Annotated in this window: 49 protein-coding genes and 5 pseudogenes (1 of these 54 running past the window's edge); 33 read left to right on the top strand and 21 right to left on the bottom strand. The window is 38.3% G+C overall.

Going from position 1 to position 57,671, the window contains the following annotated elements; translation table 11 throughout:
• A pseudogene (locus tag NRL14_RS10605) lies at window positions 1-177 on the bottom strand (IS110 family transposase); the annotation flags it as partial.
• A 340-nt stretch (window positions 178-517) separates the two neighbouring features.
• Between NRL14_RS10605 and NRL14_RS10610 the strand changes: the two are divergent.
• The 5 genes and pseudogenes from NRL14_RS10610 (at window position 518) to NRL14_RS10630 (ending at window position 3,507) form a co-directional block, all read left to right on the top strand.
• Window positions 518-1,042, top strand: coding sequence for a hypothetical protein (locus NRL14_RS10610; RefSeq protein ID WP_149605048.1), 525 nt, complete (start codon window positions 518-520; stop codon window positions 1,040-1,042).
• Window positions 1,043-1,419: 377 nt separating this feature from the next.
• Window positions 1,420-1,862 (top strand): annotated as a pseudogene (locus tag NRL14_RS10615) (transposase); the annotation flags it as partial.
• Between the two features lie 76 nt (window positions 1,863-1,938).
• A pseudogene (locus NRL14_RS21075) lies at window positions 1,939-2,211 on the top strand (transposase); the annotation flags it as partial.
• A gap of 367 nt (window positions 2,212-2,578) precedes the next feature.
• A complete protein-coding gene (locus NRL14_RS10625) occupies window positions 2,579-2,950 on the top strand; it encodes a hypothetical protein (RefSeq protein ID WP_033029718.1) in 372 nt (123 codons plus the stop codon).
• A 362-nt stretch (window positions 2,951-3,312) separates the two neighbouring features.
• Complete coding sequence (locus tag NRL14_RS10630) at window positions 3,313-3,507, top strand: (2Fe-2S)-binding protein (protein ID WP_002960627.1); 195 nt, start codon at window positions 3,313-3,315, stop codon at window positions 3,505-3,507.
• Window positions 3,508-3,574: 67 nt separating this feature from the next.
• On the opposite strand, the gene bfr (NRL14_RS10635) is transcribed toward NRL14_RS10630, so the two are convergent.
• The 5 genes from bfr (NRL14_RS10635) to NRL14_RS10655 all read right to left on the bottom strand — a co-directional run bounded on the left by bfr (NRL14_RS10635) (window position 3,575) and on the right by NRL14_RS10655 (window position 9,058).
• Window positions 3,575-4,039: a bacterioferritin gene (gene bfr / locus NRL14_RS10635; RefSeq protein ID WP_002958984.1), complete on the bottom strand. Its 465-nt coding sequence runs from the start codon at window positions 4,037-4,039 to the stop codon at window positions 3,575-3,577.
• A gap of 12 nt (window positions 4,040-4,051) precedes the next feature.
• Window positions 4,052-4,522 (bottom strand): bacterioferritin, encoded by a 471-nt coding sequence (bfr, locus tag NRL14_RS10640; protein WP_306724628.1) that lies wholly within the window; start codon window positions 4,520-4,522, stop codon window positions 4,052-4,054.
• A 275-nt stretch (window positions 4,523-4,797) separates the two neighbouring features.
• Window positions 4,798-6,933 (bottom strand): TonB-dependent receptor, encoded by a 2,136-nt coding sequence (locus NRL14_RS10645; protein ID WP_306724629.1) that lies wholly within the window; start codon window positions 6,931-6,933, stop codon window positions 4,798-4,800.
• Between the two features lie 74 nt (window positions 6,934-7,007).
• Window positions 7,008-8,078 carry a PepSY domain-containing protein gene (locus NRL14_RS10650; RefSeq protein WP_306724630.1) on the bottom strand — a complete coding sequence of 357 codons (1,071 nt, stop codon included), beginning with the start codon at window positions 8,076-8,078 and terminating at the stop codon, window positions 7,008-7,010.
• A 101-nt stretch (window positions 8,079-8,179) separates the two neighbouring features.
• The gene (locus NRL14_RS10655; protein WP_306724631.1) at window positions 8,180-9,058 is read right to left on the bottom strand and encodes a cation diffusion facilitator family transporter; all 879 of its coding nucleotides are present in this window, start codon (window positions 9,056-9,058) and stop codon (window positions 8,180-8,182) included.
• A gap of 244 nt (window positions 9,059-9,302) precedes the next feature.
• Here NRL14_RS10655 and NRL14_RS10660 point away from each other — a divergent pair, with 244 nt between their 5' ends.
• From NRL14_RS10660 to NRL14_RS10690, 7 genes are all read left to right on the top strand, one after another.
• On the top strand, window positions 9,303-14,066 hold the full coding sequence (locus NRL14_RS10660; RefSeq protein ID WP_306724632.1) for a PAS domain-containing protein: 4,764 nt from the start codon (window positions 9,303-9,305) through the stop codon (window positions 14,064-14,066).
• 12 nt (window positions 14,067-14,078) lie between these two features.
• Window positions 14,079-14,561, top strand: a complete 483-nt coding sequence (locus NRL14_RS10665; protein WP_007375593.1) for a GNAT family N-acetyltransferase — start codon at window positions 14,079-14,081, stop codon at window positions 14,559-14,561.
• A 76-nt stretch (window positions 14,562-14,637) separates the two neighbouring features.
• Window positions 14,638-15,144, top strand: a complete 507-nt coding sequence (locus NRL14_RS10670) for a hypothetical protein (protein ID WP_149605043.1) — start codon at window positions 14,638-14,640, stop codon at window positions 15,142-15,144.
• Between the two features lie 22 nt (window positions 15,145-15,166).
• Window positions 15,167-15,778, top strand: coding sequence for a superoxide dismutase (locus NRL14_RS10675; protein WP_149605042.1), 612 nt, complete (start codon window positions 15,167-15,169; stop codon window positions 15,776-15,778).
• 74 nt (window positions 15,779-15,852) lie between these two features.
• Window positions 15,853-17,205: a DNA-3-methyladenine glycosylase 2 family protein gene (locus NRL14_RS10680; RefSeq protein WP_008133826.1), complete on the top strand. Its 1,353-nt coding sequence runs from the start codon at window positions 15,853-15,855 to the stop codon at window positions 17,203-17,205.
• Window positions 17,205-17,675: a methylated-DNA--[protein]-cysteine S-methyltransferase gene (locus NRL14_RS10685; RefSeq protein ID WP_306724633.1), complete on the top strand. Its 471-nt coding sequence runs from the start codon at window positions 17,205-17,207 to the stop codon at window positions 17,673-17,675. The genes NRL14_RS10680 and NRL14_RS10685 overlap by 1 nt, the downstream gene beginning before the upstream one ends.
• 59 nt (window positions 17,676-17,734) lie before the next feature.
• Window positions 17,735-18,328, top strand: a complete 594-nt coding sequence (locus NRL14_RS10690; protein WP_002958996.1) for a thymidine kinase — start codon at window positions 17,735-17,737, stop codon at window positions 18,326-18,328.
• Here NRL14_RS10690 and ltaE read toward each other — a convergent pair.
• Entirely contained in the window at window positions 18,302-19,306 is a 1,005-nt protein-coding gene (gene ltaE / locus NRL14_RS10695) for a low-specificity L-threonine aldolase (protein ID WP_149605040.1), read from the bottom strand. The genes NRL14_RS10690 and ltaE overlap by 27 nt on opposite strands.
• Before the next feature lie 22 nt (window positions 19,307-19,328).
• Window positions 19,329-20,261 (bottom strand): 23S rRNA (adenine(1618)-N(6))-methyltransferase RlmF, encoded by a 933-nt coding sequence (rlmF, locus tag NRL14_RS10700; RefSeq protein WP_306724634.1) that lies wholly within the window; start codon window positions 20,259-20,261, stop codon window positions 19,329-19,331.
• Window positions 20,262-20,389: 128 nt separating this feature from the next.
• On the opposite strand from rlmF, the gene NRL14_RS10705 reads away from it, so the two are divergent.
• On the top strand, window positions 20,390-21,298 hold the full coding sequence (locus tag NRL14_RS10705; protein WP_149605039.1) for an alpha/beta fold hydrolase: 909 nt from the start codon (window positions 20,390-20,392) through the stop codon (window positions 21,296-21,298).
• Here NRL14_RS10705 and NRL14_RS10710 read toward each other — a convergent pair.
• The 3 genes from NRL14_RS10710 to NRL14_RS10720 all read right to left on the bottom strand — a co-directional run bounded on the left by NRL14_RS10710 (window position 21,295) and on the right by NRL14_RS10720 (window position 26,131).
• Complete coding sequence (locus tag NRL14_RS10710) at window positions 21,295-22,728, bottom strand: tetratricopeptide repeat-containing sulfotransferase family protein (RefSeq protein WP_306724635.1); 1,434 nt, start codon at window positions 22,726-22,728, stop codon at window positions 21,295-21,297. The genes NRL14_RS10705 and NRL14_RS10710 overlap by 4 nt on opposite strands.
• A 250-nt stretch (window positions 22,729-22,978) precedes the next feature.
• Window positions 22,979-25,636: a TonB-dependent siderophore receptor gene (locus NRL14_RS10715; protein ID WP_149615153.1), complete on the bottom strand. Its 2,658-nt coding sequence runs from the start codon at window positions 25,634-25,636 to the stop codon at window positions 22,979-22,981.
• A 336-nt stretch (window positions 25,637-25,972) separates the two neighbouring features.
• A complete protein-coding gene (locus NRL14_RS10720; RefSeq protein WP_306724636.1) occupies window positions 25,973-26,131 on the bottom strand; it encodes an oxidoreductase-like domain-containing protein in 159 nt (52 codons plus the stop codon).
• Between the two features lie 105 nt (window positions 26,132-26,236).
• Between NRL14_RS10720 and NRL14_RS10725 the strand changes: the two genes are divergently transcribed.
• On the top strand, window positions 26,237-26,659 hold the full coding sequence (locus NRL14_RS10725; protein ID WP_033023082.1) for a hypothetical protein: 423 nt from the start codon (window positions 26,237-26,239) through the stop codon (window positions 26,657-26,659).
• 88 nt (window positions 26,660-26,747) lie between these two features.
• A complete protein-coding gene (locus NRL14_RS10730; protein WP_306724637.1) occupies window positions 26,748-28,112 on the top strand; it encodes a M17 family metallopeptidase in 1,365 nt (454 codons plus the stop codon).
• A gap of 39 nt (window positions 28,113-28,151) precedes the next feature.
• Here NRL14_RS10730 and NRL14_RS10735 read toward each other — a convergent pair whose 3' ends face one another.
• Both NRL14_RS10735 and NRL14_RS10740 read right to left on the bottom strand, forming a co-directional pair.
• On the bottom strand, window positions 28,152-28,565 hold the full coding sequence (locus NRL14_RS10735) for a VOC family protein (RefSeq protein ID WP_306724638.1): 414 nt from the start codon (window positions 28,563-28,565) through the stop codon (window positions 28,152-28,154).
• A gap of 70 nt (window positions 28,566-28,635) precedes the next feature.
• Window positions 28,636-29,715, bottom strand: a complete 1,080-nt coding sequence (locus tag NRL14_RS10740; RefSeq protein ID WP_306724639.1) for a ketoacyl-ACP synthase III — start codon at window positions 29,713-29,715, stop codon at window positions 28,636-28,638.
• Window positions 29,716-29,992: 277 nt separating this feature from the next.
• Between NRL14_RS10740 and NRL14_RS10745 the strand changes: the two genes are divergently transcribed.
• The 5 genes from NRL14_RS10745 (at window position 29,993) to NRL14_RS10765 (ending at window position 33,055) form a co-directional block, all read left to right on the top strand.
• On the top strand, window positions 29,993-30,397 hold the full coding sequence (locus tag NRL14_RS10745) for a DUF4440 domain-containing protein (RefSeq protein WP_306724640.1): 405 nt from the start codon (window positions 29,993-29,995) through the stop codon (window positions 30,395-30,397).
• Window positions 30,398-30,458: 61 nt separating this feature from the next.
• Entirely contained in the window at window positions 30,459-31,700 is a 1,242-nt protein-coding gene (locus NRL14_RS10750) for a HAMP domain-containing sensor histidine kinase (RefSeq protein WP_306724680.1), read from the top strand.
• Window positions 31,697-32,224, top strand: a complete 528-nt coding sequence (locus tag NRL14_RS10755; protein WP_306724641.1) for a response regulator transcription factor — start codon at window positions 31,697-31,699, stop codon at window positions 32,222-32,224. Before NRL14_RS10750 ends, NRL14_RS10755 begins: the two co-directional genes overlap by 4 nt.
• A 27-nt stretch (window positions 32,225-32,251) precedes the next feature.
• On the top strand, window positions 32,252-32,674 hold the full coding sequence (locus tag NRL14_RS10760) for a thiol-disulfide oxidoreductase DCC family protein (RefSeq protein ID WP_306724643.1): 423 nt from the start codon (window positions 32,252-32,254) through the stop codon (window positions 32,672-32,674).
• A 102-nt stretch (window positions 32,675-32,776) separates the two neighbouring features.
• Complete coding sequence (locus tag NRL14_RS10765; protein ID WP_008171402.1) at window positions 32,777-33,055, top strand: peptidylprolyl isomerase; 279 nt, start codon at window positions 32,777-32,779, stop codon at window positions 33,053-33,055.
• A gap of 184 nt (window positions 33,056-33,239) precedes the next feature.
• Here NRL14_RS10765 and cysB read toward each other — a convergent pair whose 3' ends face one another.
• Window positions 33,240-34,217: an HTH-type transcriptional regulator CysB gene (gene cysB / locus NRL14_RS10770; protein WP_007375573.1), complete on the bottom strand. Its 978-nt coding sequence runs from the start codon at window positions 34,215-34,217 to the stop codon at window positions 33,240-33,242.
• A gap of 300 nt (window positions 34,218-34,517) precedes the next feature.
• Between cysB and NRL14_RS10775 the strand changes: the two genes are divergently transcribed.
• From NRL14_RS10775 to NRL14_RS10795, 5 genes and pseudogenes are all read left to right on the top strand, one after another.
• Window positions 34,518-35,276: a hypothetical protein gene (locus NRL14_RS10775; protein WP_306724644.1), complete on the top strand. Its 759-nt coding sequence runs from the start codon at window positions 34,518-34,520 to the stop codon at window positions 35,274-35,276.
• A 1,165-nt stretch (window positions 35,277-36,441) separates the two neighbouring features.
• Window positions 36,442-36,789: a hypothetical protein gene (locus NRL14_RS10780; protein WP_306724645.1), complete on the top strand. Its 348-nt coding sequence runs from the start codon at window positions 36,442-36,444 to the stop codon at window positions 36,787-36,789.
• Window positions 36,790-37,247: 458 nt separating this feature from the next.
• The gene (locus tag NRL14_RS10785; protein WP_007375571.1) at window positions 37,248-38,018 is read left to right on the top strand and encodes a sel1 repeat family protein; all 771 of its coding nucleotides are present in this window, start codon (window positions 37,248-37,250) and stop codon (window positions 38,016-38,018) included.
• 327 nt (window positions 38,019-38,345) lie between these two features.
• A complete protein-coding gene (locus tag NRL14_RS10790; RefSeq protein ID WP_306724646.1) occupies window positions 38,346-38,738 on the top strand; it encodes an ankyrin repeat domain-containing protein in 393 nt (130 codons plus the stop codon).
• 91 nt (window positions 38,739-38,829) lie between these two features.
• Window positions 38,830-38,934: pseudogene (locus NRL14_RS10795) on the top strand (peptidylprolyl isomerase); the annotation flags it as partial.
• A gap of 79 nt (window positions 38,935-39,013) precedes the next feature.
• Here the strand turns inward: NRL14_RS10795 and NRL14_RS10800 are convergent.
• The 6 genes and pseudogenes from NRL14_RS10800 to NRL14_RS10825 form a co-directional block, all read right to left on the bottom strand.
• Window positions 39,014-39,268, bottom strand: a complete 255-nt coding sequence (locus NRL14_RS10800; RefSeq protein ID WP_306724647.1) for an energy transducer TonB — start codon at window positions 39,266-39,268, stop codon at window positions 39,014-39,016.
• A 229-nt stretch (window positions 39,269-39,497) separates the two neighbouring features.
• Complete coding sequence (locus NRL14_RS10805; protein WP_149605000.1) at window positions 39,498-40,157, bottom strand: DsbA family oxidoreductase; 660 nt, start codon at window positions 40,155-40,157, stop codon at window positions 39,498-39,500.
• A 114-nt stretch (window positions 40,158-40,271) separates the two neighbouring features.
• Window positions 40,272-41,491: pseudogene (locus tag NRL14_RS10810) on the bottom strand (M24 family metallopeptidase).
• Between the two features lie 101 nt (window positions 41,492-41,592).
• Window positions 41,593-42,201, bottom strand: a complete 609-nt coding sequence (locus NRL14_RS10815) for a flavin reductase family protein (protein ID WP_007375568.1) — start codon at window positions 42,199-42,201, stop codon at window positions 41,593-41,595.
• Window positions 42,202-42,210: 9 nt separating this feature from the next.
• The gene (locus NRL14_RS10820; RefSeq protein ID WP_188161089.1) at window positions 42,211-42,933 is read right to left on the bottom strand and encodes an SDR family NAD(P)-dependent oxidoreductase; all 723 of its coding nucleotides are present in this window, start codon (window positions 42,931-42,933) and stop codon (window positions 42,211-42,213) included.
• On the bottom strand, window positions 42,930-43,328 hold the full coding sequence (locus tag NRL14_RS10825) for a thiol-disulfide oxidoreductase DCC family protein (RefSeq protein WP_007375566.1): 399 nt from the start codon (window positions 43,326-43,328) through the stop codon (window positions 42,930-42,932). The genes NRL14_RS10820 and NRL14_RS10825 overlap by 4 nt, the downstream gene beginning before the upstream one ends.
• A 120-nt stretch (window positions 43,329-43,448) precedes the next feature.
• Here NRL14_RS10825 and ppc point away from each other — a divergent pair, with 120 nt between their 5' ends.
• Together ppc and cdd are read left to right on the top strand one after the other, a co-directional pair.
• Window positions 43,449-46,094 carry a phosphoenolpyruvate carboxylase gene (gene ppc, locus NRL14_RS10830; protein WP_306724648.1) on the top strand — a complete coding sequence of 882 codons (2,646 nt, stop codon included), beginning with the start codon at window positions 43,449-43,451 and terminating at the stop codon, window positions 46,092-46,094.
• A 159-nt stretch (window positions 46,095-46,253) separates the two neighbouring features.
• On the top strand, window positions 46,254-47,180 hold the full coding sequence (gene cdd, locus NRL14_RS10835) for a cytidine deaminase (protein ID WP_306724649.1): 927 nt from the start codon (window positions 46,254-46,256) through the stop codon (window positions 47,178-47,180).
• 98 nt (window positions 47,181-47,278) lie between these two features.
• Here the strand turns inward: cdd and udp are convergent, their stop codons facing one another.
• Window positions 47,279-48,034: a uridine phosphorylase gene (udp, locus tag NRL14_RS10840; RefSeq protein WP_007375563.1), complete on the bottom strand. Its 756-nt coding sequence runs from the start codon at window positions 48,032-48,034 to the stop codon at window positions 47,279-47,281.
• A 464-nt stretch (window positions 48,035-48,498) separates the two neighbouring features.
• Here udp and NRL14_RS10845 point away from each other — a divergent pair, with 464 nt between their 5' ends.
• From NRL14_RS10845 to NRL14_RS10870, 6 genes are all read left to right on the top strand, one after another.
• Window positions 48,499-49,608, top strand: coding sequence for an arginase family protein (locus NRL14_RS10845; protein ID WP_278382282.1), 1,110 nt, complete (start codon window positions 48,499-48,501; stop codon window positions 49,606-49,608).
• Between the two features lie 88 nt (window positions 49,609-49,696).
• Window positions 49,697-50,398: an amino acid ABC transporter substrate-binding protein gene (locus NRL14_RS10850; RefSeq protein ID WP_306724650.1), complete on the top strand. Its 702-nt coding sequence runs from the start codon at window positions 49,697-49,699 to the stop codon at window positions 50,396-50,398.
• 133 nt (window positions 50,399-50,531) lie between these two features.
• Window positions 50,532-51,812 (top strand): hemolysin family protein, encoded by a 1,281-nt coding sequence (locus NRL14_RS10855; RefSeq protein ID WP_306724651.1) that lies wholly within the window; start codon window positions 50,532-50,534, stop codon window positions 51,810-51,812.
• Between the two features lie 308 nt (window positions 51,813-52,120).
• On the top strand, window positions 52,121-53,290 hold the full coding sequence (locus NRL14_RS10860; RefSeq protein WP_306724652.1) for an efflux RND transporter periplasmic adaptor subunit: 1,170 nt from the start codon (window positions 52,121-52,123) through the stop codon (window positions 53,288-53,290).
• A 12-nt stretch (window positions 53,291-53,302) separates the two neighbouring features.
• A complete protein-coding gene (locus NRL14_RS10865; protein WP_306724653.1) occupies window positions 53,303-56,437 on the top strand; it encodes an efflux RND transporter permease subunit in 3,135 nt (1,044 codons plus the stop codon).
• Window positions 56,434-57,671, top strand: partial view of an efflux transporter outer membrane subunit gene (locus NRL14_RS10870; protein ID WP_306724654.1) — the 5' portion only. The gene runs 181 nt beyond the window's last position; 1,238 of the gene's 1,419 nt are visible here — the first part of the coding sequence; the start codon lies at window positions 56,434-56,436; its stop codon lies off the right edge, out of view. The genes NRL14_RS10865 and NRL14_RS10870 overlap by 4 nt, the downstream gene beginning before the upstream one ends.

Raw genomic sequence — 57,671 nt, forward strand, 5'->3', positions numbered from 1 at the left:
TTCAATAGTAACACGCGTTATTGGGTGCTTTTTTAGTGTTTTTATAGCGTGTTTAATGCCGCCGTCATTGTTTTCTAAGGTGAAATATATATCTAACGGTCGGATGTAAATATCGAGTTGAGTTTTACCTGTATCGACACCGACGTTAATTTCATTTTGATTATTTTTTGTATTCATAATAAGCTGACTCTGCCTTGCGATTCGGGCTCGAGGCCCCGTTGACTATCCGAGTTTAATGCTTGGAGTTTATACAGCGTTCTTTCTTGTTATCGGTCTCTCAATAGAGGAGCCTTCAATCAATCAATCGAACTACTGTATAAAAGGCTTTGGTTGCAGCCAAAGCTTGGGCCTCACATTACCCGAACTTGGTTAAAGTATTAATTAATTTATGGGTTTATTATCCATACAAGCCAATTAAGAAGGACACGTAACAGTCGGTTGTAAAGACAAACAACCACAGCGCTCCTTCACCATGCCTCTTATTGAGACGTTAGCTTTACAGGAGTTGTAATCAACAATGAAGTTCAATCAAAAAATATTATTATGCATTTCGTTTCTTTTCTTAACGGCGTGTGCGAGTACAACCAAAAATATTAAAGCGGATCAAGGTTTAGAATCCAATCAAGGAATAGTTGTAACAAAAATTCATTCAAATTGGGATGGTTACAACAACCCTCTGTTAGCAGATTTAGAGTTCATATTTACACAAACCGATGGGAAGAAAAAAGATTCTAAGTTTGTGCTCAGTAAAGCAGACGATTTAAAAGTTGTAGCATTGCCGGCCGGTGAATATAAGTGGTTTCGTATTCTTTTTGGTAATTACTATATGGACTTAAGTGGTGGGTTTACTATCAAGCCTAATGAAATTACTTATATTGGTGACATACATTCTCAATTAGATCTCGGTATGTTTAGTATGTCAGGAGAATCTAGGATCTCTAATGAATCAGAACAAATTAAAAACGATTTGGAGGTTCACTTTCCTAAACTCTTAGAAAAGCATAAATTTACTACTAAGCTTTCTACATTGCAGCAAAAGTAAAAAATAGGATGACACCCATCCTAATTATTACGAAAAAAGCCAACAAAAACAGTATGAAGAGTGCATTTTTATAAATAATGGATCACGCAAAAAGCTGAGCTATGTAGACAAAATGAAAGTAAAAATAGATAGCCCAATCGGACGACGACAGCTGTTTATTAAAGAATGACAAACGACTCGGCTGTACCGAACCGGCTTTCCTTTAAATAAAAAGCGGAACATTACAGTGAATAAATTGACCTTATGGAGCCAAGCGAAAGTGAACGCCCAATGGCAACTGTATTGCCTTGTTCATAATATTGTAGTGGTACAGTGATTTTGGCCACCCATTAAGAAAGAAATGTTATGCTAATAAGCATACAAATTTGGGTGAAAAAATGACGAAATTAAAACGCGCAACATATTCAGCGGCAATTAAATTAGAAACGGCTCAGCTTGTAGTAGACCAAGGTTATACGCAAGAAGACGCAGCAAAAGCGATGGGGGTGGGTAAATCAACCGTAAGTAAATGGGTTACTCAATTAAAGCTAGAACGCAATGGTCAGTCACCATCAGCTTCACCAATGACGCCCGAACAAATTGAAATCCGCGAACTTAAAAAGCAAATCCAACGCATTGAATTAGAAAAGGATATATTAAAAAAGGCTACCGCTCTCTTGATGTCCGACTCCCTGAACAATTCTCATTAATTGAGAAATTAAATCAACGAGAGCGTTATCCAATTAGCGTGCTATGTAGTGTATTCAATGTGCATCGTAGCAGCTATAAATACTGGGCCATACGGGATACAACGCCGACACCTGAGCAAGTAAGGTTAGAGGCTGCAAGAAGATTAGGTTGACACCCATCCTAATTATTACGAAAAAAGCCAACAAAAACAGTATGAAGAGTGCACTATTATAAATAATGAATCACGCAAAAAGCTGAACTATGTTAATAAGGTGAAAGTAAAAATAGAGAGCACAATCGGACGGCGACAGCTGTTTATTAAAGTATGGCAAACGATTCGGCTGTATTGAACCTGCTTTCCTTTAAATAAAAAGCGGAATATTACAGTGAATAAAGGTATGAATAAATTTACCTTACGGGGTCAAGCGAAAGTGAATGCGCAGTGGCAACTGTATTGCCTTGTTCATAATATAGAAAAGCTGCAAAACACGATGCATTAAGAAGGGTAAGTCCTTTTAACCTAAAATAAAGCCACTAAAGCCCCCGCAATCCCGTCCAAAACGCCAATTAAAACAATATCAAATACTTCTTTATATTCTGCGTAAAAATACAGTAATCAATTGAACCAAAATAGGAACTCAGCTATGGTTTGTTTATCAATAAAAACAAATTTAAAAACGAGTTAATCTACAGGCTCGTTGAGGCTGTAGAATTACTTATTTTTAAGAAAAACAGCCTGTTTTATGGGTTCCAAATGCATTACCTAATGCTTTAAAAACGCTTAGCGTTGATTTTAGGCGCTCGTTTTTAAATTAATTTGGTTGTTGGAGTTATTCTACAGTCTCGTTATGTTCGAAAAGGAATATTATGTTTAGAATTTTAAAGTTAGTAATTATAGTTTTTTATTTCGCTAGTTTTTACTCGTTCGCTGAAAATATTGACGACAAAGCGCAATTAGAAAAAATGGTAGTAAAATATGAGTCGGCGGTTGGGTTAAGCAAAGAATGCATATCTTCAAAAATGAAAAATATTTCGAGTTGCAAAGCGTTTCAAAAGATTTATCTCTTTGAGTTAAAGGACAGCTTCGCAGCGTTTACGACTAATTTAGGTTCGTACATAGAATTAGATGTAGACATCACCTTGCGTGGCGTGGCAGCTATAACCTCAGCAAGTGAAGCGGCGCTTGATATATACGCACATAACAAAAACATTAAGACGAACAATTCACAAGAGCAGTAAATCGCCGTTTATATGAGTGTTACCAATGTCTGCTCATGGTACAAACCGGAAATCACCTTCCCATAAATTCCGTACTAATACATTAAGGCTTCTGAAGCCTTAATGTCATTAATTTTCAACCATTCAAATATTTACCTAAACCTAACCTTACTTAAATTTCAGGTCGACTCTAATAAATCTCAATCTGTGCGCCAGACCTTGCTTAAAATTCAAACTATTCTCAAGCTGCCGTGAATTCTCAACTTAAGTGGCGCTGGCCATAAGCTGAAAAAAGATACATATTAGCCAATAAAATAATTGATAACTATTTTCGTTTAGATTAATATGCACATACTAAATGTAATTGAGAGTGGTTTGTATTCATGTATATTTGTCTATGTCACGGTGTGACAGATAAAAAAATTGAGCAAACAATTGACGATGGTGCAACGACCATGCGTGAATTAACTAAAGAGCTTAAAGTGGGCAGCCAATGCGGTAAGTGTTGTGGTTGTACTAAAAAGATCCTTAATCGCAGACTTATTCAGATTGCGGATGTAACGGATCAAGTTGCTTAATTACGTATAAAATTTAGATATAAAAAAAGCAGCTTTTTAGCTGCTTTTTTTATGGCTGAATTATTGTTTACAGTTGAGACTGTAAATAGTTTTTAATGCCCGTATTTTTAATAAGTAATTGTTGGGTTTCTAACCAATCAATTTGCTCTTCTTGTTCATTTAAAATGTGATCAAGGGCTTCACGGGTAATATAATCTTTTTTACTTTCAGCCAGTTTAACTGCGCTTCGTAATTCATCAATCGTATCGAGTTCAAAGCTCATGTTAGCAGCAATCATTTCTTCGCTGTTTTCACCAATACGTAATCGGCCTAAGTCTTGAAGGTTTGGTAAGCCTTCTAAAAACAAAATACGTTCAATTAATCGATCGGCGTTTTTCATTTTTTGGATAGATACTTTGTAATCTGCTTTGTCTAGTTGAGTGAAGCCAAAGTCTTTAAACATGCGTGCATGTAAAAAATATTGGTTAATACCAACAAGCTCATTAGCGAGTACTTTATTTAGCGCCGCAATAACGTCTTTATCGCCTTTCATAATATGCTCCTACTAAGCCATTTGTGCTTGATGATAATTTTCAGAACCAATTTTATCAATTAGACCAAGTTGTTGCTCTAACCAGTAAACATGATCTTCTTCGGTATCAAATAACAGCTTTTCTAAAATGCTACGTGATTGGTAATCTTTCTGTTCTTCACATATTGCGATTACGTCTTTAACACACGCTACTACTTCAAGCTCTAGTGTTAAATCGTTTTGCATCATACTTTTTACATCGCTACCGATAAGTAAGTCACGGCGCTTAGTCATATTTGGTACACCTTCTAAAAACAAGATGCGCTTAATAAGCCAATCTGCGTGATCTTTTTCTTCTTCCATTTCATGGTTAAGGCGTTCGTATAGCTTGTTTAAACCCCAGTCGTCATACATGCGCGAGTGTATAAAATACTGATCGATTGCTGCTAATTCGTTAGCTAACAATGTATTAAACGCATCGATTACTTTTTGATTACCTTTCATGATAAATCGCCTTAACTATTTCAATTGTAAGCAGTGTAGTATAAATTGAATGAATTGCAAGTTTTCTCTATAAAAATCATTGTGTTACTATTGGTTTTGATTCTTATTTAAGTTTGCGTTATTGCTTGGTTTATGGACAGTTTTTTATTTGTATTAGTATCTGAGAATGATTACTAGAGGTATTTATAGATAATAAGTTGATATACTGCTTTTTATGTTATTTTTTTAAATAAATAGGCATGCTGATGATGCCTATTTATTGAGTCTATTGCTAATTAAAACTGGTATTTAGCACCGAAGGTAGTCGTCGTGCCTAATCCTTTGATGTTATAGCCGCCGTAAGTATAAGATTGTGCGCGGGCAGGGTAGTAATCGCTATTGAACAGGTTTTCGATACCAAAATAGCCACTCCACCTGGCGTTAACGTTGTACTGGCCACTTAAGTTAAATGTGTTGTAGCTACTCACAGGGCCCTGATCGCCAGAGTATTGGCCTTGCGCATTTTTATCAAAGCGCTTTCTGTCACCTACATATAAAAAACTCATTGCAAGTGATAACTTTTCGTTAGTTTGCCATGTTAAATTAGCAGTGGCTTTAGGTGGGCTGATTTGTTTTGCCCCTAAATATTCATCCGCTTCAGTATTTTTTCCTTCTACGTAGCTGTATGTAGCACTTAATTTAAGATCTTGATTAATAGTATAATTAACTAAACCTTCGTAACCCCATATTTCTTGCGGTGCGCGTACGGGTTCGTAAACACCCGTTACTTCGTTAAATTCATTACTGGTGCCAAGCTCTGAAGTACTTCTGTACAGTGCAAATTCAAAACGAACGTTTTCAAACTGTGAAGTAAAACCAATTTCGTAGTTGTCAATTATAGATGCTTGTGTCTGAATAAGTGCAATATCGTCAACGGTTGCAGCGCGAAGTAAGCGCCCAATATCAGAAATATCAGATCCCTGTGAATAACTAAAAAATGGGCTGAATGCATTTGTTAAATTGTATTTTATGCCTGCATTATACGTTGTAGCGTCATAGTTTATGGTATCACCACGCACATTTAATGGGACTGAGCATTGCGAAGGGGTTCTACACAGTTTTAATGTTTGGTAATCACTTACGCTCAAATCAATACTTTCGTTTCTTACACCTGCTTTTACAATAATATCGTCGTTTATTACCCATTTTGTTTGTAAAAAACCAGCAACACTTTCCATATCCATTTCTGGCACCCACACACGGCCATCTACCAAAGGTTGTGATGTTTTATCGTTTAAGGCATCAATGCCGTAGATTAGGGTGGCTGCTACGTTCTCAAAATCAAACTGGCTATTAAATGTAGCCCTTGCACCTTGCTTTTCTGATTTAATAACGGACTGACCACCGGTATAGCCTTCATCGAGGTTAGCTAGGTTAGTGGAGAAAAAGAATACGTTTTCTATATCTTGTTTATAAAGATCGAGGGTCATTTGTGTGTTTTCAAACAACGCGTAGTCAACATATTTTAGAGTAATATTAACGTTGCCATCGGGTCCTTGCGGCTTACCTTGCTTTTGTAGTTCTATAGGTACGTGAATAGCGTATGTTTTTTCCCCTATATTGCCATCGCCAGTAATATCACCTAAGTCAGTTTTTTGCTGTGAGCTGTAAAAGTTATAGCTAAACTGTAATTGCTTTTCGTCGTCAAAATCGTAACTTAGTTTAGTAAAGTAATTTTGAGTTTCAGAGTCTGATAAACCGTATTGTAAGCCTAAAATATCGCCCTGTGCATCGCGTTGCACGCCGTTTTCTTCATAGCTTGCCGTTAACAGGTAGCTTAATTTATCGATCTTACCGTTTACTGCTGCCGATATTCTACCGCCGCCACTTTCTGCTAATTTAATAGCGCTAAAGCGGCTTGAAATACTTATTTCACCTTCAGGCTTACCATCACTGCGAGCCTGTTTTGTTATGTAGTTAATAATGCCACCTGAAGCACCATTACCATAAATAGAAGTCGCGCCTTTTATAACTTCAATGCGCGCTATGGCACTTGCATCAAGTGTTTTTATGCCTAAAGAGCCGTTACGAAGAGGGGTTGATTGCGGTACACCATCAATCATTATTAAAGGCGCACGGCCACGTAGCGTTTGTCCTGAATTACTTGAGCTGCCTGTATCTGGGGCAAGTCCTGGAACCATTTGCGCAAGTAAACTCCCCAGTTCTGAGCTTACTTTTAAATGCTGCTGTATTTGTTGTTGATTAATAACGGTAATAGAGGCAGGTACTTCGTCAATACTTTCTGAGATACGACTGCCAGATACAATGACATGTTCTAATTGTTCAGAAGCGTATTCATTTTTATTATTTTCATCTGCTAGCGTGTTAGTACTTACTGCAACAGCAATAAGGCAAAGCGAAGTTTTTAACATGGGAGAGCTCTTAGTTGATAATAATTTTCGCAATGGTAATTATTATCAACTAATCACGCAAGTGTTAATGAGATTTATTTTCGTTTGTGACGTTTTAACCAAAAATACACACCGCTTACAATAAAAAATGCGAGTGAAAGGGCAATCAATAACCATATAAATTGCACTATGGGGCCTGCAAAATCCCCAATGTGAAATTTATACTTAAAGTTCCATGCTTGCGTCGTAAAGTTGGCTTTACTTGCGTCAAATGAGTTTAATACTTTGCCTGTAAATGGATTTACCCATACCCAACTATAAGCATGGCTTTCACCAGGGTTTTGAATTCTGAGCGCAATGGCATCGTCTGCTTTTTTAGGTAAGTAAATTCTAAATAATCGACCATCAGGGAATACATCCCCAGCATTTTTAATTGCTTCGTTATAGTTTATATCAGCTTGAGAAGGCGCTATTATTTTTGGCGCTTTGGGCCTTTGTTCTACTTTATTAAACGTTACAAATTCTAATACTGATTGAGTTTGTGTTTTCCAATTAAATGCCATACCAGTAAAGGCAATAAGTACAAGCGGTATAAAAAAGTAAACACCAAGTACGGTATGTAATTGATACATTAGCACTCTAAATTTGGCTTTAGGCTTAATAGCTAAACGCTTAATTCTGTTTTTTGGTTTTATCCATAGGTATAAGCCGAGTAGTACATTGATTAAAAGTAATAATGCACACACTGACATCCAATTTTTAAATGGTTTTTTACCATCACTATCTTCAAATAATAACCAGCGATGTAAGCCTAAAGCAAAGCCATAAATTGTGTCTGTTGTTTGATAGCTATGAATTATTTTTCCAGAATAAGGATTGACACTCACGTAGTGCTTGTTAGCCAATCTAAATTGCCAAGCTAATGCTTTATTTTGCTCGGGCATAAAAAAAACAATTTTTTGTTGTGTTTGCGTTTGCACGCTTTCTATCAATTTTTGATTGTTTAATGTACGAGGCTGCGGAATAACTTGCCATTTATCTGGCTGAATGAAGTGCTGTATGTCTTTTGCATAAATCATAGCAGCACCGGTTAAGCTCACTATTAATAAAAATAGTCCGCTAATGAGGGCAAGGCCTAAATGAATTCTACGTAACCAAAGTTTCAAAAACAGTATCTCATTATAAGTTAGTAGCAATATTGTAAATGATAATACGAGATGTTTTCAATTAAATAGTTATGTATTTGTTTAGCTTATTATTTACGCTATTATGCTGCGCTTTTATTTGCAATAGGTCTGGTTTCTATTATGCAATTTTCGATGTTAAAATTGTCGTGTAAGAAGCCTTTTACTGCGGGTAAATCAATTGTTTGTTGAGTGCTAACAACAAGCTCACAATAATTTTCTTTATCATCTAGTTGCCAAAGCTTAATGCTGACTACCGATTCGATATTAAATTCATTACTAATAGCATGTGATATTGCGTGTGTATCAATGTTATTAGGGGCTGCTTGCATTAAAATTTTGCCGCTTTGCTTTAATAATAAAATACCATGATAAATTACATACACAGAAATAAGCACTGTGGCAATTAAATCAACGATATACCACTGGTATAAAATAATTAAAGTGCCAGCAATAATAACAACAATAGAGGCCATTGCATCTGAGATGTTGTGAATAAAAGCCGCTTTTATGTTTATGCTGTGATTAGCACCAGCTCGGTAGGTTAAATACGCTGTTGATAAATCAATAACTAATGCTATTGCTGCCACCCAGACAACTATCCAACCATTAATAGGCTGCGGATTTAAATAGCTAGAAATGGCTTCAAAAATTAAATATAGGCCAATTATAATTAATGTAGTGCTATTAAAAAGAGTAGCGAGGATTTCAGCGCGCTTATAGCCAAAATGATGAGTTACGTCAGCTGGTTTATTACCGATTTTACGTGCAATGAGCGCTATAAATATTGCCCCAGCATCGCTTAAATTGTGAAGTGCGTCGGCTATAAGCGATAAGCTACCCGAAAATATCCCGCCAATAACTTGGGTTACGGTTAGTAATACGTTAATGATAACAGCAACGGCGAGCTGTTTATCGCTTTGGTTTTCGTCTACATGACTATGTGAGTGATCGTGCGCCATAATGCTCTCAAAACACTTTTATTGAATAATGCTTATATCATGGGGAGTTTAAAACAGCTACAAGAGTGACAAAGGAGTCAAAAAATTAATCCTATTGGCATGTTTTTTATTGTAATGCTAATTTGACGTTATAACGCTAAATACCGATTTTTTAAGACGTTTATAGCTCAAAACTTGCGTCTTTATATATTTAATGCATTAATATAGTCACTATAAAATGACTATAAGCTATTAGGCAATAAGCATGGATAAGGGTTTAAACTTTGGAGTATTAACAGGTAAAGGACAATCTGTTCGAAGTAAATTAATTATTACCTTTATAATTATAGCATTAGGGCCGTTGTGCTTGTTAACGTGGTTTAGTTTTCAGCATGTAAATAATACGCTTAAGCAAAATGCGCATAGCGAACTAAATGAACTCAGCAATATTGGAAAGCAATTTGCTGAAATTTGGTTTTTAGACCAAGTTAATGATCTGTATTTATTAAAGTCGCAATTAAGTATAAGTCCAACCAAGGAACACGCTTTAATAAATGATTTTGTCAGACAATATGATTTTATAAATCATATTGAAATCATTGACGTGTTGCCTAACAAAGAAAAAATAGAACTTTCCTTATTTAATCAAATTCAAGAATCAGAACTCACTAAATTATTCATAGCACAAAATAAAACAGATAAAGCATTATTTCATTCTATGGTGGTTGAAGGACATGCGCATCATATAGTGTCGTTACCTATATTTGACGATCAAAATAAACTAAAAAGTGTATTACTAGCCAATGTAAACTTACAGGGACTGCTAAACAACTTAAGCAAAATACAGGCAAAAAATACGAGTGTTGCATTCTTTATACTGCACAATAGCAAAATCGAAAAGCAAACAAGGGCTTCCGTTGCTACCCCACCGCTTTTAAATCAAAACAGCTCTGCACCAAAACAAGTGTTTAGTTATGCTAATAACAATGAAAAAATATTTTATGCATACATTAATGAACTTGATTTTTTAGGCCAGCAAGGTTGGCAGCTATTAGTTTCCAAACCAGCTGAAGCAGCATTACAAGGCAGTCTCTATTATAAGCGGCTTGCTATTTTAACTAATGCTGGATCTTTGCTGCTTATTTTATGTTCGTCTTGGTGGTTTGGTCGTAGATTATCTCGCCCGTTAATTCGTTTAACTAATATTGTTGAAAGTATAACTAGAGGGAAACATGTAAAAATCCCTATTTTAAACGACAGTATTGAGTTTAATCAGCTTTCAAAAGATCTGCATGAGCTTGTAAAAGTAAATCAAGAACAGCAAAGTACTTTGCAAGAACAACGAGCTGCATTGCAAATTGCACTTAAGCAATTAGCAGAGCAAAAATCAGCGCTTGATAAGCATGCAATTGTTGCTGTTACTGACTTACACGGAACAATAGTTTTTGTGAACGGAAAATTTTGTGCAATAAGTGGTTATGAAGAATATGAGCTTATAGGTCAAAATCACCGGTTATTAAATTCAGGCACGCATTCACATGCTTTTTTTGAAGAAATGTATGCAACGCTTAAGCGTGGTGAAGTTTGGAATGGGCAAATTTGTAACAGATCAAAGGACGGTAGCTTATATTGGATGGACACCACTATAGCGCCATTTTTAGATGATGAGGGTAAACCACAAAGCTATATAGCAATTCGCACTGATATTACTCCACTTAAGTTACAGGAATTTGAATTAGAACAGCATAAAACACAACTTGAACTTGTTATCAATAGTACCGCTGTTGGTATTTGGGATTGGTATGTAGGTACAAGCAAAGTTACGTTTAATAAACGTTGGGCTGAAATCATTGGTTATACACTTAGTGAAATAGAACCTTGCAGCATAGATACTTGGTATAAATATGCACACCCAGAAGATTTAGTTGAATCAGAATTAAAATTAAAAACCTACTTAGCTGGCGGCAGTGATTTTTATGTTAGCGAAGCTCGGATGAAGCATAAGTTAGGGCATTGGGTCTGGGTACTTGATACAGCTAAAGTAGTTGAATGGAATAGCGACGGCTCACCTAAACGAATGATTGGGACGCATGTAGATATTACTCAAAGAAAAACAACGGAGTCTGAACTACAAAGCAGCCGTGATCAGTTTGCGTCTCTTGTTGAAAATATTCCCGGTATTATTTATCGCTGCGAGTCAGATGAAATATGGACGATGCTTTATTTAAGTGATCAAACTAAAGATATCACTGGTTATGCCGCAGATGATTTTATTAATAATAAAAATAAGCGTTTCTTTGATCTTCTTCATGAAGAAGATATTGATCATATAAAAAAATCAATTAACCAATCTATTAAAGAGCATAGTACGTGGTCAATTGAATACCGAATTATAGCAAAAAATGGTTATGTTCGATGGGTTAATGAAAAGGGTAAGGCAATCTATGACTCTGACGGTACTGTTCTGTACCTTGATGGCTTTATATTGGATATTACTGAGCGCTACAATATACAGTTGAAAATAAAACGTCAGCAAAGTTTACTTGAATCAATGAGTAAGCAGGGACAAATTGGCGCGTGGGAAATAGATTTAAAAGCCCATACTCTTTATTGGTCAGATGAAGTTAAAGTTATTCATGGTGTACCTGATGAATATGAACCCGATTTAGCGACCGCAATAGATTTTTACAAGCTGGGAGAACATCGCGATAAAATCTCTAAGCTATTTGAAAATGCAGTTACTTTAGGTGAAAGCTGGAGTGTTGAGCTGATAATTTTAACCCATCAAGGTAAAGAAAGGTGGGTTAAGTCTATGGGTCAAGCTGAATTTAAAAATGGTGAATGCATACGTATATTTGGCTCATTTCAAAGTATTGATGCTCATAAACGTTTAGAGATCGAAAGTGAAAAAGCAAACCGATATAACAAAAATCTTGCCCAATTAACCATTGCGCCTGAAGTACAAAGTAGTGATGTAAGCGAAGTGAACAAACTAGTTGTTAAATCAATGTGTGAGGTATTGAATGTAGAGCGTGCTTCGTTATGGATTTTTAATGAGGCCGGTGATGCTATGGTGCGTCATAGTTTACATACTAAAGGCGAGGGACTGGTTCGCACGGAAGATGAGCTAAAAGTTAAAGACTTTCCTGCGTATTTTTCTGCTATTTACAAGCATAACTTAATTGCGGTTGATAATGTAAATATGCACCCTGCAACAGCTGAGTTTATTGATGACTACACCAGGCCGCTAAATATTAAATCGTTAATTGATGTTGTAATTTCTTCGGGCGATGGGAATTTGGGGATTTTGAGTGCTGAAAAAGTGGATGAACACCATTATTGGACTCAAAACGAAGAAACTTATTTACGTTCATTAGCAACCTTAGTCGGAAGTACGCTTATATCGCAACGCCGTAAAAAAATAGCAGAAGAGCTTAGTGTTGCCCTCGTTAAGGCTGAAGATGCTGCGGTTGCTAAAAGTCAATTTTTAGCGACGATGAGCCATGAAATTAGAACGCCGATGAATGGTGTACTTGGCATGCTAGAGCTTATTGAGCTTGAAAACTTATCAAAACCAATTGAAACAAAAGTAGGGATTGCTAAAACAAGTGCTCACTCATTGCTGGGGGTTATTAATGATATTTTGGACTTCTCTAAAGCTGAAGCGGGTAAAATAGAGCTCGAAAGTATTAATTTTAATGCGGGTGATTTAATTGGTGAGGTTGCAGCTGCGCAAGCTTTTACAGCTCAAGATAAAGGCATTGAAATTATCTTAGATTTAGTCGCTTTAGAGCCTTCACAATTGTGTGGCGATCCAGGTCGTATCCGTCAAATTCTTACTAATTTATTGAGTAATGCAGTCAAATTCACCAGTAAAGGTGAAGTTGTCGTTAGTGCTCAAATAGATAAAGTAGAACAAGGCTTAGTGCTACAAATAAAAGTAAAAGATTCAGGTATTGGTATTAATGAGCAAAAACAGCATCAATTATTTTCACCTTTTTCTCAGGTAGATGCTTCAACAACGCGAGAATATGGTGGCACTGGACTCGGTTTAGCTATTTGTAAACAGCTGTGTGAGCTGATGGGTGGGGAAATTTCACTTAAAAGTGAAGCAGGCCAAGGCAGTGAATTTACTGTAACTATACAAGTCACCCAAAGTGAGCAAAAAGAACGTTATATACAAAAGCTAAATATAAAAGGTTTATCTGTCTTAGTTGTTGATGATAATGAGACTAATAGAATTGTTATATCCCAGCAGCTAGAGCATTGGGGCGCCCATGTAGCGCTTGCATGCGATGCATATGATGCACTTGCAATGTGTGAAAGCCGCATCAGCAGTAATCTAAAAATGTATGATATTGCAGTGCTTGATATGCAAATGCCTGGCATGGACGGGATTGGACTTTGCAAGGCTTTAAAAGCAAACGATGACTTTAAAAACATGCCCCTTGTTATGATGACGAGTATTGCTGGTATGGAAGGTGCTCAGCGTTATTCAAGCATTGGATTTCAAGCTTATTTCCCTAAACCTGTTACAACGGCGGATCTGATTTCAGCGTTGTCGGTAATTACAAATAATGAGCATGATGAAGCATTACCGTTGGTTACATCCGGTTATATCTCATCTTTGAAAAAAGAAAAATTAGGTGAACCTATTCAAATATTACTTGTAGAAGATAATCCAATTAATCAGCAAGTATCCACATTAATGCTTAAAAAACTTAATTGTAATATTACGCTTGCTGAAAATGGACAGCTCGCTATTGATATTTTAAATACTCATGGGCAAGGTTATTTTAAAGCGGTGTTAATGGATTGCCAAATGCCAGTGATGGACGGCTTTGATGCCACAAAAGCTATTAGAAATGGCTTAGCGGGCGACAAACACAAAGATATTAAAATAATAGCATTAACGGCAAATGCGATGGATGCAGATAAGCAAAGGTGTTTTGCTGCCGGAATGGATGATTATTTAAGCAAGCCAATACAATTGGATTTTTTAAAAGATAAATTAGAACAATATATTTGAGGTATAAAGTATATGAGTGAAATAATTGAAATTCGTGATGCGCGACCAAGTGATTCAAAAACGATTTTACATTTTATAAACGAGTTAGCCATTTATGAAAAAGAACCAGACGCAGTAAAAACAAATGAACAAGCCATATTAGATACATTATTTAGTGAAGGGGCGACAGCACATAGTATTATTTGTTTGGATGGCGATGAGCCAATAGGCTTTGCTGTTTATTTTTATAACTACTCTACATGGTTAGGTAAGAATGGCTTATATCTCGAGGATTTATACGTAAGTCCAGATAGCCGTGGGAAAGGCGCAGGAAAAGTAATTATGAAACACCTAGCTAACAAAGCGATTAGCAATAACTGTGGTCGGTTTGAATGGGTGGTTTTAGACTGGAATAAACCGGCCATTGATTTTTACGACAGCATGGGTGCTAAAGCGCAAAATGAATGGATTATTTACCGATTAGCAGGAGATGAATTAATTAATTTTGCAAAATAGATAATGAAAATCATTTGCATTTGCGTTTTATGGTGTGTAAGTTAATAGCATATTAAATAAACGCATAGATGATTTTATGATCTTAGGTCAAAAACAGCAGCAACCTGATTTACTTTATCTTGAGCAAGCATTGAGCCCTTGGCAGTCAAACATCATGCAAGGCAATTATGCCTTTGAGCAAGGTGCACTACTTGAAGCGCGTGACAAGTACTTATTAGCTAAAACACTCGCTGACCATCTATTACAACAATTCTTATGTGCGCAAATTAATACTAATGTCATTTATGCTATTGAACATTGTATTCCTGCACTTGTTGTTGCCTCCCATAATTTAGCTGATACCTATATTGCAATGCAGCAACCTGAAAATGCATGTAAATGGTTATGTGAAGTTCACTTATCATTATCTCCACTTATTAAGCACACTCATTACGATGTACAAAAGGTAAGTAAGCATCATTATCTTAAAACATCAGCTGAGCTTGTGTCATTTGCACGTCGTTACCCCTCTTTACCCGAACTTATTGAGCAAGTAAATTTTTGCTTATGCTCAGAGAGTACTACAAACAATCAACTGCACTAATTTAAAAGAAAAAGGAGTATTTATGGCTTTTACTTTGCCTGCACTTAACTATGAGTACGATGCGCTTGAGCCTCATATTGATGGTAAAACAATGCATATTCATCATACTTTACATCATCAAACCTATATCAATAAAGCTAATGCTGCTTTAGCGAATACACCGTTTGCTGATTTAGATGCCGAAAAGTTATTGAGAGAGATTAATGGCTTACCAAATGATTTAAAAAAAGCAGTGCAGGAGCATGTTGGTGGGCATTTAAATCATAGCTTATTCTGGTCAGTCATGAGTCCCCACGGAGGAGGAGAGCCAAGTGATATTATGGCACAAGCAATTAATGAGCAGCTTGGTGGTTTTAATCAATTTAAGGAAAAGTTTACTGCAGCGGCTGTGAGTCAATTTGGCAGTGGTTGGGCATGGCTATGTGTAGCACCTGATGGGTCATTAGTTATACAAAGCAGTACTAATCAAGATAGTCCCTTAATGGAAGGTAATACACCTATATTAGGCCTTGATGTGTGGGAGCATGCGTATTATTTAAAATATCAAAATAGACGCCCTGAATATATTGCTGCTTTTTATAATGTGGTTAATTGGGTTGAAGTACAAAATCGCTATTTAGCTGCTATTGGTTAAGTGCCGAATATGGCTAGTAATACAGTTTATTTTCTATAAGCTAGGCTCTATTAAATTAGTTTGTAGAGCCGTTTATGAAATTTTTACATTGGCAAAAAGCACGTCAAAGTCGAGACCCTCGTTTTGATGGTCTTTTTTATGTGGCGGTTAAAAGCACTGGAATATATTGCCGACCAATTTGTCCGGCACCAACGGCTCATGAAAAGAATGTGGCTTATTATCAGTTTGCGCACAATGCAGCGCAAGATGGTTTTAGGCCATGTATTCGATGTAGACCTGATAGTGCACCTGGCAGTGCAGCGTGGCAGGGGACAAAAACTACCGCGTTGAGAGCAAAACAATTAATAGATCAAAATGATGAACATGACTGCGAAAAATTAGCAGGTCGTCTAGGTATTAGTAGTCGCTATTTAAGACGTTTATTTAAACAATATTTTGGTGTGTCTATTACACAATACAGGTTATTCAATCAATGCCATTTTGCTAAAAAACTGATTCAAGAAACAAACCTACCAATGACAGAAATAGCTTTTTCCGCTGGCTTTAAAAGCATTAGGCGCTTTAATGATGCATTTTTACAGCAGTTAAATATAGCCCCCTCGAAGCTGCGCAGTGGCGATAAAAAACCAACGTCAACACTCACATTAACTTTACCATTTAGGCCGCCTTATAATTGGCCTGCTTTGCAGTGTTTTTTACAAAGGCGTTTGATAAAACCAATGGAGTGGATAACGCAAACGAGTTACGGGCGTACTTTTGCAAGTGAGGAATATAAAGGAAGCTTTACCGCTGAATTTATAGCGAGTAAAAACCACTTTAGGGTGTCTATTGACATAGATAATACGCGTCATCTGCAACCAGTAATAAATAATATACGTCGTGTACTTGATTTGGATGCCGATATTAATTTAATTGAAACGCATTTAAGTGCTAATACAAACAATGCATTTACAGTGTGCGAGGGGCTCAGGCTTCCAGGAATTTGGTCAAGCTTTGAAGCCGGTATAAGGGCGGTACTTGGGCAACAAGTAAGTGTTACTGCGGCGCATAATTTAGTAACAAAGTTAGTTGATGAATTAGGCGAAAAAGACGACGATGCCGTTTATTTTCCTACGGCTAAAATTGTTGCTAATAGTGATTTTGCATTTTTTAAAATGCCACAAGCACGTAAAAATGCGCTGCATAACTTAGCGCAATTTTGTGCACTAAATCCTCAAAATGATGATTTAGATGAATGGCTTAATTTAAAGGGAATTGGTCCTTGGACGGTAAATTATGCAAAGCTGCGAGGGCAAAGCCAGCCCGATATATTACTTGATGGCGACTTAGGTGTTAAAAAAGCTCAAGCGGCGGCAAACCCTTTCGTACCTGCTAATTGCGCTCCTTTTCGCTCTTATTTAACGTTTCAACTTTGGCAGCAATTATAATGATCATTCAAACATCAATTTCGAGCCCTATAGACGACATAATTATTCAAGCAACCGATAAAGGTGTGAGTTATGTTGGGTTTTATCCACCAGTTGAGCACCCTCATACGCCATTTGAGCAAGTTACTAACAAAGCGGTGCTTATTTGCGCTGCGCAATTGAATGAGTACTTTGCAAAAAAACGCACTACTTTTGAGGTACCACTTGATACAAACGGGACAGTATTTCAACAAAGTGTATGGCAGGCGTTATTAACAGTTCCTTTTGGGGAGTCGCAAACATATGGCCATATTGCTAACCAACTCAACAACCCCAAAGCAGTGAGAGCGGTAGGCGCTGCGAATGGTAAAAACCCGATTAGTATTATTGTTCCGTGTCATCGGATCATTGGTGCTAACGCAAAGTTAACGGGTTATGCGGGAGGCTTGGATAGAAAACGGTGGTTATTAAAACATGAAGGGCTAATGTAAATTGGTATTAATTTAATATTAAGGTAGCATAAGCGCACTTTTTATAAAATGGCACAGCAATGGCTCAATTATACTTTTACTACTCTGCAATGAATGCAGGTAAATCAACCACGTTATTACAATCGGCATTTAACTATAAAGAGCGTGGTATGGAACCTGTGATCCTCACCGCAGCCATTGATGATAGGCAAGGTGTGGGTAAAGTATCATCTCGTATTGGCTTACAAGCAGATGCGCATGTTTTTGATGCTAGTAAAGATGTTTTTGATCTTATTCAATCACTCAATAATGATAAAAAACGCCATTGTGTATTGGTTGATGAATGCCAATTTTTATCAAAAGAACAAGTAATGCAATTAACCGATGTAGTTGATGAATTAGGTATACCGGTATTGTGTTATGGTTTGCGTAACGACTTTAGAGGCGAGCTATTTATAGGCTCGCAATATTTGCTAGCGTGGGCTGATAAGTTAATTGAGCTTAAAACTGTATGCCACTGCGGACGTAAAGCAAACCATGTACTGCGTACCGATGAAAATGGTGAAGCAATAGCCGATGGTAACCAAGTAGAAATTGGCGGCAATGACCGATATGTCTCGGTATGCCGCAAACATTATAAAGCCGCGTTAAATATGGGCCGACAAAGCATTTAAAAATATATCAATACCTTCGCGGGTTATATCTAAATGCGTTACTAGCCTAAGCTGCTTGCTTGGGCTAAATAATATACCTTGTTGTTTAAGGGCTTTAGCAACCTCTTCAATGCTTATATTACCAGCGTAAGTTGCGTAAACCATATTAGTGGTGTTAGTCATATCGACAGTAAAGCCACTTATTTCACTTAGCTTTTGAGCCAAATAACGTGCATTTTCATGATCGTCTTTTAAGCGCTCTACATTGTGCTCAAGTGCAAACTGCCCAGCGGCTGCAAGCATTCCGGCTTGGCGCATACCGCCACCAAGTACTTTTCTCCATCGTCTTGCTTTATTAATAAGTGCTGGTGAGCCTAATAATAAAGAGCCTACGGGGCCCCCCAAACCTTTTGATAAACAAATAGAAACTGAATCAAAGTGTTGTGTAATGTCTGTTATATCAATATTTAGCTCAACAGAGGCATTAAACGCACGTGCGCCATCTAAGTGCAGTGCTAAATTATGCATATCAACAAAGTCGCGAGCTTGGGCTAAGTACTCAAGCGGGAGTACTTTTCCGCCAATGGTATTTTCTAAGCTGAGTAATCGTGTTTTTGCAAAATGGCAATCGTCTGGTTTTATAGCCGCCGCTATTTTATTAAAAGGGATACTGCCATCAGCATCGTTTTCGATAGGTTGTGGTTGAATGGAGCCTAAAACAGCTGCGCCACCACCTTCAAACTTATAATTGTGAGCATTTTGGCCACATATGTATTCGTCACCACGCTCACAATGCGCCATTAACGCAAGTAAGTTCGCTTGTGTACCTGAGCTACAATAAAGTGCGGCTTCGAAGTTAAAACGCTTACACGCATAGATTTCTAGCTGGTTAACGCTTTCATCATCACCATATACATCGTCACCAACCGGTGCGTTGTACATAATATCGCGCATTGTTTTTGTTGGTTTTGTAACCGTATCAGAGCGAAAATCTATCATGGTTTGCTTTTCCTTTTATAGCTTAATCAAGCTCGCTACATATTTGTTCACGAGTTTCTTTATCAAAATAGCTCCATGCAATAAAGCGGCTAATTTTTTGACCCTGTGCCATATCAACTATTTTATACTGTGCTATTGGGTGAGCTTTTAACACTTCTTCAAGCGCTGCAATATTGTCTTTTTTAGAGACTAACGAAGTAAACCACAGTACTTGTTCTGCAAAGTCTTCGCTTTCTTTAATCATATTAGAGATAAACTGTACTTCACCGCCTTCGCACCATAATTCATTATTATGACCACCAAAGTTAAGCGTGCTACTGGGGGTTTTTCCTAAGTTTTTCCATTTACGTTCACTGCCTTTACTTGCCTCTTCTTCACTTGCATGAAACGGCGGGTTACAGAGTGTTAAGTGGTATAGATCTTTTTGATTAATAACGCCTTTAAAAATATGTGATGCGTTTTTTTGTTGTTTTAGGGTTATTTTTAAACCATTAAACTGCGCAATTTGCTTTGCTATTTTTACTGAGGCTGCATCAATATCAGTCCCTGTAAAATGCCACTTATATTCACTTGTACCCGTAAGTGGATAAACCAAGTTAGCGCCAGTGCCAATATCAAGCACTTTAATTTGTCTACCTAGAGGTGTTTGTTGTTGATTATCATCACTTAATAGGTCGGCCAAGTAGTGAATATAGTCAACACGCCCAGGTATAGGCGGGCATAAGTTATGCTCGGGTATATCCCAAAAATCAATATTATAATGCGCTTTTAAAAGAGCCTGATTAAGTGTTTTAACAGCCTTGTTATCACTAAAATCAATGCTTTTAGTACCTGCAGGTGTGGTTATAACAAATGGCAATAGAGCAGGGTGCTCTGTTGTTAATAAATCGAAGTCGTACCCATTTTTATGTAGGTTGCGAGGGTGTAATTTTGAACGTGTTTTATTTTCTTTCATGGCTTCATTTTAACAACAGATATAATGACGTAAGTGTAACAAATGCTGATGGGTAAAGTGCAGACATTTCCTTTGGTATATTTAATATTGCTGGTAGGATGAGTTGAAAATAATAAAAAGGAATAACTGTGGCAATTTCTCAGCAATCAATAATTATCAATTTAGCTGATCAACAAACACTTCATTTACGCCGTATCAGTGATGAAAATCAGCAAGGGCCTGTCGTATTTTTTATGCATGGAGCTGTAGAAAATGGTAAAATTTTTTACACGCACTCCAATAAAGGACTTGCCCCTTTTTTGGCTGAGCATGGGTATAGATGTTATGTGGCTGATTTACGTGGCCGAGGTGATAGTAAACCGGCTATTTCAAGTGACGCTAAATACGGGCAAACCGAGGCCATTTTAGAAGATATCCCAGCCTTTATTAAGCAAATAGAGTTGATTGAAGGTAAAAAGCCTGACTACTGGGTTGCTCACTCTTGGGGCGGGGTATTGATGAACAGTGTATTTGCACGCTTTCCAGAATATATTAATGATGTAAAAGCGTGTGTGTATTTTGGCTCTAAGCGTTCTTTATTTAATAATCATCCTCAAAAATTATTACAAGCCAATTTAATTTGGTATTTTATGGCACCTTTACTTGCTAAAAAGCATGGCTATTTAAATGCTAAAGGTTATAAGTGGGGAAGCGATAATGAAACTCAAAAGTCGCATTATCAAAGTATGCAATGGGCTAAAAAGAAGCCATGGATAGATTCTGATGATAATTTTGATTATGCAAAAGCGCTAAACAGCCTGCATTTACCGCCAACACTTCATATTGCTGCGGTAAAAGATAAAGCATTAGCGCAGCCAATCGATATTCAAAAATTTATGGACGAATCGGGGCCAGGCATTCAACAAATGCGAATTTACGGTCGTAAACACGGGCATAATTTTGATTACGACCATATTAATATGCTTACCCATCCGAGTGCCCGCGATGATCAATTTAAAGATTTACTTAATTGGTTTGAAGTACATTCTGTTAACTAGTTCTCATCAAGCAATTTAAGCAAAGGCGCTCTATAGCGTTCCCATTTTGTAAGTGCTGAATTATTAACAGGCTTTCGAATGGCATGCTTACTAAGCGTAGTAACAGCTGATGTACGCTTATGAAATGCTAAACAACCATCTTCATATTGACAACCTAAAAAGTTAAGCAATGCAGTTAGCTGACCTTTTGGGTTGTTTATTAATGCTTCGTAATTGACATCATAAATTGGCATCTCTTTAAAGGAATGCCAATGGCTCATCAGTTTTTCATACAACTTATGATAAAGCTTAAACTCAGGTAGTGAGCAAAAATAAGGCTCGTTTTCAGCAAAGTAATTAGTGAAGATAGAAAATGCGGTGGCATTAAAGTCACGACTTAAGTTTATAAATTTGGCATTTGGAAAAAGGACATAAATAAGTCCAAGAGATAGATAGTTACTTGGTAGTTTATTTATTATAAAAGGGCTGATGGGCGATGCTGTTTTTAATGTTGTGATATACATTTCGCGGGCTTTTTTGATTAAATCCGGCGTTAAATGTGCTAAACATTGCGGGTAAGTAACTCCCGTTTTTTGTTCGATAAAAGCAACTGCGTCATTACTAATACTTGTACTCTCTCCTAGGCTCGAAAACTGACTATGGCTTGCCAACATTTGCTCCACAAGGGTAGAGCCACTTCGAGGCATGCCAATAATAAAGACAGGCGTAATATTAGTTGTAAAACTTTTATCACGTTTTTGCATAAAGGCATTGGTATTGTGTTTAATTATTTCACTGTAAAAAGGTTCAAGCTCTTGAGTATTAAAGTTACTTAATTTTCGTTGTAGTTTATTTGCTAGTACAAAGTAAGTAAATGCTTGTTCAATGTCTTCAAGTTTATCGTAACTTTTAGCGAGTGCGTAATAACACACCATTTTGAGTCGTAAATTATCTGTTTGCATTAATAAATGATGCAGATTACTTATGTAGTTGTGTTCTTTGTCAAAGCGGCCTAATTGAACTAACTCAAATAAAATATAAGCAGTTACGGGGTAAATCCCCATACTCAATGCGTGTGCAAATGTGGTATGCGCTTTATTTAAATTGCCATGTGTTAAATAGTGCTGAGCTAAGTAGTAATGAGGTTCAGGGTTATTATTTGCTAGACTTTTTGCATATTCAAGCACAGTAAGTGCATCTTTTGGTGAGTTGACACCATTAAACGCATCGGCTAGTGCATGCAGTGGCTCAAGCATATGAGGCATTCGCTCACACGCTTTTTGGAGTAAGTACACAGCAGCATCAAATCGCTCTAACCGCAATGCGATTTTGCCTAAACCAAATAAAGCTTCACCATTTTCAGGGTTGCTTTTTAATAGTGTCTTATAGTGAAACTCAGCTTCTTTGAGCATGTTTTTTTGTAGTAACTGATTAGCTTTTTTGAGTAGCATAGTTATACCAATTTTATTAAAAAAATAATCATTCTATCGCATTAAATAGCGTACTCACTGCGTTAAAAATTATTCATATAGAGCAACTATATATCATAGTTTTCGCCTTGTTATTACGCTATTTTCTGAGCGCTATAATAGAACACTTATTCAATGCAATTGGTATTGCTCAGTATTATTTTTTATTTACTATAAAATAAAAAAGGCGAAATGTCTTAACATTTCGCCTCCAATTCTTTATGTAAAAGTATTAGAACGTGTATGTTGCTTTAGCGTAGTAAAAGCCACCATTAATACCGAACGGAGATGTTTCGTAATACTTACCACCCCAGTTGTTATTTGGCGCGCCAGCTGCTTCAGCAAAATCAAGTTTTTCAGCATCCTGATCAAATAAGTTTTGAGCACCAACCGAGAAGCTAATTGACTCATTCATGAAGTAAGTAATTTCAGCGTCAATAGTTACAGCTGCGTCAGCAGTTTTTGCTGTTGCATCGTAATCTACGTGAACGCCTTGGTATTCGCCGTAGTAATTTGCACGAGCAAATGCAGAGATAGATTCCCACTGTTGAGACAATGTGAAAGTAGCACGGTGATTAGGTAAGTCTTCTTCTAAACGCTTAACTTTAAATGCACCGGTAATATCACTAAATTGAGTTACTTCAGTATCATTCCAGTTGTAAGCAAGGCTAAATGTAGAGCTACCACCCATTAATTCAGCTGTATAGTTTGCAACTAAATCGATACCTTGTGTTGTTGTATCAAAGTCATTCGTGAAAAAGCTTACTTGTGCAAGACTCTGTACATTAGGCACGCCCGCTGCTTCAAGTGTATCTTTATCTGCTTGGCTTAAGTTTATTTTATCTGATTGGCTAATACGATCTTCTACTTGGATATTGTAGTAATCTAGTGTTAAAAATACATCACCAATAGTGTATACAGCGCCAAACGTGTAGCTTTGAGATTCTTCTGGCTCAAGCTCTGTACCACCTAATTGTACCGCGATAGGGTTGGTTGGTGGAAGTAGTGCTGAATCTTGTAATACACCATTGTCTAAGCTTGTTTGTACGTTACTTACATTAGCTTGACCAACCGTTGGTGCACGAAAGCCTGTACTAATAGAGCCACGCACGTTTAAATCTTCCGTTACATGGTACTGCGCCATAACTTTATAGTTTGTTGTTGTGCCAAAGCTGTCGTAATCTTCAAAACGTAAAGCTAAGCCCATTAAAAAATCTTCAGTAAATGGGGCTTCAATATCAACAAATGCAGCGTAGTTACGGCGAGTGTATTCACCCGCGTCAGATGGTTTAAAACCAGGGAAACCATTAGAACCTATACCAAAACCTTGCTCAGTAAACTCACCTGCAGTAAATGACGCTACATCACCAGATGTTACTGTAAATGTTTCTTCATGCCACTCTAAACCACCGGCAATATTTACATCGTATGCTAAATCAAAATCAAATCCTTTAGAAATATCTAAATTGAAGTTTTTCTCTAGTTGCGAGTATTTACCTGGACTAAAGTCGCGTGGTGAGTCTAAGCCTAATGACGCATTAACTGTATCGTAAATAAAGTAGCGAGATTCATTAAAGCCAACCGTACCACTAATGTCATAAAATGCATCTTTTAAGAAGCCACCAGTGAACATGCCTTTAGTACCAATTGTTAAAGAAGTATCGGTAATGTTACCACCAAAGTTAGGTGTGAAACCGCCAGGCAGTGTTTCATTAAATGCAAAACAGTTAGCAGAAGTTAGTGAATCTATTGCAGATTGATCTGGTGCACCGTTAGCTTGAATTTCTACTACTGGACAATCTAATTGAGCGTCATAACCGTCTAAAGATCCAACTAAAACAGTAGGTGTAGCAGCATCCCAAGCAGTTTGTCCATCAGGGTTGTCATCACCAGGGCGGCGCATATTTACACCATTAACATCGCGAATGTTACCACCATATACACCTGGGCGAGATGTAGGGTTACGATAATAGAAGCCACCTCGTACATCTCGCTCAGAGTAGTTACCAAACATGTAAAATTCAGAATCGTTTGTTAGCTCTAATCCAACATTACCAAAAATTGAAATATCATCATCGACTTCTGGTGCGCCCCAAACTTGAGCTAAAGGCGATACGTCTTGAACACCGGCTGCTGCAAGTCCAGCAGCATCAGGACGCTGTACAGAGCGACTAGTTGCATCAGATGTTTTGTATTGAAAGCTTAAGTTAGCAAAACCGTTGTCGGTAAACGGTAAACCAATGTTACCCGATACTTGAGTTGTATCGCCATCTCCTTCGTAGTATTGGCCGTGACGAACTTCTAATTTACCGCCTTCTGACGCGTCTTTAAGTTGGAAGTTCATTACACCTGCAATTGCATCAGAACCATACTGAGCTGCAGCGCCATCACGAAGTACTTCTACTTGCTTGATTGCAATACTAGGGATAACTGAGATATCAGCACCTTGTGCACCATCATTAATACCACCACCTAAAAATGCGATTACAGAAGCACGGTGACGACGTTTGCCGTTTAAAAGAACCAATGTGCTGTCTGATGGTAAGCCACGTAAGTTTGCTGGGCGAACAAGTGATGCTGCATCACTAATAGGGTTTTGGTGAACATTGAAAGATGGCACTGCACCTTTTAAAAGCTCAAGCATGTCAGTATTACCTGACTTTTCAAGCTCTTCACCACCAATAATATCGATAGGAACCGGTGAATCACCAATTGAACGTGGAGCTGAACGCGTACCTACTACAGCAATTTTTTCAACATTTTTATTAACTTTAGCTTTTGCTTGTTCTTCATCTGCAGCTATAGCAGAGCTTGAGATGAATAAACCAGCGGTAGTGGTCGCTAGCGCAAACTTAATTGCCTGATTTAGTACGTTGTTTTTTAATTTCATTCTAATTTTCCCCAGTTAGAATAATTTTCGTTTAGTAAGACTTTGTAAGTATTACTTATTTTATATTTTTGGACTGGAATACAGTGGATGTTAGGAGGAAGTTTAATTACTTGACCCCTTAGAGTTTTAGCTCACATCTAGTGAAGTCCTAATTACAGACTATACATAAAAAACAACGAGAGCAATTATTAATTAACTATTAAATAACAAAAGTTTAAATTAACTAAAAGCAGCTAGAGTGGTGCGTTATAAGAAGTAAAATGGACTAATTAAGTGCAATATGGTGTTTTTAAGGGGAGTTAATGCATTTTTTAGGTTGTTAAACTGACGGCTTTGTTAATTAATTGTATCTATTCGGGGTTGTGTTAGCTGCCATTTTTTAAGCTTTTCTTTGTATGTATCCCATACACACGGGCAGCAAGAGCCTCCGCCACAACATTCATCAGATTTTGGTTTTTCAGGTTTTAAAATATTTTTAGTATTTTCTTTGAACATGGAAATAAATTAATTCGGCACTAGTTTGGTGCAAATAATAGTAGATGAGGCGAATCAAGTAAATTATTCTTTGTGAACATGGATGCCTGTGTGAAAATGCATGTTATGCGATTATATAAAGTTATTCACCGTGCACCTTGGCGGGTAGTTAAAATTAGTAAAAAACGCCAACAGCTGCGTTTTCGCCGTGCTATGGTGGCGCTTAAAATCGCACTCGCCCAAGAAAAACAAGAAACAAAAGAAATGCTTTCTATTTATAGGCGCTATACGCAAGGACAAACAAATCAAGCTGAGTTAAAGCGTGCCAACGAACAATTTGTCGATATTTTAAAGGGCCTTGGCTTGGGTGTATTTGCTGTATTACCATTTGCGCCTATCACTATTCCCTTAGTGGTTAAATTAGGAAGTTTAGTTGGGGTAGATGTACTACCTAGCTCCTTTAACATGAACAAATCAATTAAAGAGCTCGACGCAGAAATTAATCAAGAAAATCAAAAAGAAACTCAAAAAAAACAGACTAAAAAGTAATCTTACAAACCGTTAAATTAGCGATACCTTTTAAGTGTACTTATTGATATGCTCTTAAGTACCATTTTTATATTATACGAGCTATTTAATGAGTGCATTACTACGTCATACATCTTCTGGTATTCCTTTATCTTTTATTTTAAAAAACGAATTATCTGACTGGCACGCACAGCAGCCTGCATTTATACAAAATTGGTTAACTAATACAGGTTTTGAAAAGCAAGGTGTTGCTTTAATTCCTGATGCTAAAACGGGCGAGTTAAGCCAGGTATTTTGTTTAATGCAAAGCAGCGATGATTTTTGGGCTGCGGGTAATTTAGCAAATACACTTCCTACAGGTACTTATCAAATTCAAGGCGACAGCGCTTTTGTAGAGCAGGTTGCTTTAGGGTTTGTACTTGGTGGTTACGAATTTAGTGAATATAAAGAAAAACCAACAGCAAAAGCGCAATTAGCCATTAGCGATAAAGCGTTATATGAACGCATTAGCCAACAAGCTGATGCCATTACACTTGCACGTGATTTAGTTAATACTCCAGCGGTTGATATGATGCCGCAACATTTATCGCAAGTTATGGAAGATTTAGCTGCAACTTACAATGGCGAATTTTCACAGTGGATTGGCGATGAGTTACTAGAGCAAAACTACCCGACTATTCATATGGTGGGTCGTGCAAGCGAAAATAAACCGCGTTTACTTGATTTAAAATGGGGCGCGACAGATGCTCCATTAATTACACTAGTCGGTAAGGGCGTATGTTTTGACTCAGGCGGACTTGATTTAAAACCAAGCTCTGGCATGCGTAACATGAAAAAAGACATGGGCGGCGCCGCGCATGTAATTGCACTAGCGCAGCTTATTATGGCAGCTAACTTACCAATTAGATTACGTGTACTTGTACCCGCTGTTGAAAATGCGGTATCGCGAAATGCATTTCGCCCAGGCGATGTTGTTAAAACACGCAAAGGCATTATGGTCGAAATTGATAATACCGACGCTGAAGGCCGTTTAGTATTATGTGATGCATTAAGCGAAGCACAAAACGATAATCCTGAGCTAATTATTGATTTTGCTACCCTCACGGGTGCATGTCGTGTTGCGTTAGGCACGGAGCTTCCTGGCTTTTTCTCAACAGAGCGCGATGTAGCTAACGGTATTATTGATGCAGGAATGGACGTAAGCGATCCGGTTTGGCAATTGCCTTTATTTGATCAGTACAAAAGCTTCTTAAAGAGCGATGTAGCTGATATGGCAAACTGTGCAAGTACACCGTTTGGTGGTGCTATTACTGCAGCGCTTTACTTAAAAGAATTTGTTGAACCAACAACACCGTGGGTACACTTTGATGTAATGGCGTGGAACTTACGTGTATTACCAGGTCGTCCAACGGGTGGTGAAGCGTTAGGTATTCGTGCTGTATTTAACTACTTACAAAATCGTTTTAATAAGTAAGTTTTTGATTCAATAGTAAGAACTTGAGCTTTATGAGTTTTAAACCTCATAAACCTCATAAACCTCATAAACCTCATAAAGCTCAAGTGGCAAGTTATCTGGATCGGCAAAAAAGGTAAACTTTTTGCCGGTTATTTCATCCACTCTAATATCCTCAACGTTTACATCGCACGACTCTAAATACGTTTTTGCAATCTGTACATCCGCTACCTTAAAAGCTAAATGTCTTAAGCCTTGTGCCTCGGGATAGCTTGGTCTTGCGGGCGAACCATCAAACGAAAATAGCTCTATTTGGCTACCATCGGGCATGGCTAAATCTAATTTATATGAATTACGATCAGCTCTAAAGTGCTCATTAATAACGTTAAGTTTAAGTACATTGCTATAAAAGTGTTTAGAACGTGTATAGTCACTGCAAATAATCGCAGCGTGATGAATACCTAAAAGTTTCAAATTTAATTCCTTAAAAAGCAAAAACGCACTTAAATAAGTGCGTTTTAAATGTGGCTTATTATATGCTGCGTTAGCTTTTCTCGGCTTCTTTACATGCTTTAACTGCCGGTGCTACAAGCTCTAAACCTGTTTTATCACACGGCGGTAAAGCAGCATCGCTTACACTAATAGGCGTTACACGTTCGCCCCATTTTATGTAACTTGCAGCCCACGTAAGGCCTGCACCAAATGCTGCAGACATAATGTTTGAATGCGGTTTAATTAACCCTTGCTCAACCGCTTCACATAACGCAATAGCAATAGTCGCAGCAGAGGTATTACCATACTCACCAATGTTAACCATTACTTTTTCGTCAGGTACTTTTAAGCGATGCTGAATAGCCTGAATAATACGTAAGTTAGCTTGGTGTGGAACGAGTACATTAATGTCGTCAAGGCTTAAGTTGGCCTGTTGCAGTACGTCGTCGCAAGCTTCACTCATACCTTTTACAGCACGTTTAAAAATTTCACGACCTTCAAATAATAAATCTGATGGGCCAATTGGCTCATACTTATTTAAATCGCTACCAAAGTTGGTGATGTGTAAAATATCGCGGTCTTCGCTGTCACAACCGGTTTTGGTACCAAGTAGACCAGCTGGTGTATCTGCCGCTTCAAGTACTACTGCACCTGCGCCATCGCCAAATAAAACAGCGCTGTCGCGACGTGCCCAGTTTACGTACCAGGTCATACGCTCAGCGGCAATGACGACTGCTTTTTTAATCATACCCGCTTGAATTTGTGCTGTTGCAGCTTGCAACGCATATAAAAAGCCCGAGCATGCCGCGTTTGTATCCATTGCGGCAGCGCCTGTTGCACCAATATTTTTTTGCACTTGTGAGGCGGTATTTGCCACAACGGTAGAAGGTGTACAGGTTGCTAATATCACTAAATCAATATCTTTAGGATCAACGCCTGCGCACGCAATAGCATGCTTAGCAGCAACAGTTGCCAGCTCGGCGGTACTTACATGACTCACTCGGCGAGATTTAATGCCTGTACGCGTGGTTATCCACTCGTCGGTGGTATCAACTATTTCACTAATTTCATCGTTGCTAATGCTTGCTGGTGGAATGCATTTACCCCAACCAGTGATATGTGCGTAAGGCATAGTATGTTCTCTTAAGGTGGTCTGACATGTGTTACTAATGGGGGAGTTATACCAAAAAACGGCTTTCAAGACTAGTTTATAAGGTGTTTTGGCTGGTAATTGCTGATAATTAAAAGAGAATTACATATAAATTGATTTAAAGATGAACAAATGCAAATTACACTATTAGTGTTTAGGTTGTAATTTGTTGACAGGCAGGCAGTATAAGCGATTATGGTAATTAACTAATAGCAATCGTTGGCATAGGTAAGTAAGTTTATAAACAATAGGGAAGGTTATGAGCAGCAAAATAAAAGTGTCGTTGTTTAATCATTTGATTGACGCTGAGCGCCAGTTACTTGACCCAGAAGTTCGCCAATCTGAGTGCGCATTAGATGCTTTACTCGATGATGAATTTATCGAAATTGCTGCCAACGGCACTACATTTAATAAATACCAAGTACTTACCCGCTTACCTACCGAGGTTGTTCCACAGTTTTATAATCAGCATTTTAAGGGCCGAATGCTAAGCGATGACGTAGTGCAACTTAGTTATCAAGCGGCTTATAGGCGCTCTGCTCGCAGTGAATTTAATTATTCATTGCGTATGTCGCTTTGGCGCCAAACTAGTGGGCAATGGCAAATGGTGTTTCACCAAGGAACGCCTTGTGCACCGTTTTCAATTTCGATGGATGATGATTAAAAATCACATAACCGTTAAAATAACCTTATTAAACATTTGATTGGGCAATTACCTCTTGTTAATGCGTACCGACCCCACCATTAGTCGACTATTAATGCTGCGAAGCGGCGCTATTGCCGTGCAATTAATTGCGGTGCTTAGCGTTTATTTTTTACTAGAACATCAAATTGCATTACTGCCTTTGCTGATTGTTATTGCCGTTGAGGCTGTGTTTCAGCTTATTAGCCTGTTTGCCTATCGTAATGTAAGCCGTGCTAAACCTTTGGGTATGTTGATGCAGTTAACTGCAGACGTATTATTTTTAACGGTTTTGCTATCGCTAAGCGGCGGTGCAACTAATGCATTTGTTTCGTTATTATTGCTCCCAATAATGATCGCTGCTGTTACGCTGCGAGAAAAAGGATTAGCTTATATTGCGGTATTAGCCATTGCCGCATACAGTTTGCTACTTATAAAGATGCCCGATCACAGTATGCATCAAATGAATATGAGTGGTCACTTTATTGGTATGTGGGTCAATTTTGTTTTAAGTGCCAGCGTAATCGCACTTGTTATTGGCGCAATGAGCAGGGCACTTAAAGAGCGAGAGCGAATTATTGCAAACGTGCGTGAAAAACAATTGCGTAATGAACAGCTTGTTACCCTTGATGGGGCCGCTGCACAAATAACCCATCAACTAGCGACCCCAATTGCAAACTTACAGTTACTGTTTGAAGAGTTATTAGAAGATCAACCAAACAATCCTATTGTTAAGCACATGCAAGCACCGCTTACTCAGTGCAGTACACAACTTAACGACTTTAGAAAACTCTCAGAGCAATTACGTCTTAAAAATTCGCAAGAGCATACCACCGTAAAGCAACTGCAAACACAAATTACAGACACACTTTTACTGCAATACCCTGATCAGCACATTAACTGGATTACGCCACCTATTGCAGCAACATTGATAAGTGATGCGATGTTATTGCCTGCTATTTTAAATTTATTGCAAAACGCCGCGCTCGCTAATCAAAAACAAGGTCAAACTCAATTAGAGCTGAGTTGGCAGCAAGATAACTTACATAGTGAATGCGTTTACTTGTTAATTCGCGATTTTGGCCCTGGCTTTTCATCATCGCAATTAGCAGAACTGGGCGGGCAACTTATGCCAAGCGATCAAGGAATGGGGCTTGCTGTGCTTTTATCAAATGTTACTTTTGAGCGTTTAAATGGCTCGCTTACCTTGTTTAACCATGCAGATGGCGGCGCTGTCGCCAAAGTTAAACTCGCTATTGTAAACACTGAGAATAACGCCTCATGAAGTTACTTATAATTGAAGACGACATTAATTTAGCCTGCACACTGGCAAGGCGCTTAACTAAACAAGGCTTTACCTGCGAGGTGGCGCATAATCAAAGTGATGCGTTACTTACCGCGCGTAAACTATTGCCCGACTTTGTTTTATTAGACATGAAACTAGGCGATGACAATGGCTTGGCGTTAATAAAGCCGCTGCGTAGTTTGCTCCCCCAAACTCATATTGTTTTACTAACCGGGTTTGCAAGTATAGCAACCGCAGTAGAGGCAATGCGTTTAGGCGCAAACGACTACCTTACCAAGCCGGTTGATATGGCAACATTATTAAAAGCGCTTAACACCGAGCCTGTGGCATCGGCATCGAATGTTATTGATGATGCGGTTATGTCGCCAGAGCGCTTAGAGTGGGAGCATATTCAACAAGTACTGCACAGTAATAATGGCAATGTGTCGGTAACCGCAAGGCAACTTAATATGCATAGACGTACTTTGCAGCGCAAGTTACAAAAAAAGCCGGTGCAGCAGTAATTTAGTACTTACTTTAAGGAAAGTGTTATGAGCGATGATGCAGTGACAATAATGCAAAATCAAAAAATTATATTATTTGATGCGCAATGTAAGCTTTGCAGCGCGTGGTGTAACTTTATTATTGCTCACGATAAAAATACTATTTTTAAATTATGCAGCGTGCAATCTCCAAAAGGGGAACTGTTGTTAACACACTTTGGTTTTTCAACAATTGAATATGCCTCAATGGTTTACCTAGAAAACGGTAAAGCATTTACACAAAGTCATGCTTTTTTTAACGTTGTTAAGCAGCTAGGTTACCCATACAAACTAGCAAACGTATTTAGTATTTTGCCAAATAGGTTTAATAATTGGTTATACGATAGGGTTGCTTTAAATAGATATACGTTATTTGGTAAATATCAGTATTGCAGAATTCCCAACCCAGATGATGCCAAACATTATTTATAAATTAGGCGTTAATACACTGCAGTATAAGTAGATGCCAGGTTTATGGGGTTGTGTTAAAATCGCCGCGTTTAATTTTAGCTAACGGTATAAAAGGCTTTTTTCATGGCAAACACAGCACATGCACTTCACATTTTGGTAAAGCACAAAGAAATTGCAGAAGATATTATTAAGCAATTAGGTAAAGGTGCAAAGTTTCAAACCTTAGCTAAAAAGTATTCGTCATGCCCATCGGGCAAAAAAGGCGGTGATTTAGGTGAATTTGGTCGTGGGCAAATGGTCCCACAGTTTGACAAAATTGCGTTTAAAGGCGCAATTTTAGAGCCTCATCTAGTTAAAACAAAATTTGGCTGGCATGTAATTAAAGTACTTTATCGCACGTAATAAAATGATTTTTTGGTATTTGCGCGTTGTGATTGCTTGTATATGGGAAATGACCACATCGCTGTAAATTTAACCTTTGATGATAAACACGCGCTAACCTAAAATTTTGGGTTGTTTACTATTATAAAGTATTAAAAAAACCGCATTTTATATCTACGCGGTTTTTAACTAATTAAATTATTGATTACTTAACTGGTAATTCGATATCTGCAAATAATTTATCTACATCATCTTGGTTACGCAATAAACTTGCTCGTTCAACACGTTCTTTTGTTAGGTGTGGTGCAAAACGCTCAATGAAGTCATACATATAAGTGCGTAAAAAACTGCCTTTTCTAAATCCAATTTTAGTGGTACTTGCCTCAAATAAATGGCTCGCATCAATACAGACTAAATCGGTATCACTTATTTGATCTATTGCCATTGAAGCGACTACACCGACCCCTAACCCTAGACGAACATAGGTTTTAATTACATCAGCATCGGTTGCTGTAAATACAATATGGGGTTCAAGACCATGTGCACTAAATGCTTTATCTAGTTCTGAGCGACCCGTAAAGCCAAATACGTAAGTAATGAGCGGATATTGCGCTATGTCGGCAACAGTTAAATTATTTACTTTTTTCGCAAGAGGATGGTCTTTTGCAACAACAATACTGCGATTCCAGTGATAGCACGGCAACATAACCAAATCTGAATAAAGATGAAGTGCCTCAGTCGCAATTGCAAAATCTGCGTCGCCACGAGCAGCTGCGTCTGATATTTGTTGTGGTGTACCTTGGTGCATATGGAGTGAAACCGCAGGATATTTCTTCATAAATCCTTGAATAACACTCGGAAGAGCGTAGCGGGCTTGCGTGTGAGTTGTTGCAATATTAAGCTTACCTTGATCTGGTAATGTATGCTCATTTGCAACCGCTTTTATGCCTTCTACTTTGGAAAGTATTTCTCGGGAAATATTAATTATTTCTTCGCCAGCGCCCGTAACATGGGTTAAATGTTTACCACTGCGGCCAAAAATTTGTACACCCAACTCATCTTCTAACATACGTACTTGTTTAGAAATACCAGGTTGAGAGGTAAATAAACTTTCAGCAGTTGCTGAAACATTTAATTTATGATTTTGTACTTCTACGATATATCTGAGTTGTTGTAATTTCATAGCTGCATATTTTAACGTTGTTATTCATATAATTTATAAAGGTAATACGTGTTAAACCCAAGCGTTTTTTAATTTTAAAATTCACCTTGAGTTTTAGGCATACACATTTATCTGTTTGGGATCTAAGGCTAGCACAATAAATATGCTTCAGATAGCAATGATTATCCGAGATAATCTTATAATAGGCCCTCCTTGTAATGCTTTTTTAGCATATTTATAAGTTAAACAGCGCAAAGCTACCCTGTTAGTATATATTTAATGTAAGATTAAAAAATTAGATATGAATCCGAGAATTACACTATGATCGTTTCAATTATTATTGTGCTCATAGTCGCACTTATTGTGATTGCGCTTTGGGTAAGTGCTGTACAGCAACACAAAGAGAAACAAGAAGGCGAACGTCGCAAAGAGCTTACAAAGCAAAAGGCGATAATAGAAGAGACTGAAGAGGCACTTGTGAATAGCGCCAACATACCTTTGTCCGAACCTATTATTCGCGTACTACAACGCCGTATTTATGAAGCGCTGAAAACTATGGTGGCAAATTCCACTGGTTCAAAGGCGCTTAAAAATAGGTTAAGTGAAGCAAAAGAGCATCTTACGCAACCTGTTCAAGGCAATAATAATGACTCGCTGTCTTTACCGAGTAACGACAAACAGCTTGTAAGTCTTATCCAAGGTATAAAAAAATTACGCATAGTGTTACGCTCAGAACACAATAAAGGGCGAGTTGATAGCCAAGTGTTTACGGTTGAAGATAAACGATTAGAAAAGCTTCAACTTCGTATCAATATAGAAAGCCAAATAAAACGCGGTTTATCAGCACGTTCGGCAAACATGGTAGGTTCTGCTAGGCAATATTTTGAAAAAGCCCAAGTTACTCTTAACGGAGTGACTTATTCAGATGAATATGTTTCAGCTAAACGTCAAGAAGTGGAAGGTTATCTAGAAGCAATTAGTGTAGAGCTTCGGGCATCAAATGCTAATGCGCTTAAAAAGAAAAACGAACAAGAGCAGGACGACTTGGATATATTATTTGCTCCTAAAAAGAAATGGTAAATATGTGTTATCAGCGATAAGCATCCTTTCATCTTAAATTGTTATTTGAAAGCCAGAAACTTTCTGGCTTTTTATATTTTTATTTCAGCCTACCCCTCAGCTAAAATGCTTGATTAGCTTGTCGTGTTGTTACAGGTAATCGGTACTCGAATGATAAATCTAACACCCATCCTAATTTCCTTAGCGAAAAATGGAATGAAAAATAAACTTTAGCCAAAAAAGTAAATTTAGTGGCGCAGTTTTGTTAGTCCAATTAATGTGGCAGTCTACTTTGGTTTTTGAAGCAACTATTACTTAGCCAAGAATCTATATATGGTAATTAAATGATTGAAAAAATTATTGGTTTCGTTCTTTTATTTTTATTCTTACTATCATTTTTAAGTGTGCTCGGCAATTTATTAGCTGCTTTACTTAATCCTATTGAACTGAAGTTAATTGCCTTCAAAAGGTTGAGTATATCCTTGGCTATACTGATAGTTACATTTTTAGTCGCATATAAATTAGGTTATTTTATTGATAAGTATAAATAAAGGAAATAACAAAGACACATATAGGCGTTCCCTTTTAGTCAAAACGAGTTAGTTTATAAACATAAAAATTAATGCTTTTCATCTTATTTCAGTATATTTAATATCACTGTAATGGTGCGTCGCAATCTTTTTGAAAAGCAGGGTTACTAAAAAATAATGATGACACCCTGCATAATTTTATGTGGTGAAAATTATTTACGGGAACCGAAGAGGATGGGTTGAAGTTAAGTCCTTTATACTACTGTGAATAATAACACCTCCTTATTACTGTATGTTGACGATAAAAAAATAACGTTAACATCTATCCTAATTTTCTTAGCGAAGAACGGAGTAAAAAAGATGAAATCTTTGCCAAAAAGATTAAATTTAGTGGCACAGTTTTGTGGTTAAATTAAGATGGCTGTCATCCTAATTTTGGTGGGGCGTTTTTAGGTTCCAATATGGGCAGAATATGAAAAAATGAGAGGGGGTAAGTCATGTTGATTTTTAGACTTTACATATTGTTCAGTTTTTTTCTATTAGTGTCATGTGGAGCGGATAAAAATTACGAACGTATAAGAGATAATTTAATTTTAGAAAGTGAAAATATAGCTTCTAAAATAGTTTCTAATAATCATTAAGAATTAATTGCAATATTGAAATATTTAAAAGAAAACCCAAATGAATATATAGCAGGAAGCAACTTTCCCTTAGTCAGTAGTGATTTAAAAAAAATCGATTTGGAGCTATATGAGATCACTAAGGTAGCAAATGAAATTGGGATTTTATCTGGAAAAAGAAACTCATATGGGATTTATGGTTTAGAGGTTATTAGAAAAGATAACAAAGACTTTAAGTTTACCTATGCTATAGCGAGCAAGAGTAAGGATAATATAGATAAAAATACTTTCATAAGCGCTTGTAACCCTATTTCTAAAGAGGGCCTATGCTTACATAAAAAAAGTGATAATTTTTATTTTATTTATAGCTTCAAGAAAAAGTAAATAATAGAGCTAGATTTTTTGTCTTTAGGTGATAAAAAATAATGATGACACCCTGCATAATTTTATGTGGTGAAAATCATTTACGGGAACCGAAGAGGATGGGTTGAAGTTAAGTCCTTTATACTACTGTGAATAATAACACCTCCTTATTACTGTATGTTGACGATAAAAAAATAACGTTAACATCCATCCTAATTTTCTTAGCGAAGAACGGAGTAAAAAAGATGAAATCTTTGCCAAAAAGGTTAAATTTAGTGGCACAGTTTTGTGGTTAAATTAAGATGGCTGTCATCCTAATTTCTTGTATGGGGTACGTTGGAGTTGAAGCTTCAGCTACCATTGGAACTGCTGAAGGCTATATGAATTATAGTTATCCTGTAGTAGAAAATTTTAACGTAATAAGCAGTGCTTTCATAGAGTCGTTTTATAATCAGTCTAAGGGACCGCTGGGGGATTAATTGAGTAAGTTTTTATTTTTTATATTGTTAGTAGTATTTTTTTGCCATCAAGCAAAGGGTAATTGTAGTGAGAATGTTACTTTAGAGTTGATAAAGGATGATATTGACGCACAACAGGAACTCGAATGGAAAGATGTTTCTAATATACTAGAACAAGGGATATTGCAGAATGACAGCACTGCGTATTTTCTGTCTGGTTACATTTTATATTTGGGAGCATACAACCAAAATCCAGATTATAAAGAAGCTAGAAAAATGCTTTCAATTTCATCGGATTTAGGGAATATAAGAGCAAAGCATATTCTGGGTAGTTTTTTAATTACAAGTGAAAAAGCAGAAGATGTATATAAAGGTACCAAGCTACTAGAGTTATCTTTTGAGGAAGGTATTTTAGATTCTAGTGTAAATTTATATTATGCATATCAACTTGGAAAATATGGTGATATTGCTTTTCTAAAAAATTCCTTACGTAAAGCATCTGATGTGGGTGATGATGAGGCTGCTATATTATTCGGTCAATTGACTTTAGATGAAGCAATGAAAAAGAATGATTCAGAATCACTATTTAAAATGGTTTCTTATCTATCAAACAGAGCTGATAAGCAAGGTTTTTCAAATGATATGTATAAGAACTTATATTATCTTTTTTTTGGAGTATACGGCCTGCGAGACTCTCCGTTAAAAAATAGTATTTATGCGGATTATTATTTAAAAAAAGCGGCTGAAAATGGACATGAATATGCAATAAAAATACTTAATGAAAATAAATAGGTCCAGGTCTCTTTTTGCTTTTTTGTTATAATAGTTATTTTTACTGGTTCAATTGTTGCTGTTGGTAAAGGTAGTGTTAGTGAGGAAATCACGAATATTACCAGCATTAGTTCTGGGATACTTGCGAAAAAATTAACGTGACACCCATCTTAATTTTAGGCTTGTCTGCGCCCACTTATATACCAGTAAAACATCAGTTCAAATACCACAGAATTACAGGAGTATAGGTTGATTATATCCCTCGGTAACATACGATTAGTAAAATATATTGTCCCAATACTTTTACTGTGTGCAAATAATGTCTGGTCTTGCTCAAAGTATGCAGAGATGGTTCAAACGGCTGACTTGAGTGAGGTCGGTGAACTTGCCCGACGAGAATTGGGGCATGAACTTATGAGAGAGTATGATTTCCCGAGTAAGGTATTGAAGAGACTGATGAATAATGAAATGGAATTTGAAAAAAGTAATATCCTTCATGAATATGGGGATGTTTTGCTTGATATGGCTGTTTATCGTTCAAACTATGAAGGTGTCAGGTATTTGCTAAGTAACGACATATCCTTATTTTCAAAACGGAGATTTATAGAAAGCCCAATATTTGTTGCTACAAGTGCTAAGGACAAAAAAATGTTAAAGTTACTCTTAGAGATGACAAGCTCTGAACATACTCAATTGTTTAAAGTGGCAAATAAATATATTGATTGTGCTAACTCTTTGTAAGGTTTAGTAGGTTCATGAAAAATTAACGTGGCACCCACTTTAATTAGGATAGTTTTGCTTGTTAAAAATAGGTGCCTGTCTTGCTTAATATCTACCACAGTTCGATAAGGTTGCATTTAAAGGCGAAATTTTAGAACCCCACCTAGTTAAAACCAAATTTGGCTGGCATGTAATTAAAGTACTTTATCGTACTTAGTTTACTTTTAAGTAAAGAAGTAACCTTCGCTGTATAGAGAAAGGCTGCAATGTGCAGCTTTTTTTGTTTTAGTTAGTTATTATTTTGCTAAATTAAAATCTATAGTCATTTCTAAGTCTTCATCAACTACAGCAATACCATTAACTACTTTAGGTGCGTAACGCCATTTAGAAAGAGAGCGAATTGCTGCTTTATCAAAGATTTTCACAGGCTCAGCTTTAATCACTTTAATATTAACTGGCTTACCAGATGTATCTACATCAAAAGACATTGTCACACTACCTTCAATTTTTTCACGGACACTTTTAATTGGATACTCCGCAGGACTGGGCATTATCAGTGTAGAGTTAGGGCTATCAGGTAGATCTGTTGTCGAAAATTAACGTGACACCCATCTTAATTAGGATAGCTTTGCTTGTTCAATTAAGATGGGTGTTCTGCTAAATTAATGACACCAAAAGGGATTTAAGGTAAGTAATAAATTTGTATTGTTTTTGAACTGATGAATAAACAAGAAAGGCTGCAATGTGCAGCCTTTCTTAATTTTAAACTTTATTTGTGTATTAAGCGTCTTGCTTGGCTTCTTCTTCACTAATTTGTTTTAGTGCTTGAATGAATGAGTCGCTTGGTTGTCCGCCAGTAAGTGCATACTTATCGTTTATGATAAATGTAGGCACAGAGCTAATACCCATTTGTTTGAAGTTGTCTTGCTCTTGGCGTACGTCTTGTACGTATTTGTCTGAATGTAGAATACCGCGCGCAGTTTCTTTATCAAGACCTACTTTTTCAACAACGTCGAGTAGTGCTTCTTCTTGATTTAAGTATTTTAAATCAGTGAAGTGCGCTTCAAAAAAGGCAAGTTTTAATTCGGTTTGCTTACCTTCTTCACGTGCCCACATTAATAAACGATGCAAATCAAAGCTGTTGATCATGATACGTTTGCCATCAAAATTAAAGGTGAATCCAGCACGCTTTCCTGCTTCGAACATGTTTTTACGATTTTCGTCGCCTTGCTCTTCACTTAGGTTGTACTTTTGCATTAAGTGTTCGTTTAAGTCTTGACCTTCAATTGGCATATCTGGGTTTAGTTCAAAAGGATGCCACGTAATATCTGCGCTCATTTCGTCTTTAAGTTGCTCTAGTGCAGTTTCTAGGTTTTTATAACCCACTACACACCAAGGGCACATTACGTCTGAAACGATATCAATTTTAAAGTTTTTCATATTTATCCTTTTGAGGATTGCTTTGGTATAACAGGGGATATTGGGATGAACTGCACTTTATCAATGCCAAACTAAAAAGAGCAGCTAAGCAGCTGCTCTTGAAGGTATTCAGTTTTAAGCGTTAAGGCCAAATGGGTCGTCAATGCTATAACTTGGTTGTGTAAACCAATGAGGGCCGTTGTCGGTCATGTAAAAATGATCTTCTAAACGCACGCCAAATTCATCGGGTATAACTAACATTGGTTCGTTACTAAAGCACATGCCAGGGGCAAGTGGGGTTTTATCACCGCCAACTAAATATGGCCATTCATGAATGTCTAGCCCAATGCCGTGCCCCGTTCGGTGTGGGCAACCCGGTGTTTGGTACTGCGGGCCTAGCCCTTGCGCTGCTAAATAGTTACGTGCGCCTGCATCTACGTCTTCGCACGTAGCACCAATTTTAGCTGCATTAAATGCCGCCATTTGCGCTGCTTTTTCATGATCCCAAAACATACGCTGGCGCATTGTTGGTTCGCCAAATACATAGGTACGGGTTATATCTGATAGGTAATCGTGTACTTTACAGCCGGTATCAATTAGTACCATATCGCCTTTTTTAAGTATTTGGGCATCTTTAACACCGTGCGGGAAAGACGTTGCAACACCAAATAAAACAATACAAAAATAGTTACCTGGCGCACCTACTTTTTGGTGTGCTTGCTTAATAAAGGCTTCTACTTCGGTGGTGGTTATTCCCTCATAAAGCATACTTGCTGTGGCTTGATGTACGGCTAAGGTCATGTCCATCGCGCGTTGCATTAAGCTAAGTTCATGAACTGATTTATGCATACGGCAATGCGCCGTTACAGGTTGTGCGTTTATGAGTGTTAAACCCGTTTGTGCTTTATTAATGCCGTCGAATATAAAAAATTGTGCGCTTTCATCAATGCCAATAGTTGCGTTTTCATTAATGTTTAACTTTTTAATACTTCGACAAAAAGTGCATAAGGATTTTCGTGCTCTTTCCACCCATGGATAGGTCCTTCTATTACTTTAAAGCCGTTTAGTGAACCAATTTCGAAATAAGGCGCAATGTATTGTACTTCACCAAGGGCGGGTAATATCGCGCCAACCATGCGCTCGCTCGCGTACCATTTCATGCCTGTAAAGTAGGTAAGGTTGGTGCCAGCGTTTAAATAAATTGCATCTATGTTGTTTGCTATCATATACGCTTGCGCCTTGGCTATGCGCTCTAAATGTTCGTCAGCAGCAATAGGGGTTAGCGTTTGCGTCATGTTACTTAGGCTTGCCAACGCTTGCTCGCTTGATTGTGTACCTATACCTATGGTGGTCATGTTTTTCTCCTTGGATTTTTAGCTAGTGTGATTAATACCAAGGTAAAATTCAATGTTATGCGATAAGAGGCTATTAGTTTACAGCCTCTTAAAAGGGCATATTATTTTTTAGCGTAAGGTAAACGCGTGAGTTTATTACTTGTGTGGTAGCTATCAAGCCCGGTTACTGCCACCGTTTCAATAGCCTGTAAATCTAAAAAGCCATCACTTTGAAGTGCTACTTCATCTAAATACACATCAGTGATTTCACCTATTACAAGCTCTGTGCCATTGATGGCTAAATGTTGGTTTTCTACAAATTTAACTGAGTACTTTAAGCGGCTTTCTTTTACAAAAGGCGCTGCAAAGTCGTTTAAGTATTCGGGCGTTAACCCCGTCGCTGCAAATTCTGACTCGCCTTTATCGTAACGAGCTGAAGTTTGATGAGCTTGCTTATAAATCGCTTTATTAACCTGGTTAATGGTGTAACTACCTGTTTCAATTATGTTTTCGAACGTATGTCGAGGCACGCTATTTGGTCGCATTATCATGCCAACTAGCGGAGGGTGAGCACCTAAATGAATAACAGAGCTAACAATGGCGAGATTAGTATTGCCTTGTTTGTCTTGCGTGCCAATTAAGTTGGCGCTTTTAAAACCCGAAAGCGAATTAATTAAATGAGTACGGGTGTGTTTTTCAAGTGCGTTTATGCGCTCTTTAGTAAAATGCATTAAAGGTCCTTACCACGGTATAGTTTCGCCTTGCCAATCTAAGTAGGCAGGCTCACCATTGAGTTCTAAATGAGGGTTATTAAAAGTAAGTGTAAAAAGCTGCTTAGCTACAAATTCAGCTGTAAAGAGTTTTCCTGCGGGTACGTTTTTTTGAAATGGCTTTGAAAGCGCAGTATCAGTAGTCCCTGGGTGAAATAAAACGAGCTTGGTATTTTTAGCTCGGCGTGCAAGCTCAATCGCTGCGGTTTTAAATAGCATGTTAAGCGCAGCCTTGGAGGCGCGATACGTATACCAACCGCCTAATTTATTGTCGTTAATGCTGCCCACACGCGCACTGAGTGCTGTAATAGTACACTGCGTTTTATGTGTTAAAAGCGGCAAAATACTCTGCAAGCAAAGTAGGGGAGTTAGGGTGTTTGAATTTAGAAGTTGGCTAAAATACTCAGCGTCTAAATCCTCCAGCTTTTTTTCGGGCATATGGGTTTCGTTGTGCAGTGTACCATTGAATATAATAACTTGTTGTATATCGGCATTTTGCTCTTTTAGGTAATTAGTAACGCGCGCTAAACTTTGTTTTGTGTAGTCAGTATGCAGGTGGACAACACTTGAGTCAGATTCAATACTTTTTGAACTAATACAAACGATCTGATGAGTAGGCGTGTTTATTTGTAGATGTTCTATATATGCATTTGCTATGGCACTGCTTGCGCCGAATAAAACAATAGTTTTCATTTATCACCTTTTGCTTTTAGTCCACATTGGCCGTTACTGCACTGAGTATTTGGCATTAAAAAGCGACTGATGGGGTGCCGGTACTTAGCAAATAACAGGTATCCGCAGTCAGCGAAAAAGCGAATTATTGGCAAGCGAAAAATTTTCAACCAGCCGTGTTTACCCACTAATTTCCATGCTTCGTACGTTACATCAAGCCCGTAAATCATTTCACCTGATAGCTTTTGAGCTTGCAGATAAGTCATTGCTTGGTCTTTATCAATATACGAATAACGCTCACTAAAGTCGCTCGCGTTAAGATCTTCAAGCGTAATTAGATTTTTAGAGTCTGCGTGTTTTAGTTGCTGCATTTCGGTGCTGCAAAGGGGGCAGTTACCATCGTAAAAAATTATCATGTGGGTGCTTTGTGATTATTTTATATATATTTTTTTACGACAAGACATTGCAAATGGATCTATTAAATATCCCTACATGATGATATTAATAGTGCCCTACGAAATAAAGGAGAATGAGAAATGAGTGAACAATACGCCGCCTTGCGAGGTAATGTAAATTTACTAGGGCAACTTCTAGGACAAACTATTAAAGATGCTCAAGGCCAAGCTATTTTAGATAAAGTAGAAGAAATTCGAGCTTTATCTAAATCATCTCGCAGTGGTAACGAAGGCGACAGACAAGCGCTAATAGAAGTACTCCATGCGCTTAGTGACGAAGAGCTTTTGCCGGTTGCCCGTTCATTTAATCATTTTTTAAACCTTGCCAATGTAGCAGAACAATTTCATACCGTTTCGCGTTTTAATGACGTTGGCCTTGGTCAACAAAACCCTCTCACTCAAACATTAAAAACGTTAGCTACAAAAGCTGAACAAGGCCAGTTAGACAGTAATCATTTGGCCGAAACACTCTCAAAACTCCACATAAACTTAGTATTAACCGCTCACCCAACCGAGGTTACGCGCCGTACTATTATTAACAAACATGTTGAACTAAGTGATTGCTTAGCGTCATTAGAGCGAAAAGATAACTTAGCGCAAGAGCGTGACAATATTCTAAATCGTATTGAACAGCTGATTAGCCAAGCTTGGCATACCGACGATATTCGTCGCTCTCGCCCAACGCCAGTTGATGAAGCTAAATGGGGTTATGCGGTAATCGAAAACAGTCTTTGGCACGCTGTTCCGCGCTTTTTACGTGAATTTTCAGCCAATGTTAAAGAGCAATTAAGTTTAGAGCTACCAAAAGATTACAGCCCGATTGAGTTCACATCTTGGATGGGTGGAGACCGTGATGGAAATCCATTTGTAACATCGCAGGTTACAGCAGAAGTGCTTGACCATGGTCGTTGGATGGCGCTTAACTTATATATTCAAGATTTAAAAACGTTATGCGCTGAACTCTCTATGTCAGACGCCAGTGATGAGCTTATTGAGTTGGCAGGTCAAGACTTTGAACCATACAGAGCGGTGATCAAAAAGCTTAAAAACCAAGTTGCAGAAACAGTAGCTCATCTTGGCGCTAAAATTAAAAATAAGCGTAGCGATTCACAAGATTTAATTACCGATATTAATCAGCTTAAGCATCCGGTTGAGGTGTGCTACCGCTCGTTATTAAAATGTAATATGAAAGTCGTCGCGGATGGCTTATTGCTTGATTTACTGCATCGTATAAATAGCTTTGGCTTGCGTTTAGCTAAACTCGATGTGCGCCAAGACTCGTCTCGCCACAGCGATGTTTTTTCTGAGCTGACGCGTTATTTAGGTTTAGGCGACTACAACCAATGGCAAGAGCAAGATAAACAAGCTTTTTTACTTACTGAGCTTAACTCTCGCAGACCGCTTATTCCAAAACATTGGCAACCAAGCCCTGATGTTCAAGAAGTGCTAGACACCTTTGATGTTATTGCTAAGCAAGACGAAGCAACATTTGGCTTGTATATTATTTCGATGGCGCGAACCGCTTCTGATATTTTAGCTGTACAACTACTTCTTAAAGAAAGCGGCTGTCAGTTCGATTTACCCGTTGCACCATTGTTTGAAACACTTGACGATTTAAATGCGGGTAGCGATGTAATTACTACATTACTTGATAATGTTTGGTATCGCGGGCATATTAAAAATACCCAAAATGTAATGATTGGTTATTCAGATTCTGCTAAAGATGCCGGCATGATGGCTGCAGGTTGGGCGCAGTACGAAGCAATGGACAAACTTGTACAGCTTGCCGATGATCGTGGTATTGAGCTTGTTTTATTCCACGGCCGTGGCGGTACAGTAGGTCGCGGTGGAGCACCCGCTGCACAAGCACTGCATTCACAACCACCGGGTTCTTTAAAAGGTGGGCTACGTGTAACTGAGCAAGGTGAGATGATTCGCTTTAAATTTGGTTTACCCGATGTAGCACTGCAAAGCTTAAATATTTACGCAGGCGCAGTACTACAAAGTAACTTATTACCGCCGCCGGAACCAAAACCACAGTGGCGCGAAGTAATGAAGCTAATAAGTGAGGAGTCGTGTGAACACTACCGTAATGTAGTTCGCCACGATGAAAACTTTGTACCTTACTTTAGAATGGCAACGCCTGAGCTTGAACTTTCTAAGTTGCCGCTTGGCTCGCGTCCTGCAAAACGTAATCCTAATGGTGGCGTTGAAAGCCTGCGCGCTATTCCATGGATTTTTGCTTGGAGCCAAAACCGTTTAATGCTCCCTGCATGGTTAGGTGCGTTAACAGGTTTAAAAGCTGCGCTTGATAAATATGGTGCAGAAACTTTAAACGAAATGAGCTTACAGTGGCCGTTCTTTAGATCGCGCCTAGAAATGCTAGAAATGGTATTTAGTAAAGCCGATTGCTGGTTGAGTGAGCATTACGATAATGCACTGGTGGAAGATATGTACAAACCACTAGGTGTAACACTTCGTAAAGAGCTTCAAGAAGCTATTAGCTTGGTGCAATCACTTAGCCCACAAAAAAGCCTACTAGCCGAACAACCTTGGATTAAGGAGTCGATTAGCTTACGTAATCCGTACACCGATCCACTTAACTTATTACAGGTTGAGCTTTTACGCCGCGCTCGCTCAGAGGAAAAACGAAACGAAGGCGACATTGATAATGCATTAATGATCACGATGACAGGTATTGCAGCAGGTATGCGTAATACCGGCTAACGTGCTATTTGTTAGGTATACCAATTAATTATTTTGTTGGGTATACCAGTTAAAATTAAAGGGAGCACGCGATGTGCTCCCTTTTTTTGCGTTAAATAGGCTGGTATTTAACATCCTAACCTTTTAAACTACTTAGCCATTGAATAATTAAAAAATGTTATGGCTTCAGCAACTTTTACTGTACAGCAAGATACAGCACTTACAAATTCGCACATCACATTAAACGTAGCGCAAACAGCGTCATTACGTAGTCAATTAAAATCACAACGTGGCATATTAAATTCTAGTAATATTAAAGCGTTATGCGCTCAACTCAATGTGTCTGATGATGCATTACTACAAGGTTTAGTACCTTTAGCTTCTGAGTATGCTGTTGCGCCAGTGTCAGATTTTCATGTAGGCGCAATTGTTAAAGCACTTGATGAAAACGGTGAGGTAAACTTTTATTTTGGTGCAAATGTAGAGTTTGATCATCAAGCATTGAGTTTAGTGGTTCATGCAGAGCAATCGGCTATAAATAACGCATGGTTAAACGGCGCTAAAAAAATAGTTAAAATAGCGATTAGCGATGCGCCTTGTGGGTATTGTCGCCAGTTTATGAACGAACTAGCTGATGCGAAAGAGTTTGATATTTTACTTCCTGATCAGCAATTTAAACTTGCTGAATTACTGCCGCATTCATTTGGACCTACCGATTTAGGTAACGAATTTAGCTTATTTAACCCAAAACCACAGCAAGGTAATTTTAGCCTTGATGGCCTTGATGAAACCCTTGCGCGTTTTGCACTTAATGCGTACGTGCCTTACAGCCAAAACTTTAGCGCCGTAAAAATAAGTACATTTAGTGATGGTGATTTTTACGGAAGTTACGCCGAAAATGCAGCTTACAGTCCAAGTTTATCGCCACTACAAAGTGCACTAAGTCAGTTCTTTTTAGCGGGGCTTAGCTTTAACGAAAGTACAGTAAAATCAATTACACTTTTAGAAACCGCAGGCCATGAAAACCAAGCGGGTGTAGCACGTGCTGTACTTGCAAGTTTTAAAAATCTACCGGCAATAGAAGTAATTAGCGCACCACTTAAATAGTGGCTTGCATACAATAAAGCACAGCCGGAGCTGTGCTTTATTAAAGCGAGTCACTCTATCGAATTAAATAACTCACTCACTAACTGCTATAATCTGTATTAATCAAGTAATACTTTAGCTGCTTCTAATACGACTGCTACAGATTTACGCTCAATTTCACCGTGGTCTACATTTGGTATTTCTTGGCGAGTACGGTTAACAAGTACGCCTGCTACACATGCTGCTTGTAATCCAAGGGCTGCACACATAGTAAATAATGTTGCCGATTCCATTTCATAGTTCATCACGCCCAATTTTTGCCACTCTTCGCAGCTACCTTGTAGTGATTTAGGAACGTAACCAGAGTGCGTATCGTAACGCTCTTGCCCTGGGTAGAATGTATCGCTTGATGCAGTAATACCAATATGGAAATCGATATTTAAGTTTTTACATGCTTGTACCATAGCTTGTGTTGCATAAAAGTCAGACACAGCAGGGTAGCTAAGTGGTGCAAAATGTTGGCTTGCACCGTCTAAACGTACAGACGCTTGGCTAATTAAAATTTCGCCTTCGTTAATGTGTGGCTGAATTGCACCGGTTGTACCAATACGTAAAAATTTACGCACGCCAAGTTGTGCTAATTCTTCTACTGCAATCGACGTAGATGGACCACCAATACCTGTAGAACATATAACCACAGAGTGGCCGTTTAATTGACCTAAATAAACATGAAACTCGCGAGTTTGAGCAAGGCAGGTTGGGTTGTCTAGGAATTGTGAAATACGTGCTGCACGATCTGGATCGCCCGGTACAATCGCAAGTTTTGCACCTTTAAGATCGTCAATACATAGTCCTAAGTGAAATACCTTTTCCATAGCTAAGCCTTTTATAATAATTTGTTGTCAATCTAGCATCATTGCTAGAAACGTTTATTAAGTACAGGACGATTGTCCGTTTTACCTTAACTCTTCCAATAAATCCTTAATAATTTTAAGGACTAATTTGATTTATTCACCAACTATGAATATTCACTCAAGTACTTATATACCTAGCCTTGTTGCGCTGTTGACATGTTCAAGCAGACATAATAAGTATCACTCAAGCGCGTAGCTACAATTAAAGTGATGATTATAAAGCTTCACTAATATCAAACAAATTCAATGATTTAAGTTTTTTGTGAACACCTAAAAACTAACGTGTTTACTTATATTAAGCACTGACTTATTTAGCAAAGTGACATTTATTTGAAGTTTAGGCACTTTTAGTGATTTTGCATAACTAATCAAAAGTAATCAAAACTAATTAGCTACGTACAGAATAAAAACCGAAGGAGTTTATTATGAGCACACAATTTGAAGCATTTAAAAACAAAGTTGAGCACTGTTTGTGCGCACCGGGCGATGGCGTATACACAGTAAATACTGCAAAAGAGCGCAAAGCCGCACTGCGTAATAAACTTTACGGACAAACTGAAAACGTTGATAACTTGTGGCGCGAGTCTTTAAACGAATTACCAAGCTCACCACATAAAGCCGTTATGTTAGGTATTAGTTCAGACTGTGGCGGTGGGATTTTACGCGGCGCAAACTGGGGGCCATTGTTTGTGCGCTCAGCATTAATTGATCAGCATCCGCAATGTCATTCGTTTGATTTAGGCGATGTACGTGTAATCCCGCATTTACTTCATGACAAATACTTAAATGATGCAACCATTTCTAATTGCCAAAAAGCTTTATATGGTGATGAAGATAACGATTATTACGTAAGCCCATTATCAATCACTGAAGATGTCTGCGACAGTTTTTACGCAACGTTTAAAGATAAAGGATTATTTGGTATTGGTGGCGATCACTCAATTAGTTACCCACTTACTAAAGCGTACTTAAAAGCAAAACGTGAGCAAGGTAAGCGCACGGCTATTATTCATTTTGACGCGCATACCGATTTACTTGTGGAGCGCTTAGGTATTGATTTATGTTTTGGCTCGTGGTGTACACATATATTAGAGTTTTTACCGGCACCGCATCATTTAATACAATTTGGTATACGCTCAAGTGGCAAGCCTAAAGCGCACTGGGAAAGTACCTTTGGCGTTAAGCAACATTGGGCACATGAAATTATTGAGCGCGGCGCAGCAGCGGTTGCTGCCGACGCTATTGCACAATTAAAAGCCGATAACGTTGATGAAGTATATGTAAGCTTTGATATTGATGCGCTTGATGCCGAGTTTGCATCTGCCACAGGTACGCCAGAACATAATGGTTTAACACCACAGCATGCGCTTGATATTTTATCAGCCATTGCGGATGAGTTTCCAATTACGGGGGCTGATATGATGGAAATAGCGCCATTTACCGACAGTTCGCTTGTCGGTCAGTCTAGTTCTGAAACAACACTCAGAGAAGGCGCTAAAATATCGGCCTTTTTAATCAACGCAATGAACAAGTAAATTGGTCGTGCTTATACACTACTAAAAACTAGCAGTTCGCAGAGCCTCAGCTATATTTATTAATGTACTTATCATGAGGCTCAGTTAAATGAAGTGGTTTATCTTTTTACTGTGCGTTATCTGTATTAAGGTTAACGCCACTGAAATTACAATAGTAACGGAAGTATTTCCGGACTTTCAGTACATCAATGAAGATAACAAACTCATTGGCCGCTCTGTCGATAAAGTTCATAAAGCGCTAGAAGGGTCAGGTATAAATTACACTATGTTTGCCTATAGTTGGGCCATATCGTACAACGCAACATTACGTGATAAAAACACCTGTATATTTTCGATAGTGCGACTCCCTAATAGAGAGAATAAGTTTACTTGGATAGGCGAGCTAGAAAGCTTTGACTCTGCTATATATGGGCTTAAGTCCAGAGGTATAAAGTTAAATACTCTCAATAATGCCAAAAAGTATAAAATAGCAGTACTGCGTGATAACTTTAGTCATCATTATTTATTAGAGCGTGGCTTTAGCGAAAGTAAGCATTTATTACTTATAGATAGCCTAGACAAAATAGATAAACTTATTAGTACTCGCGACGATATTCTAGATTTTGTTGTGCTTAGTAAAAAGCAATTTGACTATCGAATTCAAGCTGAGCCAAGGCTTAAATTACTTGAACCTGTTCTGAGTTTGAAGACAACACAATCCCCTTTGTACTTTGCTTGCAATATTAATATGGATCCTGCCTTAGTTACGCAATTAAAAGCTGCATTTAAAAATATTAGAATAGTAAAATAAGTGGTTTTATTAATATAACACCATGAAATATAATTACTTTAATATATTTTTTAAATTTAAATTGCTGCGTTTAAAAAACCGACTATAATCAGCTGCTTTTGTTTCAAAAGCACTAACTTTTTTGGAGCGTTAAATGGGTGATTTAATCGGGATTAGCTTATTGATCTTGATCAGTGCGTTGTTTGCTATGTCAGAAATAGCAATTGCGGCGTCGCGTAAAATAAAACTGCGAGTAATGGCAGATGAAGGAAATATAAAAGCAGCAGCGGTATTAAAGCTACAAGAAAATCCAGGGGCTTTTTTTGCCATGATCCAAATAGCACTCAACGCGATTGCGATATTGGGTGGTATTGTGGGCGAGCAGGCTTTATCTCCTTATGTTGAAAGCGTGTTGGTACTATTTTATCAAGGCGCACATGTAGAGAAAATTAGCTTTTTATTTTCGTTTTTTACTATTACGTCTTTGTTTATATTGTTCGCCGATTTAATGCCCAAACGCTTAGCGATGATCATGCCAGAAGCAGTCGCTGTGAGAGTGGTGACTATAATGCGTTGGGTGACCTTTGCCTTAACCCCGTTAGTGATGTTTTTTAATGGTGTAACTAACTTTGTACTGCGCTTATTTAAAGTACCCGCAGAGCGGGAAGACAATGTAACAACTGAAGATATTGTTGCGATGATGGATGCAGGTGCTGCATACGGAAGCTTGCAAAAGCAAGAGTATGAATTAATAGGCAATGTGTTTGATTTAGAAGCGCGGTTTTTATCAAGTGTAATGACGCCACGCGACCAAATTGTCTATTTTGATTTAAACGAATCGAGTCATAATATTGCGACTAAAATTATTGATCATCCTCATAATCACTTTTTAGTGGTGTCAGGGAGCTTAGACAAGTTACATGGCTCTGTTGAATCAAAAGATATTTTACGACAAGTATTAAAAGGTGAAGCAGCCAATATAAATGATGAGTTGATTGATAAAGATGTTTTTTATTTACCCGAGACATTAAGCCTCTCAGAAGCATTAAATGCCTTTAAAAGTGCAGCCAAACCGTTTGCCGTTGTTGTTAATGAATACGCTTTATCGGTCGGTATCGTTACGGTAAAAGACTTAATGAAAGGCTTTATGGGGGATTTAATAACTCACCAAGGCGATGAATTAATTATAGAACGCGATCAAGACTCTTGGTTAGTTGATGGTTTAACTCCGATTAGCGATTTAGCAAAACTGCTGGACATAGAAGAGTTTCCTGAGCAAATGCACTATGAAACCGTTGCAGGCTTTTTAATTTACAATATGAAGCGAATACCCAAGCGTGCGGAACATTTAACCTTTTCAGGCTTTAAATTCGAAGTGGTTGATGTAGAGGGTATTAGGGTAGAGCAGTTATTAGTTTCAAGAGTTATTACTTAGCACAGTGCTAATATCCTTTAAAATAAGGTGCGCTTTAGTTTTTATATAAATAGCCAAGCTGTATTTGCTTGGCTTTTTTGTGTCTGTTAAACACTTCGTTTCTAAAATGAGATATTATTTCAACATGTTCAGTTGTTTTATTTTCATACAGTCTTGATTCTATTTTCATCTAATTAACATTAAATGCAACCTAAGACGTATATTGTACTGAGGAATGTAAGTTTGTGTAAATTTCTTCTAATTAAGATTCATTCTCAGCGCGTTTTAATTTAGAATGATCGTTCACTCTAAACTAAAAGGTATTTAACATGCAGCGTTCCCGCATCGCTTTATTTGTATTGTCCGCCCTCGTAGGTTCTGTTGCTTTAACTGGTTGTGACCAAGCAACTGAGCAGTCACAAGCTTCAGCTCCTCAAGCTGTGCCAGTGGGTGTACTGACATTAAAAAGCCAAGCGCTTACTCTCAAAAAAGAACTTCCTGGTCGTATCAGTGCATTTCAAATTGCTGAAATTCGCCCACAAGTAAGTGGTATTGTGCAATCTCGTTTATTTGTCGAAGGTAAAGAGGTTAAGCAAGGCCAAGCACTGTATCAAATAGACCCAGCTACATTTGAAGCAGACCTTGCAGCAAGTGAAGCGAGCGTTGCACGCGCAGAGGCAAGCATCGCCAGCTCTAAATCAAAAGCATCACGTTACGGCGAACTCTTAAAAATCAAAGCAGTGAGTCAACAAGATTTTGACGAAGCGGATGCTGCGTACAAACAAGCAAATGCTGAATTATTAACGGCTAAAGCCCAGTTAAAATCAGCGCAAATTAACCTTGATTACAGCCATGTATCTTCCCCTATTAGTGGCCAAATTAGTAAATCAAGCGTAACAGTGGGTGCACTAGTAAGTGCAAATCAAAGTACAGCACTTGCAACGGTGACTCAATTAGACCCAATTTATATTGATTTAACACAATCGAGCAATGAGTTGACGCAACTTAAAAAAGCGATTGCATCTGGCCGTTTAGGTATTGATGCAAACAGCCAAACAGATGTTGAATTAATAATGGAAGATGGCTCGGCGTATTCTCACAAAGGAACGTTGCAGTTCTCAGAAGTGACTGTTGACCCAAGTACCGGCTCTGTAACTTTGCGCGCTAAATTCCCTAACCCTGAAAAGCTATTATTACCAGGCATGTATGCACGTGCATCTATTGTTGAAGGCGTTAAAGCGGATGCGATTTTAGTACCGCAACGGGGTGTAAGCCGTAACAACAAAGGCGAGCCAACAGCAATGGTTGTCAGTAAAGACAATAAAGTAGAAAGTCGCGTGTTAAAAGTGGATAGAACCGTTGGTTCAGATTGGCTTGTTACTGATGGCCTAAGTGATGGCGATAAATTAATTGTAGAAGGCTTACAAAAAATTCGCCTGGGTGCGCCAGTGAGTCCTTCTGAAATTCAGTCATCTACAAAAGCTGATAAAGCGCAATAACGGAGAGTTGTAATGTCACGATTTTTTATCGACAGGCCCATTTTTGCATGGGTACTGGCAATAGTAGTGATGCTAGCAGGTATTTTGGCTATACAAAGCTTGCCAATTGCACAGTATCCGTCAATTGCACCGCCAGCAATTAGTATCACGGCAACGTACCCTGGTGCATCTGCACGTACGCTTGAAGATACCGTTACGCAAGTTATAGAGCAAAAAATGAAAGGGCTTGATGGCTTACTTTATATGTCATCAACGTCTGAGTCGAGCGGTTCAGCAACGCTTACTCTTTCGTTTAGCGCCGAAACAGACCCTGATATTGCACAAGTTCAAGTGCAAAATAAATTAGCGACAGCAACACCACTTTTACCTGAAGAAGTACAAAGGCAAGGTGTCGTTGTTGCAAAGTCTGCGCGTAACTTTTTGATGGTATTAGGTTTTGTGTCTAAAGATGGCAGTATGACCAACATCGATATTGGTGATTATGTATCATCAAACGTGCAAGATATTGTTTCACGTGTTGAAGGCATAGGTGAAGTGCAATTATTTGGCTCACAATACGCTATGCGAATTTGGTTAGACCCTTCAAAACTGCAAAATTACAAACTAACGCCAGCGGATATTAGCGCCTCAATTAGCGCGCAAAATGCACAAGTATCTGCTGGTCAACTTGGCGGTATGCCTGCCGTTGATGGGCAGCAACTTAATGCAACGGTGACAGCGCAAAGTCGTTTACAAACGGTCGAGCAGTTTGAGAATATTTTAGTAAAAACAAATCCCGATGGCTCTTTTGTCCGCCTTGAGGATGTTGCACGTGTAGAGTTGGGTGGCGAAAGCTACCGTGTTGTAGCACGCTACGATGGACAACCTGCTTCGGGTTTAGGTATTAAATTGGCCAGTGGCGCGAATGCACTTGATGCAGCTGCAGGCGTTAAAGCCGCCATTGAAGAGTTAAAACCTTATTTTCCTGAAGGGTTAGACGTAGTTGTACCCTATGACACCACACCATTTGTATCTTTATCAATTGAAAAAGTAGTTCATACGCTTATTGAAGCGGTTATTTTAGTATTTGTCGTCATGTATTTGTTTTTACAAAACTTCCGTGCAACGCTTATTCCGACCATTGCCGTGCCTGTGGTATTGCTTGGTACGTTTGGTATTTTGTACGCATTTGGTTATTCAATCAATACGTTAACCATGTTCGCGATGGTGCTTGCCATAGGCTTACTTGTGGATGATGCGATTGTTGTAGTCGAAAACGTTGAGCGCTTAATGACCGAAGAGAAGCTATCGGCACTTGAAGCAACGCGTAAATCTATGGATGAAATTAAAGGCGCGTTGGTCGGTATTGCCATGGTACTTTCTGCGGTATTTATACCAATGGCGTTCTTTAGCGGCTCTACTGGGATTATTTATCGTCAATTTTCTATAACACTGGTATCTGCGATGGGGTTATCGGTTTTAGTGGCCCTAATTTTAACACCTGCATTGTGTGCAACGCTTTTAAAACCAAGCCATGTACATAACAATAACACGTTATTTGGCCGATTTTTTACAGGCTTTAACCGTGGTTTTGATAAAACAAACTCTGGAGCACAAAGCTTTGTGGGCCGTATGCTTACGCACTCTAAGCGCTATTTGCTTATTTATTGCGTGATTGTGGGCGGCATGGTTTATGTATTCTCAAGCTTACCAACGGCATTTTTGCCTGACGAAGACCAAGGTATTTTGTTTAACCAAGTGTCATTACCGGCAGGCTCTACAACACAAGAAACACTTGAGGTTGTTAAAAAAGTAGAAAACCATTTCTTAAATGATCAATCCGAAGCAGTAAACGGTATTTTTACCGTGACTGGTTTTAGTTTTGCAGGTTCTGGCCAAAACTCAGCGATTGCGTTTGTTAACTTTAAGCATTGGGATGAGCGTCAGCGAGATGATTTATCTGTTAAAGCGGTTGCAGGTAAAGCAATGGGCTACTTTTCAACAATAAAAGAAGCCTTTGTTTTTGCATTTCCACCACCGGCAATTGTTGAGCTGGGTACGGCCAATGGCTTTACTCTCTTTTTACAAGACCGTGTTGGCCTTGGACATGATGATTTATTAGCGGCAAGAAACCAATTATTAGGTATGGCGAGCCAAAGCCCAATTTTAGCGGGCGTACGTCCAAATGGACAAGAAGACATGCCAGAACTTCAACTTGATGTAGATTTAGCTAAAGCTGAAGCACTTGGTGTTTCACAAGGCGATATAAACAGCACGCTTGCCACTGCTTGGGGTAGTAGTTATGTAAATGACTTTATAGACCGTGGTCGCGTGAAGAAAGTATACCTACAAGGTGATGCGCAATCGCGTATGGTGCCTGAGGATCTAAACAAGTGGTATGTGCGCAATGATAATGGCGACATGGTGCCGTTTTCAGCTTTTGCTAGCTCGTTTTGGACATACGGTTCACCACGCTTAGAGCGTTACAATGGTTTTTCAGCAATGGAAATTCAAGGTAGTGCAGCGCCTGGTTACAGCACGGGACAGGCAATGGATGAAATGGAGCGATTAGTTAAACAGTTGCCTAATGGTATTTCGTCTGAGTGGACCGGTATTTCATTCCAAGAGCGCTCAAGTAGTGGTCAAGCACCCTTATTATATGGCTTATCGCTGTTGTTTGTATTTTTATGTTTAGCCGCGCTTTATGAAAGTTGGTCGGTACCATTTGCGGTAATGATGATTGTACCACTGGGTATATTTGGTGCAATTATGGCGGCACTCGCTGGTGGTTTATCTAACGATATTTACTTGCAGGTAGGCTTGTTGACCACCATTGGTTTGGCATCTAAAAATGCGATACTTATTGTTGAGTTTGCGATTCATAAAATGGAAGAAGGACTTGGTTTAGTTGATGCTGCTATTGCAGCTGTACGCTTACGTTTGCGCCCAATACTCATGACTTCGATGGCCTTTATTTGTGGTGTTTTACCACTAGCAATAGCCTCAAGTGCGGGTTCTGGTGCGCAAAATGCGTTAGGTATTTCGATTATTGGCGGCACACTCGCATCATCAATATTAGTTGTTGTATTTGTACCGTTATTCTTTGTGTTAGTTCGCCGTGTATTTCCTGGTAAAACTAACGAAACAACAAAGGAGAGCGCAGAATGAGCATTAAAACATTCAGCCTAAGTGCAATTGCTTTATTGGTGCTAAGCGGTTGTCAATTAGCGCCAGAGCAAAAAGACCTTGTGCTACCAGTATCTGATGCTTATGCATCAGGTACTGCGCAAAGCGCTGCGCAGCAATTAAATTGGCAGCAGTTTTTTAATGATGAAAAACTACAAACGTTAATTAGCCAAAGCCTTGAGCATAATAAAGACATGCAAATTGCAGTGCTTAATGTGCAGCGTGTGCGTGGTTTGTATCAAATTGAAGACTCTGCTTTGTATCCGTCTCTTGATTTAAACGCATCAGGTACGCGTCAGCGCTTACCTGCTGATTTAGCGGGGACTGGCGATGCTACTATTAGCTCGCAGTACAGTGCAACAGTGGGTATTACCTCCTACGAGTTAGATATTTGGGGCAAAGTGCGTAACCAATCAGCGCAAGCCCTGCAAAATTTATACTCTACAGAGCTTAGCCAATACAGCACGCAAGTGTCGTTAATTTCAGAGTTGGCAAATGCATGGCTCAATTACGCGACGGATTTACAACTGCTAGAGCTTGCAAAAGAAACGCTCACCTCTCAGCAAGAGTCATTATCGCTTACGCAAAAAAGCTTTGATTTAGGTGCAGCTTCTTCAATTACCCTTGAGCAGCTTAGAAGTACAGTTGCTACAGCAAAAGTAGACATAGCAACGTACAAGCGTTTGTTAAAGCGTGATAAAAGTGCCCTAGATTTATTAGTGGGTAAATTTGTTTCAGCTGATTTACTGCCAAATAAAGACTTGACTAACTTGATCAGCATGCCAGAAGTACCCGTTGGTTTACCGTCTGACTTGTTATCGCAGCGCCCTGATATTAAAGCCGCTGAGCATTTAATGCTTGCTGCAAATGCCAATATTGGTATTGCACGTGCGGCGTTTTATCCAAGCATTAGCTTAACAGCCAATGCCGGCTCTGCTTCAAGTGATTTAAGTGGCTTGTTTGATTCAGGCTCGGGTACATGGAGTTTTGTGCCGTCAATTAGCTTACCTATTTTTAATATGGGACGTAACCAAGCAAATCTTGATGTAGCAAAAGCAGATCAAGAAATTGCGGTAGCAACGTATCAGCAGAAAATTCAAAATGCGTTTCGCGAAGTTGCTGATGCACTTGCCGATAGAGAGGGCTACCAAGAGCAATTAAGTGCACTTGATATGCTTATAAGTAGCCGACAAATCACGTTTGATTTATCAAAAAT

Source organism: Pseudoalteromonas sp. 20-92, from assembly GCF_030847595.1.
In the GTDB taxonomy this organism is placed as follows: Bacteria; Pseudomonadota; Gammaproteobacteria; order Enterobacterales; family Alteromonadaceae; genus Pseudoalteromonas; species Pseudoalteromonas fuliginea.

Excerpts from the sequence above, each read along its gene's own strand:
- ltaE (WP_149605040.1), bottom strand. The coding sequence starts at position 19,306 with ATGATAGATTTTCGCTCTGATACGGTTACAAAACCAACAAAAACAATG.
- NRL14_RS10865 (WP_306724653.1), top strand. The coding sequence starts at position 53,303 with ATGTCACGATTTTTTATCGACAGGCCCATTTTTGCATGGGTACTGGCA.
- NRL14_RS10860 (WP_306724652.1), top strand. The coding sequence starts at position 52,121 with ATGCAGCGTTCCCGCATCGCTTTATTTGTATTGTCCGCCCTCGTAGGT.
- NRL14_RS10825 (WP_007375566.1), bottom strand. The coding sequence starts at position 43,328 with ATGATAATTTTTTACGATGGTAACTGCCCCCTTTGCAGCACCGAAATG.
- NRL14_RS10670 (WP_149605043.1), top strand. The coding sequence starts at position 14,638 with ATGATCTTAGGTCAAAAACAGCAGCAACCTGATTTACTTTATCTTGAG.
- NRL14_RS10710 (WP_306724635.1), bottom strand. The coding sequence starts at position 22,728 with ATGCTACTCAAAAAAGCTAATCAGTTACTACAAAAAAACATGCTCAAA.
- NRL14_RS10820 (WP_188161089.1), bottom strand. The coding sequence starts at position 42,933 with ATGAAAACTATTGTTTTATTCGGCGCAAGCAGTGCCATAGCAAATGCA.
- cdd (WP_306724649.1), top strand. The coding sequence starts at position 46,254 with ATGGCTTCAGCAACTTTTACTGTACAGCAAGATACAGCACTTACAAAT.
- NRL14_RS10745 (WP_306724640.1), top strand. The coding sequence starts at position 29,993 with ATGAGCAGCAAAATAAAAGTGTCGTTGTTTAATCATTTGATTGACGCT.
- NRL14_RS10760 (WP_306724643.1), top strand. The coding sequence starts at position 32,252 with ATGAGCGATGATGCAGTGACAATAATGCAAAATCAAAAAATTATATTA.
- NRL14_RS10645 (WP_306724629.1), bottom strand. The coding sequence starts at position 6,933 with ATGTTAAAAACTTCGCTTTGCCTTATTGCTGTTGCAGTAAGTACTAAC.
- NRL14_RS10790 (WP_306724646.1), top strand. The coding sequence starts at position 38,346 with ATGGTTCAAACGGCTGACTTGAGTGAGGTCGGTGAACTTGCCCGACGA.
- NRL14_RS10765 (WP_008171402.1), top strand. The coding sequence starts at position 32,777 with ATGGCAAACACAGCACATGCACTTCACATTTTGGTAAAGCACAAAGAA.
- NRL14_RS10800 (WP_306724647.1), bottom strand. The coding sequence starts at position 39,268 with ATGCCCAGTCCTGCGGAGTATCCAATTAAAAGTGTCCGTGAAAAAATT.
- udp (WP_007375563.1), bottom strand. The coding sequence starts at position 48,034 with ATGGAAAAGGTATTTCACTTAGGACTATGTATTGACGATCTTAAAGGT.
- NRL14_RS10730 (WP_306724637.1), top strand. The coding sequence starts at position 26,748 with ATGAGTGCATTACTACGTCATACATCTTCTGGTATTCCTTTATCTTTT.
- ppc (WP_306724648.1), top strand. The coding sequence starts at position 43,449 with ATGAGTGAACAATACGCCGCCTTGCGAGGTAATGTAAATTTACTAGGG.
- NRL14_RS10855 (WP_306724651.1), top strand. The coding sequence starts at position 50,532 with ATGGGTGATTTAATCGGGATTAGCTTATTGATCTTGATCAGTGCGTTG.
- NRL14_RS10665 (WP_007375593.1), top strand. The coding sequence starts at position 14,079 with ATGAGTGAAATAATTGAAATTCGTGATGCGCGACCAAGTGATTCAAAA.
- NRL14_RS10720 (WP_306724636.1), bottom strand. The coding sequence starts at position 26,131 with ATGTTCAAAGAAAATACTAAAAATATTTTAAAACCTGAAAAACCAAAA.
- cysB (WP_007375573.1), bottom strand. The coding sequence starts at position 34,217 with ATGAAATTACAACAACTCAGATATATCGTAGAAGTACAAAATCATAAA.
- NRL14_RS10660 (WP_306724632.1), top strand. The coding sequence starts at position 9,303 with ATGGATAAGGGTTTAAACTTTGGAGTATTAACAGGTAAAGGACAATCT.
- NRL14_RS10715 (WP_149615153.1), bottom strand. The coding sequence starts at position 25,636 with ATGAAATTAAAAAACAACGTACTAAATCAGGCAATTAAGTTTGCGCTA.
- bfr (WP_002958984.1), bottom strand. The coding sequence starts at position 4,039 with ATGAAAGGCGATAAAGACGTTATTGCGGCGCTAAATAAAGTACTCGCT.
- NRL14_RS10690 (WP_002958996.1), top strand. The coding sequence starts at position 17,735 with ATGGCTCAATTATACTTTTACTACTCTGCAATGAATGCAGGTAAATCA.
- NRL14_RS10845 (WP_278382282.1), top strand. The coding sequence starts at position 48,499 with ATGAGCACACAATTTGAAGCATTTAAAAACAAAGTTGAGCACTGTTTG.
- NRL14_RS10680 (WP_008133826.1), top strand. The coding sequence starts at position 15,853 with ATGAAATTTTTACATTGGCAAAAAGCACGTCAAAGTCGAGACCCTCGT.
- NRL14_RS10750 (WP_306724680.1), top strand. The coding sequence starts at position 30,459 with ATGCGTACCGACCCCACCATTAGTCGACTATTAATGCTGCGAAGCGGC.
- NRL14_RS10775 (WP_306724644.1), top strand. The coding sequence starts at position 34,518 with ATGATCGTTTCAATTATTATTGTGCTCATAGTCGCACTTATTGTGATT.
- NRL14_RS10815 (WP_007375568.1), bottom strand. The coding sequence starts at position 42,201 with ATGCATTTTACTAAAGAGCGCATAAACGCACTTGAAAAACACACCCGT.
- NRL14_RS10685 (WP_306724633.1), top strand. The coding sequence starts at position 17,205 with ATGATCATTCAAACATCAATTTCGAGCCCTATAGACGACATAATTATT.
- NRL14_RS10740 (WP_306724639.1), bottom strand. The coding sequence starts at position 29,715 with ATGCCTTACGCACATATCACTGGTTGGGGTAAATGCATTCCACCAGCA.
- NRL14_RS10630 (WP_002960627.1), top strand. The coding sequence starts at position 3,313 with ATGTATATTTGTCTATGTCACGGTGTGACAGATAAAAAAATTGAGCAA.
- bfr (WP_306724628.1), bottom strand. The coding sequence starts at position 4,522 with ATGAAAGGTAATCAAAAAGTAATCGATGCGTTTAATACATTGTTAGCT.
- NRL14_RS10805 (WP_149605000.1), bottom strand. The coding sequence starts at position 40,157 with ATGAAAAACTTTAAAATTGATATCGTTTCAGACGTAATGTGCCCTTGG.
- NRL14_RS10850 (WP_306724650.1), top strand. The coding sequence starts at position 49,697 with ATGAAGTGGTTTATCTTTTTACTGTGCGTTATCTGTATTAAGGTTAAC.
- NRL14_RS10610 (WP_149605048.1), top strand. The coding sequence starts at position 518 with ATGAAGTTCAATCAAAAAATATTATTATGCATTTCGTTTCTTTTCTTA.
- NRL14_RS10625 (WP_033029718.1), top strand. The coding sequence starts at position 2,579 with ATGTTTAGAATTTTAAAGTTAGTAATTATAGTTTTTTATTTCGCTAGT.
- NRL14_RS10755 (WP_306724641.1), top strand. The coding sequence starts at position 31,697 with ATGAAGTTACTTATAATTGAAGACGACATTAATTTAGCCTGCACACTG.
- NRL14_RS10725 (WP_033023082.1), top strand. The coding sequence starts at position 26,237 with ATGCGATTATATAAAGTTATTCACCGTGCACCTTGGCGGGTAGTTAAA.
- rlmF (WP_306724634.1), bottom strand. The coding sequence starts at position 20,261 with ATGAAAGAAAATAAAACACGTTCAAAATTACACCCTCGCAACCTACAT.
- NRL14_RS10675 (WP_149605042.1), top strand. The coding sequence starts at position 15,167 with ATGGCTTTTACTTTGCCTGCACTTAACTATGAGTACGATGCGCTTGAG.
- NRL14_RS10655 (WP_306724631.1), bottom strand. The coding sequence starts at position 9,058 with ATGGCGCACGATCACTCACATAGTCATGTAGACGAAAACCAAAGCGAT.